This window comes from Streptomyces sp. NPDC001406 (genome assembly GCF_042895285.1).
In the GTDB taxonomy this organism is placed as follows: domain Bacteria; phylum Actinomycetota; class Actinomycetes; order Streptomycetales; family Streptomycetaceae; genus Streptomyces.
In genome coordinates this window covers 466372-511258 of record NZ_JBIAWG010000007.1, presented here as the reverse complement: position 1 = coordinate 511258, position 44887 = coordinate 466372, and the positions used below count along the sequence as shown (strand labels likewise).

General features: G+C 72.0%; 34 protein-coding genes. 16 read left to right on the top strand and 18 right to left on the bottom strand.

Annotated elements, in window-relative coordinates; all coding sequences use genetic code 11:
- Window positions 1-413: 413 nt before the first annotated feature.
- Both ACFY1J_RS20145 and ptsP read left to right on the top strand, forming a co-directional pair.
- Entirely contained in the window at window positions 414-863 is a 450-nt protein-coding gene (locus ACFY1J_RS20145) for a PTS glucose transporter subunit IIA (RefSeq protein WP_363296938.1), read from the top strand.
- Window positions 864-941: 78 nt separating this feature from the next.
- Window positions 942-2612 (top strand): phosphoenolpyruvate--protein phosphotransferase, encoded by a 1671-nt coding sequence (gene ptsP, locus ACFY1J_RS20140; protein ID WP_390712523.1) that lies wholly within the window; start codon window positions 942-944, stop codon window positions 2610-2612.
- Window positions 2613-2680: 68 nt separating this feature from the next.
- Here ptsP and ACFY1J_RS20135 read toward each other — a convergent pair whose 3' ends face one another.
- Both ACFY1J_RS20135 and ACFY1J_RS20130 read right to left on the bottom strand, forming a co-directional pair.
- Window positions 2681-3574: a hypothetical protein gene (locus tag ACFY1J_RS20135; RefSeq protein ID WP_390712522.1), complete on the bottom strand. Its 894-nt coding sequence runs from the start codon at window positions 3572-3574 to the stop codon at window positions 2681-2683.
- A 146-nt stretch (window positions 3575-3720) separates the two neighbouring features.
- Window positions 3721-5688 (bottom strand): acetoacetate--CoA ligase, encoded by a 1968-nt coding sequence (locus tag ACFY1J_RS20130; RefSeq protein ID WP_390712521.1) that lies wholly within the window; start codon window positions 5686-5688, stop codon window positions 3721-3723.
- 213 nt (window positions 5689-5901) lie between these two features.
- Here ACFY1J_RS20130 and ACFY1J_RS20125 point away from each other — a divergent pair, with 213 nt between their 5' ends.
- Entirely contained in the window at window positions 5902-8262 is a 2361-nt protein-coding gene (locus ACFY1J_RS20125; protein ID WP_390712520.1) for a glycoside hydrolase family 31 protein, read from the top strand.
- 13 nt (window positions 8263-8275) lie between these two features.
- Here ACFY1J_RS20125 and ACFY1J_RS20120 read toward each other — a convergent pair whose 3' ends face one another.
- Entirely contained in the window at window positions 8276-8809 is a 534-nt protein-coding gene (locus ACFY1J_RS20120; RefSeq protein WP_390712519.1) for an NUDIX domain-containing protein, read from the bottom strand.
- Between the two features lie 226 nt (window positions 8810-9035).
- On the opposite strand from ACFY1J_RS20120, the gene ACFY1J_RS20115 reads away from it, so the two are divergent.
- From ACFY1J_RS20115 to glpK, 5 genes are all read left to right on the top strand, one after another.
- On the top strand, window positions 9036-9482 hold the full coding sequence (locus ACFY1J_RS20115) for a Zn-ribbon domain-containing OB-fold protein (protein ID WP_390712518.1): 447 nt from the start codon (window positions 9036-9038) through the stop codon (window positions 9480-9482).
- Complete coding sequence (locus ACFY1J_RS20110) at window positions 9479-10669, top strand: lipid-transfer protein (RefSeq protein WP_390712517.1); 1191 nt, start codon at window positions 9479-9481, stop codon at window positions 10667-10669. Before ACFY1J_RS20115 ends, ACFY1J_RS20110 begins: the two co-directional genes overlap by 4 nt.
- A gap of 130 nt (window positions 10670-10799) precedes the next feature.
- Complete coding sequence (locus ACFY1J_RS20105; RefSeq protein WP_390712516.1) at window positions 10800-12449, top strand: EAL domain-containing protein; 1650 nt, start codon at window positions 10800-10802, stop codon at window positions 12447-12449.
- 377 nt (window positions 12450-12826) lie between these two features.
- A complete protein-coding gene (locus tag ACFY1J_RS20100; RefSeq protein ID WP_390712515.1) occupies window positions 12827-13564 on the top strand; it encodes an MIP/aquaporin family protein in 738 nt (245 codons plus the stop codon).
- 21 nt (window positions 13565-13585) lie between these two features.
- Window positions 13586-15109 (top strand): glycerol kinase GlpK, encoded by a 1524-nt coding sequence (gene glpK / locus ACFY1J_RS20095; RefSeq protein WP_390712514.1) that lies wholly within the window; start codon window positions 13586-13588, stop codon window positions 15107-15109.
- 61 nt (window positions 15110-15170) lie between these two features.
- Here glpK and ACFY1J_RS20090 read toward each other — a convergent pair whose 3' ends face one another.
- Genes ACFY1J_RS20090 through ACFY1J_RS20070 form a run of 5 tightly spaced genes read right to left on the bottom strand, consistent with a single transcriptional unit; the run spans window position 15171 to window position 23057 of the window.
- A complete protein-coding gene (locus ACFY1J_RS20090; protein WP_363296927.1) occupies window positions 15171-15776 on the bottom strand; it encodes an ATP/GTP-binding protein in 606 nt (201 codons plus the stop codon).
- Window positions 15757-19374 (bottom strand): hydantoinase B/oxoprolinase family protein, encoded by a 3618-nt coding sequence (locus ACFY1J_RS20085; protein WP_390712513.1) that lies wholly within the window; start codon window positions 19372-19374, stop codon window positions 15757-15759. The genes ACFY1J_RS20090 and ACFY1J_RS20085 overlap by 20 nt, the downstream gene beginning before the upstream one ends.
- 24 nt (window positions 19375-19398) lie before the next feature.
- On the bottom strand, window positions 19399-19794 hold the full coding sequence (locus ACFY1J_RS20080) for a DUF742 domain-containing protein (RefSeq protein WP_390712512.1): 396 nt from the start codon (window positions 19792-19794) through the stop codon (window positions 19399-19401).
- Window positions 19795-19803: 9 nt separating this feature from the next.
- On the bottom strand, window positions 19804-20238 hold the full coding sequence (locus ACFY1J_RS20075; protein WP_390712511.1) for a roadblock/LC7 domain-containing protein: 435 nt from the start codon (window positions 20236-20238) through the stop codon (window positions 19804-19806).
- The gene (locus tag ACFY1J_RS20070; RefSeq protein WP_390712510.1) at window positions 20235-23057 is read right to left on the bottom strand and encodes a nitrate- and nitrite sensing domain-containing protein; all 2823 of its coding nucleotides are present in this window, start codon (window positions 23055-23057) and stop codon (window positions 20235-20237) included. Before ACFY1J_RS20070 ends, ACFY1J_RS20075 begins: the two co-directional genes overlap by 4 nt.
- Before the next feature lie 422 nt (window positions 23058-23479).
- Here ACFY1J_RS20070 and ACFY1J_RS20065 point away from each other — a divergent pair, with 422 nt between their 5' ends.
- Window positions 23480-24013 carry a hypothetical protein gene (locus ACFY1J_RS20065; RefSeq protein ID WP_390712509.1) on the top strand — a complete coding sequence of 178 codons (534 nt, stop codon included), beginning with the start codon at window positions 23480-23482 and terminating at the stop codon, window positions 24011-24013.
- 66 nt (window positions 24014-24079) lie between these two features.
- Here ACFY1J_RS20065 and ACFY1J_RS20060 read toward each other — a convergent pair whose 3' ends face one another.
- The 5 genes from ACFY1J_RS20060 to ACFY1J_RS20040 all read right to left on the bottom strand — a co-directional run bounded on the left by ACFY1J_RS20060 (window position 24080) and on the right by ACFY1J_RS20040 (window position 32676).
- Window positions 24080-24478 (bottom strand): hypothetical protein, encoded by a 399-nt coding sequence (locus tag ACFY1J_RS20060; RefSeq protein WP_390712508.1) that lies wholly within the window; start codon window positions 24476-24478, stop codon window positions 24080-24082.
- Window positions 24479-24546: 68 nt separating this feature from the next.
- The gene (locus ACFY1J_RS20055; protein ID WP_390712507.1) at window positions 24547-29244 is read right to left on the bottom strand and encodes a hypothetical protein; all 4698 of its coding nucleotides are present in this window, start codon (window positions 29242-29244) and stop codon (window positions 24547-24549) included.
- Window positions 29245-29337: 93 nt separating this feature from the next.
- A complete protein-coding gene (locus ACFY1J_RS20050) occupies window positions 29338-30216 on the bottom strand; it encodes a hypothetical protein (protein WP_363296920.1) in 879 nt (292 codons plus the stop codon).
- 52 nt (window positions 30217-30268) lie between these two features.
- Entirely contained in the window at window positions 30269-31795 is a 1527-nt protein-coding gene (locus tag ACFY1J_RS20045) for a hypothetical protein (protein ID WP_390712506.1), read from the bottom strand.
- 173 nt (window positions 31796-31968) lie between these two features.
- Window positions 31969-32676, bottom strand: coding sequence for a GntR family transcriptional regulator (locus ACFY1J_RS20040; RefSeq protein ID WP_390712505.1), 708 nt, complete (start codon window positions 32674-32676; stop codon window positions 31969-31971).
- 159 nt (window positions 32677-32835) lie between these two features.
- Here ACFY1J_RS20040 and ACFY1J_RS20035 point away from each other — a divergent pair, with 159 nt between their 5' ends.
- The 5 genes from ACFY1J_RS20035 to ACFY1J_RS20015 are packed head-to-tail and all read left to right on the top strand — an operon-like array spanning window position 32836 to window position 37255.
- Complete coding sequence (locus ACFY1J_RS20035; protein WP_390731597.1) at window positions 32836-34155, top strand: MFS transporter; 1320 nt, start codon at window positions 32836-32838, stop codon at window positions 34153-34155.
- Window positions 34156-34160: 5 nt separating this feature from the next.
- A complete protein-coding gene (locus ACFY1J_RS20030; protein ID WP_390712528.1) occupies window positions 34161-34982 on the top strand; it encodes a putative hydro-lyase in 822 nt (273 codons plus the stop codon).
- 34 nt (window positions 34983-35016) lie between these two features.
- Complete coding sequence (locus ACFY1J_RS20025) at window positions 35017-35775, top strand: LamB/YcsF family protein (RefSeq protein ID WP_390712503.1); 759 nt, start codon at window positions 35017-35019, stop codon at window positions 35773-35775.
- The gene (locus ACFY1J_RS20020; protein ID WP_390712502.1) at window positions 35772-36389 is read left to right on the top strand and encodes an allophanate hydrolase subunit 1; all 618 of its coding nucleotides are present in this window, start codon (window positions 35772-35774) and stop codon (window positions 36387-36389) included. The genes ACFY1J_RS20025 and ACFY1J_RS20020 overlap by 4 nt, the downstream gene beginning before the upstream one ends.
- Entirely contained in the window at window positions 36386-37255 is an 870-nt protein-coding gene (locus ACFY1J_RS20015) for a biotin-dependent carboxyltransferase family protein (RefSeq protein WP_390712501.1), read from the top strand. The genes ACFY1J_RS20020 and ACFY1J_RS20015 overlap by 4 nt, the downstream gene beginning before the upstream one ends.
- A gap of 4 nt (window positions 37256-37259) precedes the next feature.
- On the opposite strand, the gene ACFY1J_RS20010 is transcribed toward ACFY1J_RS20015, so the two are convergent.
- The 5 genes from ACFY1J_RS20010 to ACFY1J_RS19990 form a co-directional block, all read right to left on the bottom strand.
- Window positions 37260-38108: an SGNH/GDSL hydrolase family protein gene (locus tag ACFY1J_RS20010; RefSeq protein ID WP_390731596.1), complete on the bottom strand. Its 849-nt coding sequence runs from the start codon at window positions 38106-38108 to the stop codon at window positions 37260-37262.
- Entirely contained in the window at window positions 38105-39316 is a 1212-nt protein-coding gene (locus ACFY1J_RS20005; protein WP_390712499.1) for a glycosyltransferase, read from the bottom strand. Before ACFY1J_RS20005 ends, ACFY1J_RS20010 begins: the two co-directional genes overlap by 4 nt.
- Complete coding sequence (locus ACFY1J_RS20000) at window positions 39313-40440, bottom strand: glycosyltransferase family 4 protein (protein ID WP_390712498.1); 1128 nt, start codon at window positions 40438-40440, stop codon at window positions 39313-39315. Before ACFY1J_RS20000 ends, ACFY1J_RS20005 begins: the two co-directional genes overlap by 4 nt.
- A 139-nt stretch (window positions 40441-40579) precedes the next feature.
- Window positions 40580-41998, bottom strand: a complete 1419-nt coding sequence (locus ACFY1J_RS19995) for a HEAT repeat domain-containing protein (RefSeq protein WP_390712497.1) — start codon at window positions 41996-41998, stop codon at window positions 40580-40582.
- Between the two features lie 301 nt (window positions 41999-42299).
- Window positions 42300-42692, bottom strand: coding sequence for an ankyrin repeat domain-containing protein (locus tag ACFY1J_RS19990; protein WP_390712496.1), 393 nt, complete (start codon window positions 42690-42692; stop codon window positions 42300-42302).
- Window positions 42693-43040: 348 nt separating this feature from the next.
- Between ACFY1J_RS19990 and ACFY1J_RS19985 the strand changes: the two genes are divergently transcribed.
- Window positions 43041-43235 (top strand): hypothetical protein, encoded by a 195-nt coding sequence (locus ACFY1J_RS19985; RefSeq protein WP_235455802.1) that lies wholly within the window; start codon window positions 43041-43043, stop codon window positions 43233-43235.
- Window positions 43236-43275: 40 nt separating this feature from the next.
- Entirely contained in the window at window positions 43276-44868 is a 1593-nt protein-coding gene (locus ACFY1J_RS19980; protein ID WP_390731595.1) for a hypothetical protein, read from the top strand.
- Window positions 44869-44887 lie beyond the last annotated feature (19 nt).

Here is a 44887-nt window from a genome sequence, read left to right as displayed (position 1 = left end):
GGCGTTGACTTTTGGCACGCTGTTGAGTTCTCAAGGAACGGACGCTTCCTTTGTACTCACCCTCTCGGGCTTTCCTCCGGGCGCTTCCCTTCGGTGTTCCAAACTCTATCAGTGTTTTTCCGTCTCTCTGACCACCATTCCGCAGACATGCAGAAGGAGACCCTGAGATTAGGATCTGACAAGTTGGGTGCTGCTGAGTAAGGACGCGAGGTTGCGTCACTCGGTCTCAAGCAGGAGTACGACTGTACACGGGGCCCTGAAGCGCGTGCAAATCGGTTGGACTGGTGGTCTAGACCACTAGCTGATAGCTTTCATCCGGAACCCGTTGTTCATCTGTCATACGCTGCTGCTCAGCGCCCCGTCCGGGCTCACCCGCGACGGTATATACGCAGCTCCACCCTGGGAGGCTTGCCATGACCACCGTGACGTCCCCTCTTGCAGGACGCGCCATCGGACTGGCGTCCGTGCCGGATCCGGTCTTCTCCGGGGCCATGGTCGGCCCGGGCACGGCGATCGACCCCGTGCGTGAGCCGTCCGAGGCCGTGGCGCCGGTGGACGGAATCATCATCTCCCTGCATCCGCACGCCTTCGTGGTCGTCGACGAGCAGGGCCACGGTGTGCTAACCCACCTCGGTATCGACACCGTGCAGCTCAACGGCGAGGGCTTCGAACTGCTCGTCGGCAAGGGCGACACCGTGACGCGTGGTCAGGCCATCGTGCGCTGGGACCCCGCCGCCGTCGAGGCCGCCGGGAAGTCCCCGGTCTGCCCGATCGTGGCGCTGGAAGCCACTGCCGAGTCCCTCTCCGGTCTCCGTGACGACGGCGATGTGAAGGCCGGCGACAGTCTCTTCGACTGGAAGTGACGTCAGTGCCGTCGTATGACGGCCAGTAGGACAACCACCGCGGCGGCGGGACCCGCCGCACTATCGGAGACGGGTGAGATGGAGACAACGCTGCGAGGCGTCGGCGTGAGCCACGGTGTGGCGATCGGCGAGGTTCGGCACATGGGAACGGCGGTGCTGGAGCCGCCTGCCAAGCAGATACCGGTGGAGGAGGCGGAGCGCGAACAGGGGCGCGCCCGCCAGGCCGTGGAAGCTGTGGCGGCGGACCTGATTGCGCGCGGCAATCTGGCGGGCGGCGAAGCCCAGGCGGTGCTCGAGGCGCAGGCCATGATGGCCCAGGACCCCGAGCTGATCGCGGACGTGGATCGGCGAATCGCCGTCGGAAGCACGGCCGAGCGTGCCGTGTACGACGCGTTCGCCGCGTATCGGGAGCTGCTGGCGGCGGCCGGTGAGTACCTCGCCGGTCGCGTGGCCGACCTCGATGACGTGCGGAATCGTATTGTCGCCCGGCTGCTGGGGGTTCCCATGCCGGGTGTCCCGGACAGCGACGAGCCCTATGTGCTCGTGGCCCGTGACCTCGCACCTGCCGACACGGCTCTGCTCGACCCGACCCTGGTGCTCGGTTTTGTCACCGAGGAGGGCGGGCCGACCAGCCACAGCGCGATCCTGGCGCGGGCGCTCGGCGTGCCGGCCGTGGTGGCGCTGCCGGGTGCCGGTGAGCTCGCCGAGGGCACGGTGATCGCCGTCGACGGAAGCACCGGTGACATCTTCGTCAATCCGAGCGAGGAGAAGAAGGCGCAGCTCCAGGCCGCGGCGGCGGAGCGCAAGGCCGCGCTGGCGGCCTCGACCGGGCCGGGTGCCACCTCCGACGGGCACACGGTGCCGCTGCTGGCCAACGTCGGCGGTCCGGCCGATGTACCGGCCGCCTTGGAGGCGGGCGCCGAGGGTGTCGGTCTCTTCCGCACCGAGTTCCTCTTTCTGGACGACAGCAAGAACGCGCCGTCGGAGCAGAAGCAGGTCGACGCCTACCGACAGGTCCTTGAGGCGTTCCCCGAGGGCCGTGTCGTCGTGCGTGTGCTGGACGCGGGTGCGGACAAGCCGCTGGACTTCCTGACTCCGGCGGACGAGCCGAACCCGGCGCTGGGCGTGCGGGGTCTGCGGACGCTCCTCGATCACCCCGAGATCCTGCGCACCCAGCTGACCGCGCTGGCGAAGGCCGCGGAGGGGCTGCCGGTCCACCTCGAGGTGATGGCCCCGATGGTCGCCGACCGGGCCGACGCGAAGGCGTTCGCCGATGCGTGCCGCGAGGCGGGGCTGCGGGCGAAGTTCGGCGCGATGGTGGAGATCCCGTCGGCCGCTCTGCGGGCGCGCTCGATCCTGCAGGAGGTCGAGTTCCTGTCACTGGGCACCAATGACCTCGCGCAGTACACGTTCGCCGCCGACCGGCAGGTGGGTGCGGTGTCGCGGCTGCAGGACCCGTGGCAGCCCGCGCTGCTCGACCTGGTCGCGCTGTCCGCGGAGGGCGCGAAGGCCGAGGGCAAGAGCTGTGGTGTGTGTGGCGAGGCCGCGTCCGACCCGCTGCTGGCCTGTGTGCTGACGGGTCTGGGGGTCACCTCCCTCTCCATGGGTGCGGCGTCCCTTCCTTATGTCCGGGCGACGCTGGCCAAGTACACGCTGGCCCAGTGCGAGCGCGCCGCGTCGGCCGCACGGGCGGCGGACAGCGCCGAAGAGGCGCGCAGCGCGGCCCAGGCGGTGCTGTCCGGCGAGTAGGCACGCCGGCCACCGACGGTGGTTGGTTCAGGGGCGCTCCGCCTGCGGGTGGGGCGCCCCTGGTGTGTTCAGTGGCGGTGTCCGGGTGTCGTGTCCCCCTGTCCGAGGTCGGGTGGGGCGCAGTAGTCGACGCCGGATTCGGGGGCGATGAGGTCGCCGGATTCGATGTCGGTGCAGTAGGCGTCGAAGACCTCGCCCGCGGTGAGGGGTTCGAGGCCGTCTCCGCGCAGGCGCCAGCCGTAGATCCGGTCGGTGGTTCCGGGGGCGCTGGTGCGCATGACGAGTCCGCCGGGGCTGTGGGTGGCGATGCCCAGGGCGAGGACGGTGGTGAATTCGAGGGCCTCCGCCTCGTCCAGGTGTGTGTCGCCGTCGGTGTCCTGGTCGGCATGGAGGACGGAGACGAGGGTTTCCGGCGGGCCCGAGACGCTGCAGACGAGGTGCCGGTCGCCGGGTGGGGCCGTTTCGATGATGCGGGCGAGGAGTTCGGCGGCGTGGGTGAAGGCGGCTCGGCCGATGTCCTCGCCGCAGGTGGGGCAGGGGCCGAGGCGGGCCAGCAGGGTGCTCGCGTACTCCCATGTGGCCTGTCGGACGGCCTCGTCGACGAGGGCCGGCACGAGTTCGTCGAGGGCCTGGCCCTCGTAGGGGACGGTGGCGCCCGTGGCGGCCAGTTCCGCCGTGAAGCGGGCGCGGCTTGTCGGGGCGTCGGGGTCGAGGCCGGTCTCCGCGCAGAAGTCGGCGTATTCCTCGGGGTCGAAGAGGGCCAGGGTGGTGTGGCTGCCCTGTGCGGCGCGGATCCTGAGCAGGGCCTCCATCTGCTGGAGATAGGTGGTGTGGTCGTCGAAGGTGAAGCTGCGGTAGCGCCGCATGGCGCGGAAGTCGTGCTCATCGGTCAGCAGGCCGATGGTGCCCGCGATCTCGCGGCGCAGAACGCGTCGCATGGTCTGGTGGTCGGTGTGCGCCATGTTTCCCCCTGTGCGCAGTCGATCAATGCTCACTCACAGTAATCGGGAGCACTGACAACGGGGGTCGCTGGGGCCAGCCTCGGACTTTGCCGCTGCTGGGTGAGTCCGAGGCCGCCCGTGGAGACCGACCGGATCGTGTGGGGAGGTCAGGCGCGCTTGCGGGCCAGGTCCTCATAGAAGTCCAGCAGGTCCAGGTTGTCGATGGAGCCGGGGTTGACCGCCTTTTCCAGGGGTGTGCCCTGGAGCAGGCGCTTGACCGGGACCTCGATGCGCTTTCCGGTGAGGGTGTGCGGGACGCCGGGCACCTCGATGATCTCGTCGGGGACGTGGCGCGGCGAGAGCTGTTCGCGGATGGCCTGCTTGATGCGGTTCAGGAGTGCCTCGTCGAGGACGGCTCCGGGGACGAGGTGCACGAAGAGCGGCATCCAGTAGCCGCCGTCGGGCTGTTCGATGCCGATGACCAGGGATTCCTTGATCTCGGGGAGTCGTTCGACGACCTCGTAGATGTCGGCCGAACCCATGCGCACGCCTTGGCGGTTGAGGGTGGAGTCGGAGCGGCCGTGGATGACGACGGAGCCCCGTGAGGTGACGGTGATCCAGTCGCCGTGGCGCCAGACGCCGGGGTAGGTGTCGAAGTAGCTGTCGTGGTAGCGGCTGCCGTCCGGGTCGTTCCAGAACCGGATCGGCATCGAGGGCATGGGGTTGGTGACCACCAGCTCGCCCACCTCGTCGACGAGGGGGCTGCCGCTCGGGTCCCAGGACTGCAGGTCGGTGGCCAGGCTGGGTGCCTGGAGTTCGCCGATGTACACCGGGAGCGTCGGTACGGCTCCCGCGAAGCAGGAGCACACGTCCGTGCCGCCACTCACGGAGGCGATCCACAGGTCGTCGCGGACCTCGTCGTGCAGCCAGCGGAACCCGTCGGGCGGCAGGGGCGAGCCGGTCGTGGCGACGCACTGCACCTTGGAGAGGTCGTAGTCGCGGGACGGGTGGACGCCCGCCTTGCGGCAGGCCATGACGTACGCGGCCGAGGTGCCGTACAGGGTGGCTCCGGTGCGTTCGGCGATCCGCCACTGGGCGCCGGTGTCCGGGTAGCCGGGGCTGCCGTCGTACAGGACGATCGTGGTGCCCGTGAGCAGGCCGGAGACGAGGAAGTTCCACATCATCCAGCCGGTCGAGGTGTACCAGAAGAAACGGTCCTCGGGGCCCAGGTCGCAGTGCAGGCCGAGCTGTTTGAGGTGCTCGACGAGAATGCCGCCCTGGGACTGGACGATGGCCTTGGGCAGGCCGGTCGTGCCCGAGGAGTAGAGCACCCACAGGGGGTGTTCGAACGGGACCTGCTCGAAGACGGGCTCCGTGTCGGCGGACGTCAGGGCCGACCACTCCAGGGCGCCGTCGGGTGCGGTGCTGCCGAGGAGCGGGATGTGGACGACGGCGCGCAGGGTGGGCAGTTCGCGGCGCAGTTCGGTGACGATCTCGCGGCGGTCGTGCTCCTTGCCGCCGTAGCGGTAGCCGTCCACGGTGAACAGGACGACGGGCTCGACCTGCTGGAAGCGGTCCAGGACGCTGCGGGCGCCGAAGTCGGGCGCGCAGGAGGTCCACACGCCGCCCACGGCCGCCGTGGCGAGGAGGGCGACGACGGCCTGGGGGATGTTCGGGAGGTAGCCGCTGACACGGTCTCCGGGGCGTACGCCGAGAGCGCGCAGTTCGGCGGCCAGGGAGCCGACCTGGCGGCGCAGTTCGGACCAGGTCACCGGGATCGGCTCGTGGGTCTCGTCGACGTACAGAAGCGCTGGTTCGTCCCCGCGGGTCTCGGCGGCGCGCAGGGCGTGCTCGGCGTAGTTCAGGGTCGCCCCGGGGAACCACTGCGCACCGGGCATCGAGCGGTCGCCCAGCACGCGCGCGTAAGGCGTGGAGAACCGTACGTCGAACCACTCCGTGAGGGCTTTCCAGAACGTGTCCAGCTGGTCGACGGACCAGCGGTGAAGGGCCGCGTAGCCGCCTTCGGCGGGGGCGCCGTGGTGCTCGGCGGCCCAGGCCTGGAACCTGGTGATGCGTGCCTGGGCGATTCGCTCCGGATCTGGTTGCCAGAGCGGCAGGGGGTTCGCGGTCGACATGGGGCGGCTCCCGGACTGTGCGCGTTGTGGGCGTCGGTCGCGCACGGGCTGGGTTGTGCGCGTGACGCGGCTGACAGGGACGATGCCATGTGATCGACTTCTACACCAGGGTGCCCCCCACATAGTCCGTGTCGTGAAGATGTGGTCCTAGCACGGGTGAACGGCAGTTGAACGACACGCACGCGTGGGGCGGTCAGTGGCAGGGTGAACAGCATGGACGGTCGTGACCTGGTGCGTTCGGTGAAGGTGGTCGGTTCGACGGGGGCGGCTCAGGGTTTGCGTACCGTACGGGCCGCGTGGCGCAGGAGGCGTACCGACGCCGCAGGGCTGCCGCCGCGCGGTGTCGAGCGCGCGCGTGTGCCCGGGCCGGTACGGGGCGCGGAGCCCGGGCCGGGGGGCGGTGTCATCCACTTCAGCCGGTCCGAGCTGCGGATCGTGGTCGCCGTGAACGGGGCCGTCTTCTGGGGCTGGGACGGGGCGGGCCCCGAGCCGTCGTACGCGCTCGCGGGGCACTGTCCCGAGCCTGATCCGCGGGCGGTGCTGGAGCCGGACAAGGACGGCGGCTGGCGCGTCGTGGCGGAGCGCGCGACGGTCGTGGTCTCGCGGCACGGCGCCGTCGAGGTGTGCACGCCCGGCGGCGTGACGCTGCGGCGGGATCTGCCCCCGCGGTGGTGGGAGCCGGTCGGCGGTGGCACGGCGCGCTGGATGCAGCGCTCGGAGGTGGCCGCCGACGCGCGTTTCTTCGGACTGGGCGGCCGCGCGTCGGGGCTCCGGTTGCGCGACGGGACGTACCGGCTGTGGAACACCGACCCGGGGCATGCCTTCGGCCCCGGTGACGATCCGCTGTACATCACGATGCCGGTGCAGTTGGTGGTGGCGGACGCGGCCACGCATCTGGTGTTCCACGACTCCTCGTGGGACGGGACGGTGACGCTGCGGGAGGGTGAGGAGGGTGCCGGCTCCGGCCATGACCGGGCCGGGCGGTGCGAGCTGCGGATGGAGGGCGGTCCGCTGCGCTGCTGGGTGATCGTGGGTACCCCGGCGCGCGTGCTGCACGCCTGGGCCTCGCTGACCGGGGCACCCGCGCTGCCGCCGGAGTGGGCGCTGGGTCACCATCACGCGCGCTGGGGGTTCGGCAGCGAGGACGAGGTGCGGCGGATCGTCGCGGGCTACCGGGAACGCGGTCTGCCGCTGGACGCCGTCCATCTGGACATCGACCACTACGACGCGCACCAGGTGTTCACCGTCGACCAGGAGCACTTCCCCAAGCTGCCGGGGCTCGCGGAGGAGCTGCGGCGGGACGGGGTCAGGCTGGTGTCGATCGTCGATCCCGCGGTGAAGGCCGCGCCGGGCAACGCCGTGTACGACAGCGGGAAGGCCGTGGACGCCTTCGTGCGGGACGCCTCGGGGCGGACGGTGCGGGGCGTGGTGTGGCCCGGTGAGTCGGTCTACCCGGACTTCACGCACGCGCGCGTGCGGAAGTGGTGGGGCGGGCTCTACGAGGAGCGGCTCGCGCAGGGTTTCGCCGGGTTCTGGCACGACATGAACGAGCCCACGTCCTTCACGGCCTTCGGCGAGTCGACGCTGCCGCGTTCGGCGCGGCACTCCCTGGAGGGTCGCGGCGGCGACCACCGGGAGGCGCACAACGTCTATGCCCTGTGCATGGCCAGGGCCGGCTACGAAGGGCTGCGTGAACTGACCCCCCAGCAGCGGCCGTTCCTGTTCTCGCGCTCCGGCTGGGCCGGAATGCAGCGGTACGGGGGCACGTGGTCCGGGGACGTGGCCACCGGATGGCCGGGGCTGCGCGCGTCCCTGTCGCTCGTCATGGGGCTCGGGCTGTGCGGTGTGCCGTACTCGGGACCGGACGTGGGCGGGTTCGACGGGAGCCCGTCACCTGAGCTGTTTCTGCGCTGGTTCCAGCTCGGCGCGTATCTGCCGCTGTTCCGGACTCACGCGAGTCTGCGGGCGGGGCGCAGGGAGCCCTGGGAGTTCGGTGCCGAGGTACTGGAGCACGCGCGCGTGGCACTCGTCGAACGCCGGCGTCTGCTGCCGTACTTCATGACACTGGCGCATCTGGCCCGCCGTACCGGTGCGCCCTATGTGCGGCCGCTGTGGTGGGGGGCGCCGGAGGACAGGGCGTTGCGCGACTGCGAGGACGCGTTCCTGCTGGGCGACTGCCTGCTGGTGGCGCCGGTGCTCGATCCGGGCGCGGACCGGCGTGCGGTGCAGCTGCCCCGGGGACGCTGGTACGACACGGCGACGGGGCGCGTCCACGAGGGCCCCGGGCAGGTCCTGGTCGACGCCCCTTTGTCGCGGATTCCGGTTCTCGCGCGCGCGGGGGCCGTGCTGCCCGTGCGGGGTGGCGACGGCGCGCTGGAGCTGGAGGTGTGGGCGCCCGCGCGTGGGCGGACCGGCGGCGGGCTGGTCGTGCCGGACGCGGGCGACGGGTGGGACGAGCCGGAGGTCGAGCGCTATGTCACCCGCTGGGAGGGCCGGCGGGTGGTGGTCACGCGGGAGGGCGAGGACGGCGTGAGCGAGTCGCCCTACCCGGTGCGCATACGAGGGCTGGGGTGAGTGAGCGCCGGGCTCAGTACCGGCCCTCGAACCATGCCCGCGCGGCCAGCGTGTGCAGCGGGAAGGCGAGTTCCTCCGGCCTGCGCAGCAGATGCCAGCCCTCGGTCTCGTCGGTCGCGTGGGAGGCCGGGAGTCCCTCGGCCGGTCGTTCCGGGAGGAGCCCGAAGAGCAGCAGGTGCCCGTCGGGTGAGCTCATCGCGTCGACGAGCCGTACGTCGCGGCTCACGGCGTCGATGCCCGTTTCTTCCTTGAGTTCCCGGACGACTGCCTGCCGCCAGTCCTCGCGGTCGTCGATGTAGCCACCGGGCAGTGCGGTGCTCCCGCGCGCGGGAGCGATGTTGCGGGTGATGACGACCAGGGCGGTGCCCTTCGTGTCGTACACGGGCTGAAGTGCGATCGCGACCGGCAGGGGGTTGCGATAGGCGATGATCCCGCAGGCCGGACAGGTGCGGGGCCAGCCGGAGACTCCGTCTCCGTAGGGCGCTCCGCAGCTCGAACAGTGCGAGCCTTGAGCGGAGTTGGCGGTTGGGTGCTGAATTTCGGACACGCGCGGACTGTATCCGATCGCAGGAACGGCGTCTTCCGCTCGCCGACAGGTGCTGAAACGAACGAAACAGGAGGGGCGGCCGGAATCACCCCCGTCGGCCCCGCCCGCCCCTCCCGATACCACGACGCCGGAAGCGAGCATCCGGTTCGCCCGCGCGGCCTGCCGATTCACGGTTGCCCGTGGCACACTTCTGACGTTCCGTCAGATTCGGCGTTCTGGAGGGGCTTTGACGCGCACACGCACGCCCGCGGTCTCCGGCTGGTTCACCGGCGAAGGGGACGCATTCCGGCTTCTCGGCACGCGGTGTTCGGCCTGTACCTCGGTCTTCTTCCCGCGCGAGGACATCCACTGCCGCAATCCGGCGTGTTCCGGCGGCGACCTGGAGGAGGTGCCCCTGTCGCAACGAGGACGGATCTGGTCGTACACGAACAGCCGGTACCGGCCTCCGTCACCCTATGTGAGCGATCCGGAACTTCCGTGGGAACCGTACGCGTTGATCGCGGTGGAGCTGGAGTCCGAACGGATCGTGGTGCTGGGACAGGCGGTTCCGGGCGTGACCGTCGCCGATCTGACGGTGGGCATGGAGGTGGAGGTCGTCCCCGGAGTGCTTCACGAGGACGCTGAGACGACCTGGACGACCTGGCAGTGGCGGCCGACGGGGGTGACGGCATGACAGTGGACGTGGCGGTGCTCGGTGTGGGCATGCACCCCTGGGGCAAGTGGGGGCGCGGCTTCGTCGAGTACGGGACGGCGGCGGCGCGCGCCGCGCTGGCGGACGCGGGCCTGAGGTGGCAGGACATCGGCTCGATCGTGGGCGCGGACACGGTGCGTGGCGGATATCCGGGCTATGTCGCGGGCGCGACCTTCGCGAAGGCCCTGGGCTGGCAGGGAGCCCGGGTCACGAGCGTGTACGCGGCCTGCGCGTCCGGGGCGCAGGCGGTCGCCGCGGCTCGGGCGCAGATCCTCGCCGGTCTCGCGGACACGGTGCTCGTGGTCGGGGCGGACGCTGCGCCCAAGGGCTTCTTCCGGCCTGCCGGCGGCGACCGGCCCGATGATCCGGACTGGTTGCGTTTCCGGCTGCTGGGGGCGACGAACCCGGCGTACTTCGGGCTGTACGCGCGACGGCGGATGGCGGTGCACGGCGACACCCCGGAGGACTTCGCCCTGGTCAAGGTGAAGAACGCCGCCCTGGGGGCGCTGAACCCGTATGCGCGCTACCGCAAGCGGGTCACGGCCGAGGAGGTCGCCGCCTCGGCCGTGGTCGCCGATCCGTTGCGACTGCTCGACATCTGCGCGACCTCCGACGGCGGGGCGGCACTGGTGCTGTCCAGTCTGGATTTCGCCCGACGGCACGGCGTCGAGCGACCGGTGCGGATCAGGGCGGTGTCCACGGTCACGCCGCGGTATCCCAGTACGGTACTGGACCTGCCGGACATCGCCACGGACTCGGCCGTGGCGGTGGAGCCACCCGAGGACACGTTCCGGGCGTCGATCGCACGGGCCGCCTACGAGGAGGCTGGCATCGGCCCCGAGGACCTGTCCCTGGCCGAGGTCTACGACCTGTCCACCGCCCTGGAGCTGCAGTGGTACGAGGATCTGGGGCTGTGCGCCGAGGGCGAGGGCGCGAAGCTGCTCCGGGAGGGCGCGACGGCCTTGGGCGGGCGCATACCCGTGAACGCCAGCGGCGGGCTCGCCTCCTTCGGAGAGGCGGTGCCGGCCCAGGCACTCGCCCAGGTCTGCGAGCTGACCTGGCAGTTGAGGGATGCCGCGGGCGACCGGCAGGTAGCCGGAGCACGCGTGGGCATCACGGCCAACCAGGGGCTGTTCGGGCACGGTTCCTCGGTGATCGCGGTGCGGTGACCGGGGATGCCGAAAGCCGTGTGACGAGCGGGTCGCGCGACAATCCTACGCTGTGTGATCGACCCGGAATGCTGCGTGAACGTCTTATGAACTGGGCCTGGGCGTGCCCCGGCGGCGCAATCATGCTGCCGTGTACTCCTGGACGGACACTCTCCGCTTCGCCTTCCAGCCGGTGGTCAATCTGACGACCGGCGGGATCGCCGCATTGGAGATACTCGCCCGCCCGGAGACCGGCGACATCCTGGCCGAGGCCCGTCGCGACCCCGAACTCGACGGCAGTCTGGCCGTGTTGGCTCTCCGTGCGGCAGCTCGCAAGCAGACGCTGCTTCCGTTGCACGTCAACGTGTTCGCAGCCACGCTAGCCGACCTCGGCGGCCTCACCCGGCTGTACGAGGCCGTGCGCGAGGCCGGGCGCATGCCGTGGGAGGTGACGCTCGACATCGTCCCGCCCTACACGCACGTGCCCCAACGGGCGCTGCTGGAGGCGGTGGCCACGCTGCGCGGCCAAGGGTTCCGGATCAGCGCGGACGGCATCGGGGACGGGGACGTACCCCTGCGGCTGCTCACCGATCTGGCCCCCGACCTGGTCAAACTGGATGCCTCCTTGCTGACCCGGCCGGCCGCCGTGCGGGCGATGCGGACGCTGTGCGAGCAGCTCGATGCCCTGGTCGCGGTCGAGGGCGTGGAGACCGAATTGCAGTGCGGGGCGGCGCTGTCGGCCGGGGCGCAGCTGGCGCAGGGCGAGCTGTTCGCACCACCGGCCCGGATCCCCGCGTCGGACGTATACGTTCCGCCCCGATTCCCGAGCGCCGCGGCCCTTCCGCGGCCGGGGCCCTCGGTGCTGGATTTCGTGCGGCCCGCCGCGCTTCTGCCCGTCACCGCGTCGGCGGGTCAGGTGCGTGCGCTGCTGACCGGCTCGCCGGACGTGTCCGGGGTACTGCTCGTGGACCGGGCCGGGGCGCCGGTCCGGTCGGTGCACCGCTCCCGGTTCCTGCTGTCGATGTCGGGCCGCTACGGACACGCCCTGTACGCCGACCGGCCCGCCGCGAAGCTCGGGGACGCGCCGCGCACGGTCGGCGTGGACGCCACCGCCTGGGAGGTGCTCGACGTGGTGGCGGTCGGCGGCCGGGACCGTACCTCGGACGATGTGGCGGTCGTCGACCGTCAGGGGCGGTGCGTGGGCGTCGTACGGCTCGCGGATCTCGTACGGGCGCTGGCCGAGAGCCGGGTCGAGGAGGCGGCCGGGCTCAATCCGCTGACCCGGCTGCCCGGTTCGGACGCGATCACCGGTGAGGTGGACCGGTGGCTCGCGGGCGGCCGGACCTGCGCGCTGAGCTGGCTGGACATCGACCACTTCAAACAGGTCAACGACGGAGCCGGGTTCGCCGCGGGCGACGAGCTGATCCGGTCGGTGGGGCGGGCCCTGCAGCACGCGGCGTCCGGGACCACGCGCGTGGGGCACATCGGCGGGGACGACTTCCTGGTGCTCGCCGACGAGGACGGGCTGGATCCGGTGGTCTCCGCCGTGCTCGACGCACCCTGGTCGGTGGGCGGCCGTCCCGTCACGCTGTCCCTCGCCACCGTCGTGTGTCTGCCGGGCAGCGTCACCGACCACCGGCAGGCCGCCGCGTGTCTGGCGCCGCTGAAGAAGGCCGCGAAGGCGCTGAGCGGGGCCAGTTGGGTGCTGGGGAGAGCGGGACTGCCCGGGCACGAAATACGGCGGGGTACGGGGGTGAGGGCCGCCCAGACCGGGTACGCGGCCGTGGAGCGCCTCGGCTGACCGGCCGCCCCGGCGTGCCCTCGTCGACCGGGGGACGCGGGGCCGAACGGCCGCCCCTGTGCGTCCGTCGAGGGTTCACGGTGCCCGGGCGAGCGGCTGTCACCGTTGCCGTCCACGACCTTGACGCTCTGAAGACGCCGGTGAACACTTCCCGGTGTCGGTCGACATCGCCGTACATTCTCGGCGTTATCAGGCACTGCGCCGCGGGCCGCTCCTGAGCCATGGCCCGTTCCCCGCTGGCGATTCGACCGCGACGGCACGCTCGTCACGGACGCCGGGCGGGGCGCGGGACCCTCCTCGCTTTCGGCTGAAGTCGCCAAGGGAACCGTTCCAGCTCGGACCACCGGGGTCGGCCCGGCCAGCGTCTAGGAGCCGCCATGAGCAACGGAGACATATTCGTCGGCGAGATCATCGGTACCGCCATCCTGATCCTCTTCGGTGCCGGGGTCTGTGCCGCCGTCACCCTCAGATACTCCAAGGCACGCGCCTCGGGGTGGGTCGTGATCGCGTTCGGCTGGGGATTCGGTGTGCTGGCGGGCGCGTACACCGCCGCTCCCCTGTCCGGCGGGCACCTCAACCCCGCCGTCACCATCGGTATCGCCGTGGACACCGGAAAGTGGGACAAGGTCTGGGTGTATCTGCTGGGCCAGCTCGTCGGCGCGATGCTCGGCGCCGTGCTGGCCTATCTGGTCTACCTCGCCCAGTTCCAGGCGAACGTCCACAAGGAGGGATCCTCGGAGGAACCGACTCCGACCCTCGGCATCTTCTCCACCATCCCGGAGATCCGGAATCCCGTCGCCAACCTCATCACGGAGATCATCGCGACGACGTCGCTGGTCCTGCCCATCCTCGCGTTCGGGCTGACCAAGGGACTCGGCGAGTCCGGCACCACCGTGCTCATCGTCTCGCTGCTCGTCGTCGGCATCGGACTCTCCCTCGGCGGGCCCACCGGCTATGCCATCAACCCGACGCGCGACCTCGGCCCGCGCATCGTGCACACCTTCCTGCCGATCCCCAACAAGGGGACGTCCGACTGGGGTTACGCCTGGGTCCCGGTCGTCGGCCCACTGATCGGCGGAGCGCTCGCGGGCCTCATCTACAACGTAGCCTTCTGACCCAGCGACCAAGGGGTAGCCATGACGGACACCGTCGAGAAGTACGTTGCCGCAATTGACCAGGGCACCACCTCGAGCCGCTGCATCATCTTCGACCACGGCGGCGCGATCGTCGCCGTCGACCAGCGTGAACACCGCCAGATCTTCCCCAAGCCGGGCTGGGTGGAGCACGACGCCACAGAGATCTGGTCCAAGGTGCAGGCCGTCGTGGCCGGTGCGCTCGCCAAGGCCGGGCTGCGCGCCGACCAGCTCAGCGCGCTCGGCATCACCAACCAGCGCGAGACGACGGTCCTGTGGGACCGCGCCACGGGCAAGCCCGTGCACAACGCGATCGTCTGGCAGGACACCCGCACCGCCGCCCTGTGCAACCAACTCGGCGGCAAGGACGGCCAGGACCGCTTCCGTGAGCAGACAGGACTGCCGCTGGCCAGCTACTTCTCCGGGCCCAAGGCCGCCTGGCTGCTGGACAGCGTGCCGGGGCTCAGGGACCGTGCCGAGCGCGGCGAGATCGCCTTCGGGACCATCGACTCCTGGCTGATCTGGAACCTCACCGGGGGCACCGACGGCGGCCGGCACGTCACCGACGTGACGAACGCGGGTCGCACCATGCTGATGAACCTGGAGACCCTCCAGTGGGACGCGTCCATCCTGACCGCGATGAACGTGCCTGAGGCCGTCCTGCCCGAGATCAGGTCCTCGGCGGAGGTGTACGGCACCGCCGTCGGCCAACTCGCCGGTGTTCCCGTCGCGTCCGCTCTCGGCGACCAGCAGGCGGCCGTGTTCGGGCAGGCCTGCTACGACGTCGGAACGGCCAAGAACACCTACGGCACCGGCAGCTTCCTGCTGCTCAACACCGGCAACCGGCCCGTGCCCTCGAAGAGCGGTCTGCTGACGACGATGGGCTACAAGATCGGCAGCGAGGCACCGGTCTACTGTCTGGAGGGGTCCATCGCGATCACGGGCGCGCTGGTCCAGTGGTTCCGCGACCAGCTCGGAATCATCCGTACCGCCGACGAGATCGAGCCACTGGCGGCGAGCGTCGAGGACAACGGCGGCGCCTACATCGTGCCCGCCTTCTCGGGCCTGTTCGCACCCTACTGGCGCTCGGACGCGCGCGGGGTCGTCACCGGCCTGACCCGGTACGTCACGAAGGCACATCTCGCGCGCGCGGTACTGGAGGCGACGAGCTGGCAGACGCGCGAGGTCGTGGACGCCATGTTCCAGGACTCCGGCGTGCACATCACCACCCTGAAGGTCGACGGCGGCATGACGAAGAACAACCTGCTCATGCAGCACCAGGCCGATGTGCTCGGCGTGCCGGTGATCCGGCCCAAGGTCTCCGAGACGACCTGTCTGGGCGCCGCGTACGCGGCCGGCCTCGCGACCGGTGTGTGGAACGACCTCGACGAACTGAAGTCGCACTGGCAGAAGGACGTGGAGTGGACGCCCGCCATGGAGGCGTCGGTGCGTGACCGCGAGTACCACAACTGGCGCAAGGCCGTGGAGAAGAGCTTCGGCTGGCTGGAGGACGGCGACGGCCAGTAGGGATCGCACAGGACCCCGGCCCGTACCCCGGTCGGCGGGGGTACGGGCCGTAACCCATGCGTCAGGTGGTGACCGTCTGGCGGCGGTCCGCCCCGTAAGCCATCGCGTGCTGGACGACTCCGATGAGCACCTCCTTGACCGACTCGCGGCCGCGGGCGTCGCACAGCACCAGGGGCACGTCGTCGTCGAGGTCGAGGGCCTGGCGGACGTCCTCGGCCGGATACCGGGGGGCTCCCTCGAAGCAGTTGACACCGACGAGGAAGGGTATGGAGCGCCGCTCGAAGTAGTCCACGGCCGCGAAACAGTCCTCCAGGCGCCGGGTGTCGGCGAGTACGACGGCACCCAGCGCGCCCTCGGACAGCTCGTCCCACATGAACCAGAACCGCTCCTGCCCGGGCGTGCCGAAGAGGTACAGCACCAGGTCCTCGCGCAGCGTGATGCGGCCGAAGTCCATGGCCACGGTCGTGGTGTGCTTGCCCTCCACACCGCTGGTGTCGTCGACCGGGCGCCCGGCCTCGGTGAGCCGCTCCTCGGTGCGCAGCGGCCTGATCTCGCTGACCGCGCCCACGAGGGTGGTCTTGCCCACGCCGAAGCCGCCGGCCACCAGGATCTTGAGCGTGACGGGCTCGACCGGGGGCTTGCCACGCTCAGAACGCCCGAAGATCATCGATCTCTTCTCCTGCTTGATGGGGGTCGGGTGACGGCCGGCCGTAGCCCCCGCCGCCCGGGGTTTCGATGACGAGTACGTCGTCCGGGCCGACGTCGGCCGAGTCGCTTCCGCCGAGTTCGGTCACCGTGCCGTCGGCTCGCTCCACCCGGTTGGCACCGAGGCCGCCGGGGTCTCCGCCCGCCATGCCGTACGGCGGGACCCGGCGGTGCTGGGACAGCGTGGAGACGGTCATGGGCTCGTGGAACCGGATGCGGCGCACCGCGCCGTCCCCGCCGGCCCACCGTCCCGCGCCGCCGCTCCCCCGCCGGACCGCGAACTCGTCGAGTTGCACGGGCAGCCGCCACTCCAGGACTTCCGGGTCGGTCAGCCGCGAGTTGGTCATATGGGTCTGGACGACGCTCGCGCCGGCGAAGCCGTCTCCCGCGCCGGATCCGGAGGCGACGGTCTCGTAGTACTGGTGGCGTTCGTTGCCGAAGGTGACGTTGTTCATGGTCCCGGACCCCTCGGCCTGGACGCCGAGCGCCGCGTAGAGCGCGCCGGTGATGGCCTGTGAGGTCTCGACGTTGCCCGCGACGACGGCGGCGGGCGGCTCGGGCGCGAGCATCGAGCCGGGCGGCACGACGATGTCCAGGGGGCGCAGGCAGCCGTCGTTGAGCGGAATGTCGTCGGCGACGAGTGTGCGGAAGACGTACAGGACCGCCGCGTTGACGACCGAGAAGGGGGCGTTGAAGTTGGTGCCGAGCTGCGCGGCCGTACCCGTGAAGTCGATCGTGGCGCGACGGTTGGCGCGGTCCACGCGCACGCGTACCCGGATGACGGCGCCGGAGTCGGTCTCGTAGGCGTACTCGCCGTCGTCCAGGGCGTCGATGACGCGGCGCACCGCTTCCTCCGCGTTGTCCTGGACGTGTCGCATATAGGCCTGGACGACGTCGAGGCCGAAGTCCTCGATCATGCGGGCGACCTCGTCGACGCCCTTGCGGTTGGCGGCGATCTGGGCGCGCAGGTCGGCGAGGTTGGTCTTCGGGTTGCGGGAGGGATACGGCGCCTCGGTCAGCAGGCGGAGGGTCTCGGCCTCGCGGAAGCGGCCGTTCTCGGCGAGCAGCCAGTTGTCGAAGAGGATGCCCTCCTCCTCGATGGTGCGGCTGTTGGCGGGCATGGAGCCGGGGGCGATGCCGCCGATCTCGGCGTGGTGGCCGCGGGAGGCGACGTGGAAGAGGATCCGGTCACCCTCCGTGTCGAACACCGGCGTGATGACGGTGACGTCGGGCAGGTGGGTGCCGCCGTGGTAGGGGTCGTTCACGGCGTAGGTGTCGCCCGGCCGCATCGAGTCGCCGCGACGCCGGATGACCTCCTTGACGCTGGTGCCCATCGAGCCCAGGTGGACGGGGATGTGGGGCGCGTTGGCCACCAGGTTTCCGTCCGGGTCGAACAGGGCGCAGGAGAAGTCCAGGCGTTCCTTGATGTTGACGGACTGGGCCGTGGACTCCAGCCGGGCGCCCATCTGTTCGGCGATGGACATGAACAGGTTGTTGAAGACCTCGAGGAGAACGGGATCGGCTTTTGTGTCGAGATCGGAACTCTGTGTAATCGCCGCGCGTTCCATGACCAGATGCCCGTCATCGGTCGTCACGGCCCGCCAGCCGTCGTCGACGACGGTCGTGGCGCCGGCCTCGGTGATGATCGCGGGGCCGGTGACGGTTTCGCCGGGGGGCAGGTCCTCGCGGCGGTGGAGGGGGACGTCGCGCCAGGCGCCGCCGGTGTGGAGCCGGACGGTCTCGGACGGGGCGGTGCGGCCTTCGTAGGTGGCGAGGGCGGACAGATCGGGGGGTTCGGTGATGCCGGTGGCTTCCACGGAGAGGGCTTCGACGACGATCGGGCGGTCGAGCGTGAAGGAGTACGTGGCGCGATGACGTTCTTCGAAGGCGTGGGTCATGGTGTCGGGCTCGGTCAGCTCGACGGTGAGGGTGGTGTCCGTGCCGTCGTAGCGGAGCTGGGCACGACGGGTGACCCTGATGCGGTCCTCGGGGATGTCCTCGGCGAGGAGTTCGGCGCGGGCCGCGGCCTCCAGGTCGTCGGCCGTCTTGCGGACGCCCGGCATGGCGGCCGCCTCCAGGGGGGCCTCGACGGACTGCTCGCGCATGGCCGTGGTGTCGGCGAGGCCGATGCCGAGAGCGGAGAGGACACCGGCCATGGGAGGGACGAGGACGGTGCGGATGCCGAGGGAGTCGGCGACCATGCACGCGTGCTGACCGCCCGCACCACCGAAGGTGGTGAGGGCGTAGCGGGTGACGTCGTGGCCCTTCTGGACGGAGATCCGCTTCACGGCATTGGCGATGTTCGCGACGGCGATCTGCAGGTAGCCCTCGGCGACCTGCTCCGGGGAGCGGTCGTCCCCGGTCCGCTCGCGGATCTCGTTCGCGAGGGCGCTGAAGCGGTCACGGACGAGCGCGTCGTCCAGTGGCTGGTCGCCGTCGGGGCCGAACACCTTGGGAAAGTGGGCGGGCTGGATGCGGCCGAGCATGACGTTGGCGTCGGTGACGGCGAGCGGGCCGCCGCCGCGGTAGCAGGCGGGGCCCGGGTCCGCGCCCGCCGAGTCCGGGCCCACGCGGTAGCGGGAGCCGTCGAAGTGCAGGACGGATCCGCCTCCGGCGGCCACGGTGTGGATGTCCAGCATGGGGGCGCGCAGCCGGACCCCGGCGATCTGCGTGGTGAAGACGCGTTCGTACTCCCCCGCGAAGTGCGAGACGTCGGTGGAGGTGCCGCCCATGTCGAAGCCGATGACGCGGTCGAATCCGGCAAGCTGCGACATGCGGGCCATGCCGACGATGCCACCGGCCGGCCCGGACAGGATGGCGTCCTTGCCGCGGAACTGTCCGGCTTCCGCGAGCCCGCCGTTGGACTGCATGAACATCAGCCGCACGCCCTGGAGTTCATCGGCGACGTGCTGGACGTACCGGCGCAGTACGGGCGACAGGTAGGCGTCGACGACGGCGGTGTCCCCGCGCGGGACGAGTTTCATCAGCGGGCTGACCTCGCTGGACAGCGAGATCTGCGGGAAGCCGGTGCGGGCGGCGAGTTCGCCGATCGCCCGTTCGTGGCCGGGGTGCAGATGGCTGTGCATACAGACGATCGCGACGGCGTGGATTCCGTCGTCGTACGCCTGCCGCAGCGGGCCCGCGAGAGCGTCCAGGTCGGGTGCGCGCAGGACGGTGCCGTCGGCGGCGATCCGCTCGTCGACCTCGACGACCCGCTCGTAGAGCAGCTCCGGCAGTTCGATGCGGCGGGCGAAGATGCGGGGGCGGTTCTGGTAGGCGATGCGCAGGGCGTCGCGGAAGCCGCGGGTGATGACGAGGAGGGTGCGCTCGCCCTTGCGTTCCAGCAGGGCGTTGGTGGCGACCGTCGTACCCATGCGGACGGCCTCGACGGGCTCGTGGGAGCCGTCGAGCAGCGCGCGCACTCCGGCGACGGCCGCGTCGGCGTACCGGGCCGGGTTGTCGGACAGCAGTTTGCTGGTGAGCAGCCGGCCGTCCGGGCAGCGCGCGACGATGTCGGTGAAGGTGCCGCCTCGGTCGACCCAGAACTGCCAGCCTGTCACGTCACTACTCCGCTTCCGCGCCCGCTACAGCGCCCGGAGGCCGTTGATCACGTCGCGCAGAATACTCTCGTCCGGCAGCTCGGCCGGCGGTACGGGACGCGTCACATGGACGAGTTCCCCGTGCACGAGGTCTCCGACGAGCACCCGCACCACTCCGACCGGCAGATCGAGTTCGGCGGAGAGCTCGGCGACGGACTGCGGGGCGTCGCGGCAGAGCTCGACGATGTCCACGTGTTCCGGGGACAGCGTCCGGTCCGCTTCCGGGTCGTCCGCATGGGGTTCGGTGACGACCACCGCGATCAGGTCGAGGCGGTGCTGGGCCGCACTGGTGGTGCGGCCGCGCGTCATGGCGTACGGGCGGACGACCGGTCCGGCCTCGTCGTCGAACCAGTGGCTTCTTCCCTGACCCTCTCCGCTCATGTCATCCCACTACCCACCGGCGGGCAGATCGGTGCGCGGAGCGGTGCCCAGATGCACACCGACCCGCTTGACCAGCAGTGTCATCTCGTAGGCGACCTGGCCGACGTCGGACTCCGCGTCCGAGAGGACGGCGAGGCAGCTGCCGTCGCCGGCGGCCGTCACGAACAGGAAGGCCTCGTCGAGCTCGACGACGGTCTGCCGCACGTTGCCCGCCTCGAAGTGGCGGCCCACGCCCTTGGCGAGACTGTGGAATCCCGAGGCGACGGCGGCCAGGTGCTCGCTGTCCTCCCTCGTCAGGTCCTTGGACACGCCCGTGGCCAGGCCGTCGCCGGAGAGCACGACGGCCTTGCGGATGCTGGCGACCCGGTCGACGAGCTCGTCGAGGAGCCAGTTGAGCTCCATCCGGTGCGTCGCGCTGTGGTCGGTCGTCTTCGGTGCGGTCATCGACCGTCCCCCTTAGTGGTTCCTGGTGCTGTGCCGTTCCGGGCCCCGTCGCCCGCGGCGTTCTCCTTGCGGCCGCGCTGCCAGCCGCGCTGGAGCGAGGCCATGCGGCTGCGTACCTCGTCGGCGTCGCGCTCGGCAGGGTCGGTCTCCCGGCCGGCCTGCTGTTCGGGCTCGCGTCGCAGCTGCGGGGCCAGGTTGGCCTGCCGTACGCGCTTGGGCAGTGCTCCCGTGCCGGGTTCGGTGCCCTGGGGTGTGCTGCCTGTGGGGGCGGTGGTGTCGCCCGGGCCGCCGGGGGCGATCGCGGGAGGCCGGGCCCTGCGGGGCAGCGCGGGAGGCTCGGACGGTTCGCCGTGGCCGGCGGCCGGGGGTCCCACGCGGTCGGTGAGTCCGGCTGCGGGGCGCGGGGATGCCTCGCCGCGGCGGCGGGACGGCAGCGGTGCCAGGCCGTCCGGCTCGGAGCGGCGCGGGCCCGTCGGGGCCTCCTCGGCCGCTTCTTCGCGACGGGAGCGCTGGTCGGTGACGGGCTTGCCGTGCGAGCTCACCAGCTTGGGCGTCCGGCGCCGGGGCAGCGGCACGGGGCCGCTCGGGCTGTCGTCGGCCGCGAACCGGTCCGTGGCGTCGGAGGGCCGCTGATGGCGCTCACCCAGCCGGGCCGGGGCGTCGTCGTCCGTGCGGGCGATGGAGCGACGGGGCCGGAAGATCCCGCCGCGTTCGCTGTCCTCGTCGCCGAGGGCGCCCGGGAAGTCGTCGAGGGCATCCAGGTCGACGGGCGCCTCCAGCTCCACCGGCCCGTCCAGGAGCGAGGACGGCACGCCGGGCAGCTGGACGGGTACCTGGGCCAGTGCGCCGACGCGGCTCTGCTCCAGTTCGGCCTCCTTCGAGGGCCGGTCCCGGTCGAGGCGGAAGCCGATGCCGTTGGTGTCGGGAACGTCGTCGGTGAGCAGCACGTCGGGGATGAAGACGACCGCCGTGGTGCCCCCGTAGGGAGACGGCTGCAGCGAGACGCGGACGTTCTGGCGCTGGGCGAGGCGGCTGACCACGAAGAGCCCGAGCCGGTCGGTGTCGGAGAGTTCGAACTCGGGTGTCTCGGCGAGCCGGAGGTTGGCGTCCAGCAGCGCTTCGGCGGCCATGCCGAGGCCCCGGTCGTGGATTTCGAGGGTGAAACCGTTGGCGACCCGCTCGCCGAGCACCTGGACGGCGGTGTGCGGCGGGGAGAACACCGTCGCGTTCTCCAGGAGTTCGGCCACCAGGTGGGTGATGTCGGCGACGGCCGGGCCGGTGACGGCGATCCGCGGCAGCCGGCGGACCTCGATGCGCTCGTAGTCCTCGACCTCGGCGACGGCGGCGCGGACGACGTCCATCAGCTGTACGGGCTTGCGCCACTGCCGCGACGGGGCGGCGCCGGAGAGGATCACCAGGCCTTCGGCGTGCCGGCGCATACGGGTGGTGAGGTGGTCGAGGCGGAAGAGGTCGGCGAGTTCGTCGGTGTCCTCGGTCCTGCGCTCCATCGTGTCGAGCAGGGTGAGCTGCTTGTGCAGCAGCACCTGGCTGCGACGGGCGAGGTTGACGAAGACCTCGGAGACGCCGGAGCGCAGTTCGGCCTGTTTGACGGCGGCCTCCACGGCGGCGCGCTGGAGGGTGTTGAGGGCCTGGCCGACCTCGCCGATCTCGTTCTTGTCGTACTCCAGGCGGGGAACCTCGGTCTCGACGTCGACCAGTTCGCCCGCGGACAGCCGGCGCATCACGCTGGGCAGCCGGACACCGGACGCCTCGTGCGCCTCCAGGCGCAGCTGCCGCAGGTCCTTGATGAGACCGCGGCCGACGCGGACGGACAGGACGACGGAGAGCAGGAGGGCGATCAGGCCGAGGAGCCCGGCGACGAGCGCCTGGACGATCACGCCCACGGCCACGGGCCGGGTGCGGCTCTGGTAGCGGTCGCCGGCCTGGTCGTCGAGGGTGCGCAGTTCGTCGAGCACGTTGCCCGCGGTGCTGTCCCAGGTCTGGGCACTGACGCCGCGCGGTGTGCCGGACTTGGTGGCGATGGCCTCCTGCTCGGCCACGCGCAGTGGTGCGGTGGTGGCGTTCTTCCAGAAGCGCTCGTAGCGGTCGCGCTCGGCGGCGGGGAGCAGCGGCAGGCTGATGTCGTACAGCAGGGTGCGCTGGGCGACGAGGTCGGAGATGCTGCGGGTCTCGTCGCGGGAGAGTTTTCCGACCACCAGGGCGGAGCCGAGCAACGCGTCCTCGCGGGAGAGGAGTTCGCGGGCGCGGGTGATGTTGACGAGGGCGCGGGCCTCCTTGTCCATCTCGACGTCGTCGATGCCGTCGAGGTTCGCCCGGAGGGAGAAGCAGGGGTCGACGATCCGGTTGTAGCGGTCGAGGGCCTGGGCGCGGGTGACCGTGCCTTCCTCGACGCCGCGCCTGAGGGAGTCGATGCTGTCGAAGGCGTCGAGGACGGCGGTGACGCGATCGCTGTCGTCGCCGTCCATGGCTCCGCGGACGTCGGAGTCCTTGGCGTTCTTCCGGATCTTGGCGATGGCCTTGTCGGTGGCCGTCCGGGTGCGGCGCAGGGCCAGGAGGGCGTCGGAGGCCCGGGGGTCGGCGAGGTAGACCAGGGTCTGGCGGCGTTCCTGCTGCAGGACACGGGCGGTGTCCTCGGTGGGGTAGCCGATGCGTTCCATGATGTCGGAGACGCGGAACAGCTGAGTGGCTTCCCGTCCCGTGAGTACCGTCGCGAAGCCCCAGATGGCGGTCAGGGACACCAGCGGCACGAGAAGCAGCGCCACGATCTTCCGGCGGATCGACTTCCCGCGAAAGCGCATGTCCTCCCCCAGCTCGCCCCCCTCCGGTGTGGGGGTACACATGTGCGTCAACAAACGGCGCGAGCCTACTACCGTCACGCTGCCAACTCGAAGACGTGTCCGGAAGCTGATCCTCCGCATTGCCGACGGGACATGGCGAGTTGTCCGGGCATTGCGGGAGATTGCCACCCTGAATCCGTCCGTTGCGTCAGCAGCGAACCAGGCAGAACCGGCGGCCCGGTTGGCCGGAATTTTTCCCCAGTTGGGAATCTTCTCGGCATGTCGTGCGTCCATATCTACGGGAGATGGGTGCGGAATCGGCCACAGGAGCCGCATCACGCAACTCGGCGGCGTAAAACAGCGCAAGCCGGGCAGCCACTGGGGAGCCGGTGTTTTGGAACACCGGAGCGAGCGGTCTGCCGGCGGTGGGGAGTGACACGTTGATGGGCACGGCGGAGCGGCGCGAGGCGCCCGAGGACGGTGTGAAGACGCGCTCGACGGCGCGGCAGGGGCCGAAGGCAGCGGATCGCGACATTCCGTCGCAGCGGCGTGCCGCGGAGTTTGCCGAGGCGCAGCCACAGCCGCGTTATCGGCCGTTGTGGGTGGAGGAGCCGGCGCGGCGGCGCCGGATGCCCGATCCGGTGCGGACGTCGGCCGTGCGCGCGGTGCTCATCGTCGCCGTGACACTGATTCAGGCCATGGTGGCGTTCCTGTGCACGATGGCCGGGTCCTGGCTGGCGTTCCCGATGGTGATCAGCAGTGTGGCCGGCACCGTGGTCGCCACCTGGGGCGTGGTCGACATCTGGGTGACCCGCCAGGTGTGGAACCAGCGCAACGGCGTGGTGTCGGAGCCGAGCAGCACGGCACGCTCCCTGCGGCGTGAGCGGCGCGCCGCCCGACGGCAGGCACGGGCCGACGAGCGGGAGCGGGAGCGGATAAGCCGCCGGGGCGGCACCGGACAGTTGTCGCACCCCTGAGGGAGCAGCCGAGGACGGCGAAGGGGGCGAGCCCGAGGACCCGCCCCCTTCGCCGTCCTCGGACGGTCAGGCCTTGGCGTACTCCCAGCCGCCGCAGCTGTACGGCGTGCCGCTGGACGTGTCCTGCAAGCAGGCGCGGATCTGCAGGGTGGTGCCCTCCGCGAAGGACAGGTCCCAGTTCTTGGGGACGGCGTAGCCGTTGCCGTTGTAGTACGAGTGCGTGGGTGAGCTCGAGTTGTAGCGCCACTGGGCGGCGGTGCCGTGGCCGTCCTTCTTCATGTCGAGGGCGGTGAGGATCTCGCCGTCCTGGGCGAACTCGGTCTTCGCACTCGGCGAGGTGAGGGAGTTGTAGGCCTCGAAGACGCTGCCGGCGGCCTGTGCCGGGGCGGTACCCAGGACGAGCACCGACGCGGCGGCCGCGGCTATACCGAGGAGGGTCGTCAGACGACGGTTGGGCGTGCGCAAGGCGGCGTTCCTCTCTTCGGACAGCTGGTCGAATCTGAACTTACCTGAGAGTAAAGGGAGTTCAACGCTCAAGGGGTTGCAGATGCTGGGCGTTTGAACATGCGTGTCGCCGTGATCTCGCTGTGCACCGCCTCCTGAGCCTGGGGCGGCTGCGGCAGTCCTGGGCGGAGGTGTTCCTCCACGCTGATGTATTTGAGACCGGCGCGCAGGTCGGCGTCGTTGCGCAGTCGGATGACCAGCGGGAACTCGGCCAGTGCGGTCGTGTCGAACAGGCCTGTGGTGTACAGCAACTGGACACCGAGTGCGTCCGAGACAGCTCGCTGGAGCTCCAGCAGATACGTGGCGTTGGCACGGCCGATGGGGTTGTCCAGGAACAGCGTGCCGGCGTGACGGTGCTTGTCCCGGCCCCGGTCGTTGCTCCTGAGCGCGGCCATCGTGCAGTACAGGGCGATGGCGGCGGTGAGCAGCTGGCCGCCGGAGAACACGTCGCCCATCTGGCCGACGGGGACGCGCTCGGCGCGCAGCACGGCGTCGGGCTTGAGGATCTCGACCGCGATCCCCTTGGGCTGGAGTGCCGCGGCGACACCGCGCAGCAACAGGGACATGCCGTCGCGCCGCAGGTCGGAGTTCTTCTTCACCGCCGCGCGCGTGGCCTCGTCGATGACCTCGCCCAGCCGCTCGGTCAGCGTCGCCTGGTCGGGCTCTTCGAAGCGGATGCGCAGGAACTCCTGGCCGGACCACTCGCCCAGCCCCTCGGGCAGCCGGGACAGCCGCTGCGCGGACCGCAGGGTGGCGAGGGCCGACTCGACGAGCCCCCGCAGCCGGTCCACGATCGAGTCCCTGTTGCGCTCCAGCTGCGCCAGCTCGTCCGTGAGGACGCGGAGCCGGGGTGCGAAGGCGACCGCCCACTTCTGGGCGTGCTCGGGCAGCGCGGAGGCCGGCAGCTCGCGGATCTGCTGACGGGCAGGGGTGCGGACCTGCTCGTAGCGGGTGGAGTTGGCGTGCCGGACCAGGACGTCACTCGCCTCGCGCACGGAGGACTCGGCGGCGGACAGGTCGGCGGCGCAGCCGCGCAGCGAGCGGCGGGCCTCGGCGGCCGCGTGGCGGGCGTCCTCCAGGCTGCCGGGGTACGGCTCCGGCTCTTCCTGCTCCTCCTCCGCGGTGTGCTCGCGCAGCAGGTCGCGGAGCATCGCGGCGATCTCGTCGAAGCCGCCTGCCGCGTCCTCGGCGGCCCGGTGGGCCTCCAGCAGTTCGGCGTGCGCCTCGCGAGCCTGGGCCAACGCCTCGGTGCGGGAGGTGAGTTCGGCGGTGGCGGTGCGCAGCAGCGCCTGTGCGTGCTCGGCGTCGCGCGGGAGCAGTTCCTCGGGCAGCTCGGTGTGCGCCTCTCCGTCCTCCGGGGCATGCCGCTCGGCCTCGCCGCGCAGCCGTCCGAGCTGCTCGCTCGCGGTCGACATACGGGTCTCCAGGAGCTGTACCAGCTCCTCCGCGCGCGCGGCGGCGGCCTGCCGGGAGGGGCCGTCGGATCCGTCGGGCGACTGAAGCAGCTGCTCGGCGCGGGTACGGACCTTGTTGCTGAGCCGGTCCAGCTCGGCGTGGGCCGCGCTCTCGTCGCTCTCGGCGCGGGCCTGTTCGGCGCGCAGGTCGGCACCGACACCGACCTTCTCGTACACCTGGGAGGCGGCCCGGTAGGCCTCACGGAGTGCGGGCAGGGGGGTCTTGGGCCCCTCCGAGTCGTCCTGGGGAACGTCGTCGGGGGCGCCGGCGATCTCGGAGCGCTCGGCGCGCAGCGCACGGGCGGTGCGCCGGGCGTCGTCGGCGGCGCGCTGAGCGGCACGTCGGTCCTCGTCGGCGGCGCGGGCCCGCTCCAGGCAGATCTGGGCGCGGACCTCGGACTCGGTGGCCTCGTCGGCGAGTTCGCGCAGTCGGACCTGCCAGCCGGAGCGCTCGCGGAGCCGGAAGGCGAGTCCGGCGAGGGCGTCGGCGGCCCGCCGGGCCTTCTGGGCGGCCTCCTGCCGCTCGTCGCGCGCGTGCGCCGCCTCGGCGGCGGCCTCGTCGGCCTCGGCCCGTACGGTCCGCGCCTCGGCCAGTTCGGCCTCGGACTCCTCGGCGAACGCGCGTGAGGTGCGCGCGGCCTCCGCCAGTTCCACGAGCCGCCCGGCCGGACAGCCCGTACGCCACGAGGCCAGACGGGCCGCCAGCTCCCGGTCCTTGCCGAGCCGGGCGGCCAGCGTCCGGATCTCCTCGTCCCGCTCGGTCGCCCGCGCGCGCAGCGCCTGCCGCTCCTCGTCGGCGGCGTGCTCGTCGTGCATGGCCGGGTTCGGCGGTACGAGGAACACGTCGCCGGCGGTCGAGTCGGCGGCCGGGGTGGGAGCCAGCAGGGCGGCCGCCGTGCCCACGGCCACGGCGGAGCGCGGCAGCAGCGCCGCCTCGCCGAGTGCCTCACGGGCACGCGCGTGCGTGTCCGGGTCGGTGATGATCACGCCGTCGACCAGCTCCGGACGGGCGGCGAGCACGCGCGCGTGGTCGGCCGGGTCGACGGCCTGGGCGAGATAGCGCCAGCCGGGCAGCGCGGGGATGCCGTGCTCGCCCAGGAACTCGACGGTGGCCAGCACGTCCGGGCCGGGTGGCAGCAGTCCGCCGTCACCGAGCGCGCCGAGGATCCGGGCGTCGTCCGCCGCGGCGGTGCGCAGGTCGAAGAGCTGGCGTTCGGCGGAGGAGACGGTGTCGTCGAGGAGTTCGCGCAGTTCGTCCGCGAAGCGGTCCAGGTCCTCCGGGGCCATGGGGCCTTCGGCGAGGTCGTGGGTGGCACGGGAGCCGTCGGCCTCGGGGGACGAGCCGGTCGCCGCGCCCCCGCCCCGCGCCGTGCCGCCGTCGGCTCCGGTCCGCGGGCCGGGCACCCCGGCGCGCGCGGCTCCGAAGGCTCCCGGCATGCTCAGGAGCTCGCCCAGCCGCTCCTCCTGTGCCAGTACCTCAGCGAGGCGGCGCTCCGCCTCGTACGTCCGCTCCGCCGCCGTCGCCGCGTCCGCGGCCCGGGCCGCCGTCAGCTCCGCGCGAGACTCCGCGGAAGCCGCTTCGCGCGCGTGCTCCGTCGCCTTGCGGGCGGCCTCGCGGGCCGTGTCCCAGGCGGCGACGGCCGTCTTCTCGGCGTCGCTGGCCGCGAGGGCGGCGCGGGCCGGGTCGGCGTCGGGCGCGCTGTCGTCGAGCCAGCCCGCGCGCACCGCCTCGGCGGTCTCCTGCTCGACCTCGGTCAGGCGCTGGCGCAGATGTCCGGCCTCGCTGCGGGCGCGCTGTGCCTCTGTGGCGGCGGCGGTCGAGTCGCGGTACGCGGACTCGCCGACCTCCTGGAGGGCGGCGGAACGCTCCTCCCCCTCGTTGGCGAGGGTCTCGGCGCTTTCGGCGGCCGCGTGCAGGGCCCGTACGAGATCGACGGCGGCCTTGGCCCGGGCGGCGAGCGCGGGCGCCGCGTCCCGTTCGGCCTCCTGGATGGCGGCGGCCACGCGGGCGACGCGGTCGGCGGCGGCACGGTGGCGCAGCACGGCCTCGGCGGCCTGCCAGGCGGAGTGCAGCGTGCGCGCGTCGGCGAGCTCGCGCTTCTGCGCGGCGGCGGCCTTCTCCCCGGCGGCCAGCGCCAACGAGGCGTGCCGGTAGGCGAGTTCGGCGGTGATCAGCGCACTGCGCTCTCGCACGCCTTCTGAGTGCGTGACGGCGTACGCGGCGGCCGTGACCCGCTGGGCCAGGTCGGCGGCGCGCACCCGCTCCCGTACGCCCCGCGCGGACAGCCGCCGCGCGAGCGTGCGCGTACGGCGCTCGGCTCCCGCGTGGATGTCACGCGCGTGAGAGCGGGCTTCCGCGGCCTCGACGATCCGCCCGAGGAGATCGACCGACCCGGCGGTGAAGTCCCGCTCGGCGATCAGCTCGGCCCGTCGGCCCAGTTTGTTGCCGAAGCCGCCGACCAGGTCGGCGAGCCCGTCGGTGTCACGGGTGTCGGTGACCGCGCGCAGCAGCAGGTCGGTGAAGTCGGAGTCCTTCTTCACCGCGAAGAGACCGGCCGCCTCGCCCTCGTCGGCGTTCATCTCCCGCTGGTAGCGGAAGAGTTCGGGGTCAAGACCGAGGTCGCCGAGGTGCTCGATCCAGCGGTCGTGGATCTCCTCCCAGTGCACCTCCAGGTGCGGGTAGGCCTTCCCGGCCTCGGTGATGGCGTCGCGGAAGCCCTTCATCGTGCGGCGGCGGCCCTGCGCGCCGGAGGCGCCCTCGACGGGCGGACGTACGGCCGTGGACTCGGCGACGGGGAGGTTGTCGAGGCTCAGTCCGGGGCCGGGCCGGAAGGAGTACCAGGCCTCGGCGAACTTCCGGGGGTCGTTGGAGACCTGCCGCCCGCGCCATTCGCTGACCTTGCCGACGACCACGCACTCGCCGGTGAGGGTGTGCTGCCACTCCAGTGCCACGTGTCCGCAGTCGTCGGCGAGCAGGAACTTGCGCAGCACGCCGGAGCTGGCGCCGCCGAGGGTGTTGCGGTGACCGGGCAGCATCACCGAGAAGATCAGCTTGAGCAGGACCGACTTGCCGCCGCCGTTCTCCAGGAAGAGCACACCGGCCGGAGCGGGCCGGCGCGGTGGGCCGACGGGCTCCTCCTCGAAGAACTCCGCCTGCATCGGGGCAGGGTCGGGCACCGGCTCGCCCACGCCCCGCAGGTCAAGCACGGTGTCGGCGTAGCGCGCACCGGCGGGCCCGATGGAGTAGAGGCGGACCCGGGACAGCTCGTACATGGCGGACTCTCGTCGTCATTCTTCGGAAGGAACGGTGGGTTCGGAGGGTTCAGAGGCTTGGCGGCTTCGGCGGCTTCGGGTGCCGCGCGAGCCTCAGGAGTGGAACGGCAGCCCGGCCTCGGCGACGAGTTCCAGATCCTCGGTGTTCTCGGCGGGCAGCAGGCTCGCGGTGCCGTCGGTGACCGGGACGACGCCCAGGTCGAGGAGTTCGGCCAGCGCGGCGCTGCCTGCCATGTCGCGCACCTGGAGCTGGTAGCGGGCCGTCGTGCGGTAGGTGCCGCCGTTGTCGTCGCCCGTGCGCTGCAGGAACCCTGAGTCGGTGAGGAACGCGGCCGCCTTGCCGACGATGCCGGTGGTCGAACCGGCCAGCCGGCGCGCGTCCTTGGTGGCGCCGGCCGCGCTGCGTCTGGCCCAGATCCGCCAGGCGGTCTCCAGACCGGGCGCGTCGGTGGCCGGGTCGGTGTTCTCGCCCCGCTCGTCGGCCCTCTCCTCAAGACGCCGGCAGGCCTGCCGGACGAAGGCGTCGACGCCGTTGACGGTGATCCGGCCGATGTATCCGTCGTCGGCGAGGTCCTCGGGCCGCGGGAACGCCAGGGCGGCGACGGCGAGATGGGCGAGGCCGTGCAGGAACCGGTCCCCGGCGTCGGTGGACGCGCGACGCGCGTAGTCGCCCATGCGGACGGCGAACACCGAGTCCTCGGCGGCCGTCACGGCCATCCCCGCGCGCGGGGACACTTCCAGCACGATGAGTCCGAGCCCGGCGGCGACGGCGTCCGCGAGCCGCGCGAAGGGCGGGTCCTCGCGGTACCGGCGCAGCAGTTCGGTGTACTCCTGGTCGCGCGCGGGCTGCAGCTTGGGCTGGAGTCCGAAGGCGACGAGCCGCGCCGCGTCGGCGGCGTCGGCGGGCGTGACGGCGGCGCCGGCCGGCGCGGCGGCGGGCTCGGGCTCGCTCCAGTCGACGTGCTCGGTCACGGCTCCAGCTCCTTGTCGCTCTCACACTCGTACGTACGTCGGCCGGCTCCGTTCACGCCGCCTCCGTCCGGTCCGCCGCCATCCCCGCGGCGTCCAGCAGGGCGGTGCCGACGATGAGGTCGGCGCCGCCGAACTCGGGATCGTCCAGCTCGGTGCCGTCGTCCACGGCGAACAGCAGCTTCTCCTCGCCCTGCCGGTATGCCGTGCCGACCGCCGGGCTGGCCGCGTGCACCGCGAGCAGCGCCACCAGGTAAGGGAGGTCGGGGTCCTGTCGGCGCGCCTCGGCGAGCAGTCCGGACAGTCTTCTCGGCGCGTCCGCGGGCAGATCCAGCAGTTCCTTCGCGGCCGCCAGCTGATCGTCGCTGAACCGGCTGTCGTCCGGCGTGGCGATGAGGTCGGGCTCGGGCATCTCCGCGCCCAGGTGCTCCCGTTCCACCGGCGGTGTCAGGAGCAGGTCGACGAGGTCCGCGACCCGTACCGAAGCGGGCGTGCGCAGCCCGGTCCCGCGCGCGAAGAAGGCGTCCGTGACCCGGATCGCCTGCTCCAGGGGCAGGGGCAGCGCCGGCGCGACGAGGTGGCCGTAGAGGTCTATCCCCGAGGTCGTCATGGGGGTGGCGAAGGCCTGCCGGTCCTGCTCGGCGCGGAACAGGGGGCCTGCCTCCAGCAGCCGGGACTGCAGCTGTGTGTGCCGCCGGATGCAGTCCTTGACGATGTCGACCAGTTCGGCGGCGCGGCGCTTGTGCTCGGGGTCCTCGGTCTCGTCACGGGCCTTGCGGATGTTGGTGAGGATGGCGTTCTCGTGGCGATAGCGGTCGGCGACGTGGTCCAGGGCCTCGGCGATCATGTCCGGAACGGCGTTGAGCCAGTCCACGGCCCGGACGTTGCGCCGGGTCGCCTCCAGGGCCCGACGCAGGGTCTCCGAGTACTGCACGGTCCGGTACCTGGCCTGCTCCGCGGCGAGCTGGGCGTCGGCGAGACGGCCGCGGTTGATCAGGACCTCCAGCTTGACCTCGGCGGCGATCTGGGCGCTGGTGACGTCGGTGTCGAGCGCGCCGACCAGGACGTTGACCGCCTCGTCCGTCGTGCGCAGATAGACGGTGCCGCCGGGGCCGGGGACCTCCTCGATCAGCTTGAAGTCGTAGTCACGGCGGACATAGGTCCCGTCCGGCGCGAACGTGCCGTACACGGCTCGGAAGCCGCGGTCGACGCTGCCGACGTTGATCAGGTTCTCCAGGACCCAGCGGGCCACTCGCTCGTGCTCGGCGACGGGCCGCCGCGGGGCCTGGGCGGCGATGCGCGGGATGAGCCTGGCCACTATCTGCTCGTGGTCGGCGCCCGTGTCGAAGTCCATGTTGAGCGTGACGAGGTCGATGGCGGCGAGAGCCACCTCCGCCATGCCGTACACCGAGTACTCGCCCGCCAGGTTCGCCTTGCGCGCGTCGAGGTCGTGCAGCGGCGCCGTGCAGGCGAGCGCGCGCAGCCGCCGCGCCAGTCCCTCGTCGGCGGCCGGGCCCGGAGCCGGGCGCGGCCCCGCGCTGAACTGGGGCGGAACGCTGTCCGTCGATGCAGGCGAAGTCACGGTGCACAGACTAGGTCCTCGGTCTGACAACGACCCAAACGGCGCAGAAGCGACGGCCGTCACAGCACCGCGAGACGACCTCGGCGCTCACCCCGGCCGGGTCCTCGGCCGTCACCCCGCCGGCACTTTCAGCCGTCCCCCGGGCGTACCTTCAGCCGTCACCCGCAGGGCCGTCAGCCGTCGCCCCGGACGTCCTCCCCGACCCGCCTCCGGTACACCTCGACGACCCGTTCGAGCGAGTCCGCGAGATAGGTCTCCAGGAGCTTCTCCGCCTCGCGCCGGTCCCCCGCCTGGAGCGCCTGGAGGATCAGGCGGTTGCGGGCGAGGTAGGGCTCGTGCAGCCGGCGCGGGTCGTCCACGACGTGGAAGGCCAGCCGCAGCTCGGCGAAGACGCTGCGCATCAGTTCGTCGGTGCGTTCACTGCCGGCCAGGGCGACCAGTTCCCGGTGGAAGTGGATGTTGGCCGTACCCAGTCCTTTCCAGTCATTCTCGACGGCGGCCACCTGTCCCTCCGTCACCGCCGCGGCCGGGCCGTCCAGGACGTACGGCGGCTCGCCCAGCCCGCGTACGACGGCGCACTCGACGAGGGCGCGGGTGCGGTAGATGTCCTCGACGTCCTCGACGGTCAGGACCCGGACGAAGACGCCCCGGTTGAGTTCGTGGACGAGCAGGCGCTCGTGGGTGAGCAGCCGGAACGCCTCGCGCAGGGTGTTGCGGGAGACGCCGAGCGCCCCTCCGATGCTGTCCTCCGACAGCCGGGTCCCTGGCGGGAAATAGCCATCCGCGATGCGGCTTCTGAGGATGTCCGAGACCCGCTCGGCGGTGCTGGTACGGCCCAGGAGGGCGCGGTCGTCGGCCAGTCCCGTCAGCTGCTCTGCCATGCCCGGAATTCAACCGCAGACACAAGGACGAAACAACATGGGTATTGAAGGATCGTTGAACGATCCTCTACGGTGCTCCGCACGGCACGGCTTCTCCACCGCTCGACTCACGGCACAGCTCAGTTCCCGCACCCTCCGTCCCTCATCTGCGAGGTGCTCATGAGCTCGACCCCTCCACCCCAGGCCCTCTCCTCCGGCACCCGGCACGACAGGGGTGAACACGGCCCCGACGACGGCGCGTTGGGCTGGCTGCGCGCCCTCGGCCCCGGTGGCCGCCGCGCCTTCGCGGGTGCTTTCGGCGGATATGCCCTGGATTCCTATGACTACTTCACCCTGCCGCTGAGCATGGTCGCGCTGGCGGCGTACTTCGGTCTGGACAGCGGCCAGACCGGTCTGTTCACCACCGTCACCCTGGTGGTCTCCGCGATCGGCGGCGCCGTGGCGGGCGTGTTCGCGGACCGGGTCGGCCGGGTCAGGGCGCTGATGATCACCGTGATCACCTACGCGGTGTTCACCGTGGCGTGCGGCTTCGCGCCCAACTACGAGACGCTGCTGGTGTTCCGCGCCCTCCAGGGGCTCGGTTTCGGCGGCGAGTGGGCGGTCGGCGCGATCCTGGTCGCCGAGTACGCGAGCGCGAAGCACCGGGGTCGTACGCTCGGCGCGATCCAGAGTTCGTGGGCCGTGGGCTGGGGACTGGCCGCCGTCGTGTACACCCTGGTCTTCTCCTTCGCCGGCGACGACCTGGCCTGGCGCATCATGTTCTGGACCGGCGCGCTGCCCGCGCTGCTGGTGGTGTGGCTGCGCCGCCGGGTGCACGACGCCCCGGAGGCGACGGCCGCCCGCGAACAGAACGCACAGCGGGGCTCGTTCACCGCGATCTTCCGGCCCGGCACGGCAGAGTCCCCGGGTCTGCTGCGCACGACGGTCTTCGCGGGCCTGCTCTCGACCGGCGTCCAGGGCGGCTACTACACCCTGGCGACCTGGGTACCGACGTATCTCAAGACGGAGCGCGGCCTGTCCGTCGTCGGCACCGGCGGCTATCTGACCTTCCTGATCTCGGGCGCCTTCCTCGGCTATCTGACCGGCGGCTACCTCACCGACCGACTGGGCCGCCGCCGCAACATCTGGCTCTTCGCGCTGCTCTCGGCCCTGTGCATCCTGGCGTACGCGAACATCCCCCAGGGCGCCAACACCCTGCTGCTCGTGCTGGGCTTCCCGCTCGGGTTCTGCATGTCGGCGATCTTCAGCGGCTTCGGGTCCTTCCTGAGCGAGCTGTACCCGACGGCGGTCCGCGGCACCGGGCAGGGCTTCACCTACAACACCGGCCGCGCGGTGGGCGCCGTCTTCCCGACCCTGGTGGGCTTCCTGGCCGACAGCTGGGGCGTGGGCGGCGCGCTGGTCTTCGGTGCGATCGGATACGGCATCGCGGCCCTGGCGCTCCTCGGGCTGCCGGAGACGCGCGGGAAGGAACTGGCGTGACCGCGGTGGACCGTACGCAGGACCGTCCCCTGACTCTTGTCGACGAGCACGCGCACGCGTGGAGCGCGAAAACCGCGCGGGCCCGCTTCCGGGCGGGCCTGGCGGGCCCCACGGCCGGGATCGCGGCGGGCCACACTCAGGCCAACCTCATCTCGGTGCCCGCCGACTGGGCCTACGACATGCTGCTGTTCTGCCAGCGCAATCCCAAGCCCTGTCCGGTCCTCGACGTCACGGACGCCGGTTCCTGGACCACGGTCCTGGCCGAGGGGGCGGACCTGCGCACCGATCTGCCCCGCTACCGGGTGTGGCGGGACGGGGAGCTGGTGGACGAACCGACGGACGTGCTGGCCCACTGGCGCGACGACCTGGTGTCGTTCCTGATCGGCTGCAGCTTCACCTTCGAGTGGGCGCTCGCCGGGTCGGGCGTCCCGATCCGCCATGTCGAGCAGGGCCGCAACGTCCCGATGTACGTGACTGGCCGGCAGTGCCGTCCCGCGGGGCGGCTGAGCGGGCCGATGGTGGTGTCCATGCGTCCGGTGCCACCGGAGCACCTGGCCACCGCGATCCGGGAGAGCAGTCTGTTCCCGGCAGTGCACGGCAGCCCCGTGCACTGCGGCGACCCCTCGGCGCTCGGCATCGACGACCTCGGCAGCCCCGACTTCGGCGACCCCGTGACTGCCGGACCGGACGACATCCCGGTGTTCTGGGCCTGCGGGGTGACGCCCCAGGCGGCGGTGATGGCCTCGCGTCCGCCGTTCGCCCTCACCCACGCCCCCGGCCAGATGTTCCTCACGGACGCCCGCGACGAGCAGTACCGCGTCGCCTGACAGCACGACACGAAGACCGGAGGCACACGGTTCCATGACCGCGATCGATCTGAACGCCGACCTCGGCGAGGGCTTCGGCCGCTGGCGGCTGACCGACGACGAACAGCTGCTGTCCGTCGTCACCAGCGCCAACGTGGCCTGCGGCTTCCACGCCGGGGACGCGGCCACCATGCGCCGGGTGTGCGAGCTGGCGGCCGAGCGCGGTGTGACGATCGGCGCGCAGGTCTCCTACCGGGACCTGGCGGGGTTCGGGCGGCGCGCGATGGAGGTGCCGCCCGCCGAGCTGGCGGCCGAAGTGGCGTACCAGATCGGTGCCCTGGAGGTCTTCGCGCGCGCGGCGGGCGCGCGCGTGGCCTATGTGAAGCCGCACGGCGCGCTCTACAACCGGGTCGTGCACGACGAGGAGCAGGCCCGGGCGGTGATCGACGGCGTGCTCCTGGCAGGCGCCTCGCTCCCCGTCCTCGGGCTGCCCGGCTCGCGCCTGCTGGAGCTGGCGGAGAAGGCGGGGCTGCCTGCCGTCGCGGAGGCATTCGCGGACCGTGCGTACACCGACGAGGGGACGCTCGTGCCGCGCGGGCAGGACGGCTCGGTGGTCAGCGACCCGGAGGCGGTCGTCGAGCGCTCGGTGGATCTGGCGCGCTCCGGCGCTGTCAACGCTCAGTCCGGCACGCGCATCGAGGTGCGCGCCCGCTCGCTGTGTCTGCACGGGGACACTCCGGGTGCCGTGGAGCTGGCCCGCCGCGTGCGCGCGCGGCTGGTGGATGCGGGCATCCGGGTGGAGGCCTTCGCATGAGGGCCCTGCCCGTCGGCGACAGCGGGCTGCTCGTCGAGGTGTCGTCCGACGCGCAGGCCCAGGCGTTGCACGCGGAGCTGCTGCGCCGCCGCGCGGAGGGCTCCCTGGCGGTCCGCGAGATCGTCCCGGCGGCCCGTACGGTCCTCCTCGACGGCCTTGACGACCCGGTCCGTTGGGCATCCGAACTGACCGCCTCCGAGGTACCGCCCACTCCTCCACGCGCGCGTGCGGCGATCGAGCTCCCCGTGCGTTACGACGGCCCGGACCTCGCCGAGGTCGCCGCGCACTGGAAGGTGTCCGAGCAGGAGGTGGCCCGCATCCACGCCGCCACCGAATTCACCGTCGCCTTCTGCGGTTTCGCGCCCGGCTTCGGCTACCTCACCGGTCTCCCGGACCGCTACGACGTGCCACGCCGGGCCACTCCGCGTACCGCCGTGCCGGTCGGGGCCGTGGCGCTCGCGGGCCCGTTCACGGGTGTGTATCCGCGTTCGTCGCCGGGCGGCTGGCAGCTGATCGGGACGACGGACGCGGTCCTGTGGGACCACGCGCGCGTGCCGGCCGCGCTGCTGTCACCGGGGACGCGTGTCCGCTTCATACCGGCGGACGACGCATGACCGACCGCGCGCTCGTCGTCGTACGGGCCGGGGCGCTGACCACCGTGCAGGACAGCGGGCGGCCCGGGTACGCCCACCTCGGTGTGCCCCGTTCCGGAGCGCTCGACGCACCCGCCGCGGCGCTCGTCAACCGGCTGGTCGGCAACCCGCCCGACGCCGCCGTCCTGGAGACGACCCTCAACGGCTGCGCCGTACGGCCCCGTTCGACGGTCACCGTGGCGGTCGGGGGTGCCCCGTGCCCCGTCACGGTGGGCGGACGGCCGGTCGCCTGGGGCGCCCCGGTCGTGGTGCCGGCCGGGGAGGTGCTGGAGGTGGGCACGGCCGTCGCCGGAGTACGCGGTTACGTGGGCGTCTGCGGCGGCATCGCCGTGGAGCCGGTCCTCGGGAGCCGATCCACCGATCTGCTGTCCGGCCTCGGCCCGGCGCCTCTCACGGACGGCGTGGTGCTGCCGCTGGGCCCTCCGGCCGGTTTGCACGCGCGCGTGGACGTCGCCCCGCAGCCGCGGCCACCGGCCGAACTCGTCCTGCGTGTGACGCCGGGTCCGCGCGACGACTGGTTCACGCCACGGGCCGTGCGCGACTTCACCACGCGCGCGTACCGGGTGTCGTCGGCGAGCAACCGCATCGGGCTGCGCACGGAGGGGCCCGCGCTGGAGCGGGCCGTTCCCGGCGAACTCCCCAGTGAGGGCATGGTGCTGGGCGCGGTCCAGGTGCCGCCGGACGGCCGCCCGGTGGTCTTCCTCGCGGACCACCCGACCACCGGGGGCTACCCGGTGATCGCGGTGGTCCGCGCCGCCGACCTCCCGGCGGCCGCGCAGGCGGTGCCGGGCACCCCGGTCCGCTTCGTGGCCGTACGCCGCCGTTGAGCCGTCACGCCGCGTCCGGCTGCTCCGCGACGGACAGGGCGGCCAGCGCGGCCGACACCGCGGCGGAGGTCCGCAGGTCGAGGCGGGCGCTGGTGCCCCGCGCGCGGTGCCGCATCTCGTCGGCGGCCAGCCTCAGCAGCTGCGGCAGCAGGTCGGTGCACCGCCTGGCCACCCAGGCGGTGCCGGCGGTGGCCAGCCACCACAGGCTCGCCGACTTGGTGGGTGCCGCGAACTCCGGCTCGGGCGAGGGCGTGGTCCCGGTCGCGAAGCCCGCGTCGGCGAGCAGCGCGTGGAAGCGCAGGGCCAGTTGCCGGTGGCCGCGCTCGCCGGGATGGAGCCGGTCCGCGCTCCACATGGCGCGGTCGGTGAGCCAGAGGCCCTCCGAGGCGTGCAGGTGGACGGCGCCGTAGCGGTCGGACAGCGCGTGCACGACCGCGTTGACCGCCCGCTGCCGCCGGGCCAGCGGGCGGGCGAGGGCACCCGGGAGCCCCAGCATCGCGCCGGGGTCGGGCAGGCAGGCCGTGAGCAGGACCGCGCCCTGTCGGGTGAAGGCCGCGTAGACCTTGTCGAGCCGCGCGGCCACCGCGTGGATGTCGAAGGTGCAGCGCAGGGTGTCGTTGACGCCGATGACGACGGACACGACGTCCGGGCCGAGCTCCAGTCCGGCCGGGGTCTGACGCTCCAGGACGTCGCGCGTCTGTGCCCCGCTGACCGCGAGGTTGGTGAACTCGACCGGGTTCTCCGAGAGCCCGCCGGCCAGCAGTGCGGCCCAGCCGCGCCACCCGTCGCCGGCGGGGTCGCCCACGCCCTCGGTCAGCGAGTCCCCGAGGGCCACGAAGCGGACGGATCTCATACGACGCCCTCCGGGACGACGCGACGGGACGGTGCCGGGCTGTCCTGCCCGTCCGTACCCTCGCCCGCACCACGGGACAGCACCGGCGCATCGTGCGCCGCGAGGAACGCCTCCACCGCCGTTCCCCACCCGAAGCACTCCGCCCGCGCGCGTGCCGACTCCCGGCGCCCGGGTTCGGCCCGCTCCAGGAGCGTCTCGATCGCGTCGGCGAAGGCCTCGCCGTGGTCGGCCGCCGTGGCGCCCGCGGACCCGATCACCTCGGGCAGCGCGGACGACGCGCTCGCCACCACGGGCGTACCGCACGCCATGGCCTCCAGGGCGGCGAGCCCGAAGGTCTCGGCCGGCCCGGGCGCCAGGGACACGTCGGCGGAGGCCTGGAGGGCGCCCAGCGCACCCCGGTCGGACACATGCCCGAGGAAGGTGCTCGGCAGCCCGCGCTCGCGCGCCCGCTGCTCCAGACGCGCCCGCAGCGGTCCGTCCCCGGCCACCACGAGCACCGCCCGCCGCCCGCGCCGCAGCAGCGCGTCCAGGGCGTCGAGCGCGGTGCCCGGCCGCTTCTCCACGGACAGCCGGGAGCACATCACCAGCAGCGCCTCGTCCGGGCGCGCGTGCCGGGCCCGCAGGCCCGGGTCGCGCAGGGCGGGGTGCCGCTCCATCAGATCGACGCCCAGCGGAGCCCGTACGACGTTGCGCGCGCCGATGCGCACGAACTCCCGCTCGGCGAACTCCGTGGTGCACACGACCCGCGAGTACGTGTGGGCCGTAAGGATGTTGAGGGAGTCGGCGGCCCGGCGGGACAGGTTCTCCGGCAGGCCCCAGGTGCGCAGCACCCCGTCGGCGGTCTCGTGGGACACCATCACGGCGGGGACCCGGGCCCGGCGGGCCCACCTGCCGGTCCAGCGCAGCGTCGTCCGGTCGGACACCTCCAGGCGGTCCGGGCCCAGCTCCTCCAGGAGGGCGGCGACGCGCCGCTTGTCGGTGAGGACGCGGTAGCCACCGGTGCCCGGCAGCAGCGGGCCGGGCAGGGTGATGACCCGGCCCTGCTCGGTGTCCTGGTCGGTGTGCCGCTCGCCCGGCACGATCAGCACCGGCTCGTGGCCGGCGGTGCGAAAGCCCTTGCCCAGCTCACGCAGCGCGGTGCGCAGACCGCCCGAGGCGGGGGCGACGAAGTTGGCGAGCCGCACGATGCGCAGGGAGTCGGTGGTCATGCCGCCACCACCGCCCGGCGCCCGGCGAGCACATCGTCGTAGTGGGCGATCAACTGGTCGCCGACGGCGGCCCAGGTGCGGCCCTCGACCGTGGCCCGCGCGGTGGCTCCGAAGTCGGCACGCAGCACCGGGTCGGCGGCCAGGGCCCGTACGGCGTCCCGTACGGCATCCGCGTCGCGCGGCGGCACCAGGAACCCGGTGCGGCCGTGGTCGACCAGGTCGAGCGGGCCGCCGGCGGCCGGGGCGACCACCGGCACGCCGCTGGCCATGGCCTCCTGGACGGTCTGGCAGAAGGTCTCGAAGGGGCCGGTGTGCGCGAAGACGTCCAGCGAGGCGAAGATCCGGGCGAGTTCGTCGCCGGTGCGGCGCCCCAGGAAGACCGCGCCGGGCAGGGCCTCGGTCAGGTGCTCCTGGCTGGGTCCGTCGCCCACCACCACGACCCGCACGCCCTCCAGGCCGCAGACACCGGCCAGGAGTTCGACCTGCTTCTCGGGGGCGAGCCGGCCGACGTAGCCGACGATCAGCTCGCCGTTCGGGGCGAGTTCGCGCCGCAGCGCTTCGTCACGGTGGTCGGGACGGAAGCGGACGGTGTCCACACCGCGCGCCCACAGCTTGACCCGGGGCACACCGTGCGCCTCCAGGTCGTGCATGGCCGCGCTGGAGGGGGCGAGGGTGCGGTCGGCGGCGGAGTGGACGGAGCGGATGCGCCGCCAGGCCGCCGCCTCGCCGGCGCCCACGTAGGTACGGGCGTATCCGGCCAGATCGGTCTGGTAGACGGCCACGGCGGGGATACCGAGCCGGGCGGCGGCCGCCATGCCGCGGACGCCGAGGATGAAGGGGCTGGCCAGGTGCACGACATCGGCGCGGTGCTCGATGAGTGCCGCCGCGAGGCGCCTGCTGGGCAGGGCGACGCGGACCTGGGGGTAGCCCGGGAGCGGGAGGGAGGGGACATGGACGACGGGGCACGGCGCCGAGGCGTCGGGCTTGTTCCCGGGAGCGGGGGCCGGGGCGACGACGAGGGGAGCGTGACCGCGGTCGACGAGGTGCCGGGCGGTCTGGAGCGCGCAGTGGGCCACGCCGTTCACATCGGGGGGAAAGGATTCGGTCACGATGACGACACGCATACCGGTGTTCTCGCCGCACTGGACGTGGCCGCGTCAACGTGGATCTTTCCGGACGACAAACGTCCCATGAGCGTTGCGCTGCACACCCGAGCAGGTCAGACCGTGTCCATGCCCTCCTGACCCGCGAGTCACCTCGTGTTCACGAGACCGGCCCGTCGGGCGTGATCCGACTGCGTACGGCTGTCTGGACCTCGTCCTCCTCGGCCGGATCCGCGGCCAGCCGGCGCAGCTGTTCGACGACCCGGGCGTCGCCGGTCTCGGCGTGCCGGGCGGCGACTTCGCGGGTGGTCTCCTCGCAGTCCCACAGGCATTCGACGGCGAAGCCCGCGGGGAACGAGGGGTCGGTGGCGGCCAGGGCGCGGGCGGCGCGGCCGCGCAGGTGCGACGAGGCCGTCTCGCGATAAATATGGCGCAGAACAGGCGCCGCACAGACGATGCCGAGGCGTCCGGTGCCTTCGACGAGGGTCCACAGGGTCGGCGCGTCGGGGCCCTCGCCCCGTACGGCCTCGCGGAGCGCGCCGAGGACGAGGTCGCTGTCCTGGGTTCCGCCGCGGCAGGCGAGCATGCGTCCGGCGGCGGCGCCGAGGGCGTCGGGCCGGTGGGCCCAGCCGCGGGCCCGGTCGACGGCGGCGATGCTGCGCATCCGCTCGAAGGCGTCGACGGCGGCTTCCACGACGGGTGTCGTGCCGTCGGTCACCGCGGCCTCGATCAGGTCGAGGGCGTCGCGGTCGTTGCTGTCGGCCAAGTACCGCAGAGCGGTACACCGGGCGCCCTCGCCGCCCTCCCGGGCAGCCCGGACGATCTCCGGCCGGTCCTCGGGGCCCGCGACGGCGACGAGGCAGCGGGCGGCCGGGACATGGAGGGCGGCACCGCGTTCGACGCCCTGCTGGGCCCATTCGAACACCGCCTGCACGCTCCACCCCGGACGGGGTCCGCTCGGTCGCATCTGGCGTTGCCAGCGGTCGAAGCAGCCGGTCTCCTGGGCGGCACGCACGCGTGTGGCGACGGATTCCCGCGGATCCTCGGCCCACAGCCGCCAGGGCCGGGGCTCGAAGGCGTCCCGTACGGCCGCGGCCAGCTCGGCCTCGCCCTCCGCGTCGGTGGCGAAGCGGGCCAGCACGGGTGCGGCGAGGGCGCGCAGGCCCGCGTCGTCGTCCCGCAGGGCGAGTTCGTCCAGGGCCCAGGCCCAGTTGGAACCGATGGCGGCGTACCTGCGCAGCAGTTCGAGGGCGTCCCGCCTGCCGTACGAGGCGAGGTGGCCGAGGACGGCGAGCGTGAGGCCGGTGCGGGACTCGTCGGAGTCGAGCACGTCCTCTGGGTCGAAGAGGTGGGCCTCGAGGGCGTCCAGCTCTCCGTCGAGGTCGAGGTAGAGCCGGGCGTAGTAGAGGGAGCGGTTCTCCACCTGCCAGTCGTGGCGGGGGTCGCGGAGCACACAGTGGTGCAGTGCCGCGAGCGCCTCGGCACGCGGGGCGGTGAGCGCGTGCAGCGTGCCGTCGCCGCGGCCCCGCTGGAGCAGGCCGAGCAGCGTACCGCTGGGCGCTATGACCGGATCGAACATGGGAAACAGCCTCACATCAAGCGTCGACGCAACCGGGGAACACGCACTACCTGGCCGCGTGACACAACGTCGGGGCGCCCGCCGTCTTCTGCTTGCTGCTGACCATTTCTCTCTGCCTCTCGTCAGTGGCCCATGCGGACCGCATCACGGTCCGCGCGGTGCGGCAACACCTGCCCTGCCATCACGTCCGTGAATCACGACGTCATGATGACTCGCGGGTTTCTCCTGCCGCGACCGTATTTCCGGCGGCCCTTTACCGCCTCCCCCGTTTTTTGTGTCGTACCTGATCAGGACGTTCGGATCACTGTGCGCCGAACAATTCCAGGAGTTCCTTCTTGCCGAACATACGCGCTGTGTCGATGGCCGACGGAGTACCCGCGGTGGGATCGGCGCCGCCTTCTAGAAGAGCCTTGATCACTTCTTGTTCGCCCTTGAACACCGCCCCGGCGAGCGGGGTTTGACCCCGGTCGTTCACCCGGTCCGCCTCGGCGCCCCGGTCGAGCAGTTCGCGCACCGCGTCGGCGTGACCGTGGTACGCGGCGAGCATCACCAGACAGTCCCCGCGGTCATTGGTGAGGTTGGCCGGAACGCCCGCGTCCACGTACGCCACGAGCGCCTCGGTCCGGCCCTGGCGGGCCAGATCGAAGATCTTGGTCGCCAGCTCCACGACCTCGGGGTCGGGGGCTTGTGTCATCGGACGGACCGCCTCTCCTGTGAACTTCGGGACTGAGGGAGCGTACGGCAGCGAGCGGTTGCCGCCGTACGAGTGAATCGCCAGCCTACTGGCTTCCGCGGCACATGACCCGATCTGCCCGAGGTAAAGATCACCGCGAAGGCCGCCGGACGCAAGAGTGCCGGTCATCGGACGCCATGGTCCCGGTCGTCCGGGGCCATGAGCGCTGCTCCGCCGGGCCGGATCGTTCCACCAAGAGAGGGAAAACGGGCGAAAACCACCCAGTTGCACCTTTTGTCGTATGGATACATGCTGTGATCCTGGAAGAACTCATGGTGACTGTCCCCCCTCGACACCAGGAGACCTCAAATGATTCTCTCCATGTCAGGCGTCGTCCTGCTCGGCATCATCGTCTTTCTCTTCTTCCGGAAGGACGGCCTCAAGGCATCGCACGCCTGTGTCTCATCACTGTTCGGCTTCTACCTCGCCAGCACGGCCATCGCCCCGAGCATCAAGGCAGGCGGCGAGAGCCTGGCGAGCCTGCTCGGCGGCATCAAGTTCTGACGCCGCCCCTCACGCCCGTACGCACCAACAGGAGACAGCAGTGGCCCGGCGCCCCCTCCCCCGCATCCTGAGCAACGGCAGCGCACAGATCGCCCGGAGCCGGGAGCTGGCCCGGACGGCGGCCGACAGTGCCACCGACGTCCTCCATCCGCTGATCACCGTCACCCGCGGACTGCGCCGGCTGGCCACGGCCGGGCGGCGCAAATGGGCGGACACGCCCAAGGACAAACGGGGGCCGCTGCTGTTCCTGGCGGCCTCGATCGTCCTGGTCGTGGCGCTGATGCCGTACGGACCGCTGCTCGCCGTCATCACGCTGATGGCGGCGGCAGCCTGGCAGGGCCGGGGGCGGGCCGAGCCCGAGCCCGAGGGCCCCGACGAGTCCCAGGTGCAGCGGCTGAAGTCGCTGTACGAGGCGCTGGTGCCCTACTTCTCGCACCCCGACGACCCGGCACCGCAGTACACCCACGGCGGGGAGTGGGAGAAGTCCTTCTCCGCCACCGAGTTCGACGACGCGGGACGGGTGTCCCACCTCGTCATCCGCTACCCGGCGTACTTCCCGGACGGGGAGGCCGAGGCCCGCGCACGCATCGAGCATCTGCTCGCCGCGAAGGCCGGACGCGGCCGCGAGTATCACTTCGCCTGGGACCAGGAGGGCAACCAGCTCACCGTCACCGTCCTCGCTCCCCTGCCCACCGACATCGCCGCCCAGCACTTCGTCACCGCGCCCGGCGAAACCGTGCTCGGCTTCACCGACCCCTCCGAGGTCCAGCGCACGCTTCCCCTCGACTACGGCGAGGAACAGCGCGACGTCCCGCCCGTCGTCTGGCGCACCGGCATCCGCTCCACCGAGCCGCATCTGCTGGTCGTCGGCCAGCCCGGCAGCGGCACCTCGACGCTCCTGCGCTGCGTCGCCCTCCAGGCGCTCCAGCACGGCGACGTACTGATCGTCGAGGGCGGCAGCACGGGCGAGTACGCCTGCCTCACCGGCCGGAACGGGGTCCTGGCCGTCGAGTGCGGACTGACCGGGGCACAGGCCAGCCTGGAGTGGGCCGCGCACGAGACGGAGCGACGGCTCATCGCGGCGAACCGGGCCCGGCAGGCGGGACAGCCGACACCGGACGACGCCAAGCGGCCGCTGTGGATCCTGCTGGACCGCCCCAGCGTCTTCAGCCATCTCGCCGCCGCGGACGGCCGCAAGGACCCGCAGGCCCTGCTCCAGGTTCCGCTGCGGCACGGCCGTGCGGCCCATGTGACCGTCGTCGTGGCCGAGCAGTTCGACAGCGCGGACGCGCTGAGCGAGCCGGTACGGCAGCACACGCGCGCGCGGGTCGTGCTCGGCCCGGCGGCGCCGGAGCAGCTGGAGGCGGTGCTCGGGGCGCCGCCGCACACGACGCCGCTCACCCATGTCCCGCCGGGGCGCGGCTATGCCCGCCTGGGCAACGGGCCCGTCCACCGGCTCCAGGTCCCGTCCACCCCCGACCCGTACGACGACGCCGCGAGCGACGCCGACCGCCAAGCGGTGCTGGCACTGCTGCCCCCACGCACGACGCCGGCGGACGCCGAGCCCACGCGGCCGGTGGAGACCGGGGCCGAGCCCGTGCCGGTGGAGGCCGTGGTCGCCGAGCAGGCCTGACCGCGCAGACCTACGCGAC

Coding starts and splice junctions, on each gene's coding strand:
- ACFY1J_RS20145 (WP_363296938.1), top strand. CDS start 414: ATGACCACCGTGACGTCCCCTCTTGCAGGACGCGCCATCGGACTGGCG.
- ptsP (WP_390712523.1), top strand. CDS start 942: ATGGAGACAACGCTGCGAGGCGTCGGCGTGAGCCACGGTGTGGCGATC.
- ACFY1J_RS20135 (WP_390712522.1), bottom strand. CDS start 3,574: ATGGCGCACACCGACCACCAGACCATGCGACGCGTTCTGCGCCGCGAG.
- ACFY1J_RS20130 (WP_390712521.1), bottom strand. CDS start 5,688: ATGTCGACCGCGAACCCCCTGCCGCTCTGGCAACCAGATCCGGAGCGA.
- ACFY1J_RS20125 (WP_390712520.1), top strand. CDS start 5,902: ATGGACGGTCGTGACCTGGTGCGTTCGGTGAAGGTGGTCGGTTCGACG.
- ACFY1J_RS20110 (WP_390712517.1), top strand. CDS start 9,479: ATGACAGTGGACGTGGCGGTGCTCGGTGTGGGCATGCACCCCTGGGGC.
- ACFY1J_RS20100 (WP_390712515.1), top strand. CDS start 12,827: ATGAGCAACGGAGACATATTCGTCGGCGAGATCATCGGTACCGCCATC.
- glpK (WP_390712514.1), top strand. CDS start 13,586: ATGACGGACACCGTCGAGAAGTACGTTGCCGCAATTGACCAGGGCACC.
- ACFY1J_RS20090 (WP_363296927.1), bottom strand. CDS start 15,776: ATGATCTTCGGGCGTTCTGAGCGTGGCAAGCCCCCGGTCGAGCCCGTC.
- ACFY1J_RS20080 (WP_390712512.1), bottom strand. CDS start 19,794: ATGAGCGGAGAGGGTCAGGGAAGAAGCCACTGGTTCGACGACGAGGCC.
- ACFY1J_RS20075 (WP_390712511.1), bottom strand. CDS start 20,238: ATGACCGCACCGAAGACGACCGACCACAGCGCGACGCACCGGATGGAG.
- ACFY1J_RS20070 (WP_390712510.1), bottom strand. CDS start 23,057: ATGCGCTTTCGCGGGAAGTCGATCCGCCGGAAGATCGTGGCGCTGCTT.
- ACFY1J_RS20065 (WP_390712509.1), top strand. CDS start 23,480: ATGGGCACGGCGGAGCGGCGCGAGGCGCCCGAGGACGGTGTGAAGACG.
- ACFY1J_RS20055 (WP_390712507.1), bottom strand. CDS start 29,244: ATGTACGAGCTGTCCCGGGTCCGCCTCTACTCCATCGGGCCCGCCGGT.
- ACFY1J_RS20040 (WP_390712505.1), bottom strand. CDS start 32,676: ATGGCAGAGCAGCTGACGGGACTGGCCGACGACCGCGCCCTCCTGGGC.
- ACFY1J_RS20035 (WP_390731597.1), top strand. CDS start 32,836: ATGAGCTCGACCCCTCCACCCCAGGCCCTCTCCTCCGGCACCCGGCAC.
- ACFY1J_RS20025 (WP_390712503.1), top strand. CDS start 35,017: ATGACCGCGATCGATCTGAACGCCGACCTCGGCGAGGGCTTCGGCCGC.
- ACFY1J_RS20020 (WP_390712502.1), top strand. CDS start 35,772: ATGAGGGCCCTGCCCGTCGGCGACAGCGGGCTGCTCGTCGAGGTGTCG.
- ACFY1J_RS20015 (WP_390712501.1), top strand. CDS start 36,386: ATGACCGACCGCGCGCTCGTCGTCGTACGGGCCGGGGCGCTGACCACC.
- ACFY1J_RS20010 (WP_390731596.1), bottom strand. CDS start 38,108: ATGAGATCCGTCCGCTTCGTGGCCCTCGGGGACTCGCTGACCGAGGGC.
- ACFY1J_RS20005 (WP_390712499.1), bottom strand. CDS start 39,316: ATGACCACCGACTCCCTGCGCATCGTGCGGCTCGCCAACTTCGTCGCC.
- ACFY1J_RS20000 (WP_390712498.1), bottom strand. CDS start 40,440: ATGCGTGTCGTCATCGTGACCGAATCCTTTCCCCCCGATGTGAACGGC.
- ACFY1J_RS19995 (WP_390712497.1), bottom strand. CDS start 41,998: ATGTTCGATCCGGTCATAGCGCCCAGCGGTACGCTGCTCGGCCTGCTC.
- ACFY1J_RS19990 (WP_390712496.1), bottom strand. CDS start 42,692: ATGACACAAGCCCCCGACCCCGAGGTCGTGGAGCTGGCGACCAAGATC.
- ACFY1J_RS19985 (WP_235455802.1), top strand. CDS start 43,041: ATGATTCTCTCCATGTCAGGCGTCGTCCTGCTCGGCATCATCGTCTTT.